The organism is Falseniella ignava, from assembly GCF_002847645.1.
In the GTDB taxonomy this organism is placed as follows: Bacteria; Bacillota; Bacilli; order Lactobacillales; family Aerococcaceae; genus Falseniella; species Falseniella ignava.
Genome location: NZ_PKHE01000015.1, coordinates 1 through 49,307 on the forward strand (window position 1 = coordinate 1; position 49,307 = coordinate 49,307).

Annotated in this window: 43 protein-coding genes, 1 pseudogene and 1 riboswitch; of the genes and pseudogenes, 39 read left to right on the forward strand and 5 right to left on the reverse strand. The window is 36.2% G+C overall.

Features of this window, described 5'->3' with window-relative positions:
• Positions 1 to 203 precede the first annotated feature (203 nt).
• The 3 genes from CYJ57_RS05800 to CYJ57_RS05810 are packed head-to-tail and all read left to right on the forward strand — an operon-like array spanning position 204 to position 3,809.
• Complete coding sequence (locus CYJ57_RS05800) at positions 204 to 1,769, forward strand: ABC transporter ATP-binding protein (protein WP_101954457.1); 1,566 nt, start codon at positions 204 to 206, stop codon at positions 1,767 to 1,769.
• Positions 1,766 to 2,863, forward strand: a complete 1,098-nt coding sequence (locus tag CYJ57_RS05805; protein ID WP_006701352.1) for an ABC transporter permease — start codon at positions 1,766 to 1,768, stop codon at positions 2,861 to 2,863. The genes CYJ57_RS05800 and CYJ57_RS05805 overlap by 4 nt, the downstream gene beginning before the upstream one ends.
• Complete coding sequence (locus tag CYJ57_RS05810) at positions 2,856 to 3,809, forward strand: ABC transporter permease (RefSeq protein ID WP_280522421.1); 954 nt, start codon at positions 2,856 to 2,858, stop codon at positions 3,807 to 3,809. The genes CYJ57_RS05805 and CYJ57_RS05810 overlap by 8 nt, the downstream gene beginning before the upstream one ends.
• 122 nt (positions 3,810 to 3,931) lie before the next feature.
• On the opposite strand, the gene CYJ57_RS07900 is transcribed toward CYJ57_RS05810, so the two are convergent.
• The 4 genes from CYJ57_RS07900 to CYJ57_RS08005 all read right to left on the reverse strand — a co-directional run bounded on the left by CYJ57_RS07900 (position 3,932) and on the right by CYJ57_RS08005 (position 5,388).
• Positions 3,932 to 4,084: a DUF4368 domain-containing protein gene (locus CYJ57_RS07900; protein ID WP_219525579.1), complete on the reverse strand. Its 153-nt coding sequence runs from the start codon at positions 4,082 to 4,084 to the stop codon at positions 3,932 to 3,934.
• A gap of 9 nt (positions 4,085 to 4,093) precedes the next feature.
• Positions 4,094 to 4,417: a hypothetical protein gene (locus tag CYJ57_RS07905; RefSeq protein WP_219525580.1), complete on the reverse strand. Its 324-nt coding sequence runs from the start codon at positions 4,415 to 4,417 to the stop codon at positions 4,094 to 4,096.
• A 131-nt stretch (positions 4,418 to 4,548) separates the two neighbouring features.
• Entirely contained in the window at positions 4,549 to 4,878 is a 330-nt protein-coding gene (locus CYJ57_RS07910) for a recombinase family protein (RefSeq protein ID WP_219525584.1), read from the reverse strand.
• Positions 4,879 to 5,130: 252 nt separating this feature from the next.
• Positions 5,131 to 5,388, reverse strand: coding sequence for a recombinase family protein (locus CYJ57_RS08005; protein WP_244896590.1), 258 nt, complete (start codon positions 5,386 to 5,388; stop codon positions 5,131 to 5,133).
• Positions 5,389 to 5,718: 330 nt separating this feature from the next.
• Between CYJ57_RS08005 and CYJ57_RS05820 the strand changes: the two genes are divergently transcribed.
• From CYJ57_RS05820 to CYJ57_RS05990, 36 genes and pseudogenes are all read left to right on the forward strand, one after another.
• Positions 5,719 to 5,922, forward strand: coding sequence for a helix-turn-helix domain-containing protein (locus CYJ57_RS05820; RefSeq protein ID WP_101954460.1), 204 nt, complete (start codon positions 5,719 to 5,721; stop codon positions 5,920 to 5,922).
• Positions 5,923 to 5,961: 39 nt separating this feature from the next.
• Positions 5,962 to 6,891, forward strand: coding sequence for a restriction endonuclease subunit M (locus tag CYJ57_RS05825; RefSeq protein WP_101954461.1), 930 nt, complete (start codon positions 5,962 to 5,964; stop codon positions 6,889 to 6,891).
• Positions 6,884 to 8,143: a DEAD/DEAH box helicase family protein gene (locus CYJ57_RS07920; RefSeq protein WP_219525582.1), complete on the forward strand. Its 1,260-nt coding sequence runs from the start codon at positions 6,884 to 6,886 to the stop codon at positions 8,141 to 8,143. Before CYJ57_RS05825 ends, CYJ57_RS07920 begins: the two co-directional genes overlap by 8 nt.
• Entirely contained in the window at positions 8,131 to 10,941 is a 2,811-nt protein-coding gene (locus CYJ57_RS05830) for an Eco57I restriction-modification methylase domain-containing protein (RefSeq protein ID WP_219525583.1), read from the forward strand. The genes CYJ57_RS07920 and CYJ57_RS05830 overlap by 13 nt, the downstream gene beginning before the upstream one ends.
• A 275-nt stretch (positions 10,942 to 11,216) precedes the next feature.
• The gene (locus CYJ57_RS05835; protein WP_101954463.1) at positions 11,217 to 12,158 is read left to right on the forward strand and encodes a helix-turn-helix domain-containing protein; all 942 of its coding nucleotides are present in this window, start codon (positions 11,217 to 11,219) and stop codon (positions 12,156 to 12,158) included.
• A gap of 10 nt (positions 12,159 to 12,168) precedes the next feature.
• On the forward strand, positions 12,169 to 12,750 hold the full coding sequence (gene pgsA / locus CYJ57_RS05840) for a CDP-diacylglycerol--glycerol-3-phosphate 3-phosphatidyltransferase (RefSeq protein WP_180764417.1): 582 nt from the start codon (positions 12,169 to 12,171) through the stop codon (positions 12,748 to 12,750).
• Positions 12,751 to 12,846: 96 nt separating this feature from the next.
• Positions 12,847 to 14,106 carry a competence/damage-inducible protein A gene (locus CYJ57_RS05845; RefSeq protein ID WP_180764414.1) on the forward strand — a complete coding sequence of 420 codons (1,260 nt, stop codon included), beginning with the start codon at positions 12,847 to 12,849 and terminating at the stop codon, positions 14,104 to 14,106.
• An 81-nt stretch (positions 14,107 to 14,187) separates the two neighbouring features.
• On the forward strand, positions 14,188 to 15,249 hold the full coding sequence (gene recA, locus CYJ57_RS05850) for a recombinase RecA (RefSeq protein WP_101954467.1): 1,062 nt from the start codon (positions 14,188 to 14,190) through the stop codon (positions 15,247 to 15,249).
• Positions 15,250 to 15,378: 129 nt separating this feature from the next.
• On the forward strand, positions 15,379 to 16,938 hold the full coding sequence (rny, locus tag CYJ57_RS05855) for a ribonuclease Y (RefSeq protein WP_101954469.1): 1,560 nt from the start codon (positions 15,379 to 15,381) through the stop codon (positions 16,936 to 16,938).
• A gap of 114 nt (positions 16,939 to 17,052) precedes the next feature.
• Positions 17,053 to 18,042 carry an LLM class flavin-dependent oxidoreductase gene (locus CYJ57_RS05860; RefSeq protein ID WP_101954470.1) on the forward strand — a complete coding sequence of 330 codons (990 nt, stop codon included), beginning with the start codon at positions 17,053 to 17,055 and terminating at the stop codon, positions 18,040 to 18,042.
• Between the two features lie 23 nt (positions 18,043 to 18,065).
• A complete protein-coding gene (gene mutS, locus CYJ57_RS05865) occupies positions 18,066 to 20,621 on the forward strand; it encodes a DNA mismatch repair protein MutS (protein WP_101954472.1) in 2,556 nt (851 codons plus the stop codon).
• A gap of 9 nt (positions 20,622 to 20,630) precedes the next feature.
• Positions 20,631 to 22,532: a DNA mismatch repair endonuclease MutL gene (gene mutL / locus CYJ57_RS05870; protein WP_101954474.1), complete on the forward strand. Its 1,902-nt coding sequence runs from the start codon at positions 20,631 to 20,633 to the stop codon at positions 22,530 to 22,532.
• Between the two features lie 18 nt (positions 22,533 to 22,550).
• On the forward strand, positions 22,551 to 23,138 hold the full coding sequence (gene ruvA, locus CYJ57_RS05875; protein ID WP_101954475.1) for a Holliday junction branch migration protein RuvA: 588 nt from the start codon (positions 22,551 to 22,553) through the stop codon (positions 23,136 to 23,138).
• Between the two features lie 62 nt (positions 23,139 to 23,200).
• Entirely contained in the window at positions 23,201 to 24,190 is a 990-nt protein-coding gene (gene ruvB, locus CYJ57_RS05880; protein ID WP_180764418.1) for a Holliday junction branch migration DNA helicase RuvB, read from the forward strand.
• Positions 24,168 to 25,202, forward strand: a complete 1,035-nt coding sequence (queA, locus tag CYJ57_RS05885) for a tRNA preQ1(34) S-adenosylmethionine ribosyltransferase-isomerase QueA (protein WP_006701340.1) — start codon at positions 24,168 to 24,170, stop codon at positions 25,200 to 25,202. Before ruvB ends, queA begins: the two co-directional genes overlap by 23 nt.
• A gap of 18 nt (positions 25,203 to 25,220) precedes the next feature.
• The gene (locus tag CYJ57_RS05890) at positions 25,221 to 28,562 is read left to right on the forward strand and encodes a DNA polymerase III subunit alpha (RefSeq protein WP_101954478.1); all 3,342 of its coding nucleotides are present in this window, start codon (positions 25,221 to 25,223) and stop codon (positions 28,560 to 28,562) included.
• Positions 28,563 to 28,665: 103 nt separating this feature from the next.
• Positions 28,666 to 29,640, forward strand: coding sequence for a 6-phosphofructokinase (pfkA, locus tag CYJ57_RS05895; protein WP_040443076.1), 975 nt, complete (start codon positions 28,666 to 28,668; stop codon positions 29,638 to 29,640).
• Positions 29,641 to 29,663: 23 nt separating this feature from the next.
• On the forward strand, positions 29,664 to 31,421 hold the full coding sequence (gene pyk, locus CYJ57_RS05900; RefSeq protein WP_006701337.1) for a pyruvate kinase: 1,758 nt from the start codon (positions 29,664 to 29,666) through the stop codon (positions 31,419 to 31,421).
• 93 nt (positions 31,422 to 31,514) lie between these two features.
• Positions 31,515 to 32,387 carry a S1-like domain-containing RNA-binding protein gene (locus CYJ57_RS05905; RefSeq protein WP_101954479.1) on the forward strand — a complete coding sequence of 291 codons (873 nt, stop codon included), beginning with the start codon at positions 31,515 to 31,517 and terminating at the stop codon, positions 32,385 to 32,387.
• Positions 32,384 to 33,256 (forward strand): annotated as a pseudogene (gene xerD / locus CYJ57_RS05910) (site-specific tyrosine recombinase XerD); the annotation flags it as partial. The gene CYJ57_RS05905 and the pseudogene xerD, both read left to right, overlap by 4 nt.
• Before the next feature lie 42 nt (positions 33,257 to 33,298).
• Entirely contained in the window at positions 33,299 to 34,468 is a 1,170-nt protein-coding gene (deoB, locus tag CYJ57_RS05915; protein ID WP_101954492.1) for a phosphopentomutase, read from the forward strand.
• 10 nt (positions 34,469 to 34,478) lie between these two features.
• Positions 34,479 to 35,282, forward strand: a complete 804-nt coding sequence (locus tag CYJ57_RS05920; RefSeq protein WP_101954480.1) for a purine-nucleoside phosphorylase — start codon at positions 34,479 to 34,481, stop codon at positions 35,280 to 35,282.
• 39 nt (positions 35,283 to 35,321) lie between these two features.
• Positions 35,322 to 35,732: an RNA-binding protein gene (locus CYJ57_RS05925; protein WP_006701332.1), complete on the forward strand. Its 411-nt coding sequence runs from the start codon at positions 35,322 to 35,324 to the stop codon at positions 35,730 to 35,732.
• A gap of 29 nt (positions 35,733 to 35,761) precedes the next feature.
• On the forward strand, positions 35,762 to 36,502 hold the full coding sequence (locus tag CYJ57_RS05930; protein WP_180764415.1) for a segregation and condensation protein A: 741 nt from the start codon (positions 35,762 to 35,764) through the stop codon (positions 36,500 to 36,502).
• Positions 36,492 to 37,112, forward strand: coding sequence for an SMC-Scp complex subunit ScpB (gene scpB / locus CYJ57_RS05935; protein ID WP_101954482.1), 621 nt, complete (start codon positions 36,492 to 36,494; stop codon positions 37,110 to 37,112). The genes CYJ57_RS05930 and scpB overlap by 11 nt, the downstream gene beginning before the upstream one ends.
• 3 nt (positions 37,113 to 37,115) lie before the next feature.
• Positions 37,116 to 37,856 carry a pseudouridine synthase gene (locus CYJ57_RS05940; RefSeq protein ID WP_006701329.1) on the forward strand — a complete coding sequence of 247 codons (741 nt, stop codon included), beginning with the start codon at positions 37,116 to 37,118 and terminating at the stop codon, positions 37,854 to 37,856.
• 7 nt (positions 37,857 to 37,863) lie between these two features.
• A riboswitch (FMN riboswitch) is annotated at positions 37,864 to 37,983 on the forward strand.
• Between the two features lie 87 nt (positions 37,984 to 38,070).
• Complete coding sequence (locus CYJ57_RS05945) at positions 38,071 to 38,655, forward strand: ECF transporter S component (RefSeq protein WP_101954483.1); 585 nt, start codon at positions 38,071 to 38,073, stop codon at positions 38,653 to 38,655.
• A gap of 185 nt (positions 38,656 to 38,840) precedes the next feature.
• On the forward strand, positions 38,841 to 39,449 hold the full coding sequence (locus CYJ57_RS05950; protein ID WP_180764416.1) for a LysM peptidoglycan-binding domain-containing protein: 609 nt from the start codon (positions 38,841 to 38,843) through the stop codon (positions 39,447 to 39,449).
• A 70-nt stretch (positions 39,450 to 39,519) separates the two neighbouring features.
• Positions 39,520 to 40,188: a (d)CMP kinase gene (gene cmk / locus CYJ57_RS05955; protein ID WP_101954485.1), complete on the forward strand. Its 669-nt coding sequence runs from the start codon at positions 39,520 to 39,522 to the stop codon at positions 40,186 to 40,188.
• 116 nt (positions 40,189 to 40,304) lie between these two features.
• On the forward strand, positions 40,305 to 41,621 hold the full coding sequence (rpsA, locus tag CYJ57_RS05960) for a 30S ribosomal protein S1 (RefSeq protein WP_006701325.1): 1,317 nt from the start codon (positions 40,305 to 40,307) through the stop codon (positions 41,619 to 41,621).
• A gap of 76 nt (positions 41,622 to 41,697) precedes the next feature.
• Complete coding sequence (gene der, locus CYJ57_RS05965; protein WP_143826743.1) at positions 41,698 to 43,014, forward strand: ribosome biogenesis GTPase Der; 1,317 nt, start codon at positions 41,698 to 41,700, stop codon at positions 43,012 to 43,014.
• Positions 43,015 to 43,151: 137 nt separating this feature from the next.
• The gene (locus tag CYJ57_RS05970) at positions 43,152 to 43,427 is read left to right on the forward strand and encodes an HU family DNA-binding protein (protein ID WP_006701323.1); all 276 of its coding nucleotides are present in this window, start codon (positions 43,152 to 43,154) and stop codon (positions 43,425 to 43,427) included.
• Positions 43,428 to 43,540: 113 nt separating this feature from the next.
• Positions 43,541 to 43,999 (forward strand): GNAT family N-acetyltransferase, encoded by a 459-nt coding sequence (locus tag CYJ57_RS05975; protein ID WP_101954488.1) that lies wholly within the window; start codon positions 43,541 to 43,543, stop codon positions 43,997 to 43,999.
• A 28-nt stretch (positions 44,000 to 44,027) separates the two neighbouring features.
• The gene (locus CYJ57_RS05980; RefSeq protein ID WP_101954490.1) at positions 44,028 to 46,187 is read left to right on the forward strand and encodes a CocE/NonD family hydrolase; all 2,160 of its coding nucleotides are present in this window, start codon (positions 44,028 to 44,030) and stop codon (positions 46,185 to 46,187) included.
• A gap of 18 nt (positions 46,188 to 46,205) precedes the next feature.
• Complete coding sequence (locus tag CYJ57_RS05985) at positions 46,206 to 47,126, forward strand: AEC family transporter (protein ID WP_101954491.1); 921 nt, start codon at positions 46,206 to 46,208, stop codon at positions 47,124 to 47,126.
• A 26-nt stretch (positions 47,127 to 47,152) separates the two neighbouring features.
• Positions 47,153 to 47,716 (forward strand): histidine phosphatase family protein, encoded by a 564-nt coding sequence (locus CYJ57_RS05990; protein ID WP_006701319.1) that lies wholly within the window; start codon positions 47,153 to 47,155, stop codon positions 47,714 to 47,716.
• Positions 47,717 to 47,801: 85 nt separating this feature from the next.
• Here CYJ57_RS05990 and CYJ57_RS05995 read toward each other — a convergent pair whose 3' ends face one another.
• Positions 47,802 to 49,130 (reverse strand): nucleobase:cation symporter-2 family protein, encoded by a 1,329-nt coding sequence (locus CYJ57_RS05995; RefSeq protein ID WP_006701318.1) that lies wholly within the window; start codon positions 49,128 to 49,130, stop codon positions 47,802 to 47,804.
• Between the last annotated feature and the right edge of the window lie 177 nt (positions 49,131 to 49,307).

The window sequence follows — 49,307 nt, forward strand, 5'->3', positions numbered from 1 at the left end:
ATGTTAAGATAATCCTCCATTGAGATCCCTCCTTAGATTTAATATACACTAAAGTGGGACATTTTCATTTACGGTTACTTGAGACATTATCATTTGTAGATGAGATGAATAGAAAAAATATTTTATGATAGGGTTATCATTTTTAACGATTTCAGTTATAATGAAATTATGTATATATTTTTGAGGTTGAAAGGAGGAATTATATGGACAACTCACAAGTGCCCGTAATAGAAATGCGTAATATTTCTAAGCAATTTGGCGATTTTTATGCAAATAAAAATATTAATTTTTCTGTCAATGCGGGTGAGGTTCATGCTCTATTAGGTGAAAATGGGGCAGGAAAGTCCACATTAATGAATATTCTTTCCGGATTGTTGATGGAAACCTCGGGGGATATCTTTGTTCGAGGCGAGAAAGTGATCATAGATACACCGACAAAAGCGAATCAACTCGGAATTGGAATGGTGCACCAACATTTTATGCTAATTGACGCTTTTACCGTCGTCGAAAATATTATGTTAGGTGAAGAACCCCTGAAAGGAGTGCAACTTGACCGTAAATTAGCTCGTCAAAGAATTATAGAATTATCTAAACAATATGGTTTAAGTATTGACCCAGATGCTAAAGTTTCTTCAATTAGTGTCGGGATGCAACAACGGGTTGAGATTCTAAAAGTCTTGTATCGTGGAGCAGATATTCTTATTTTTGATGAACCGACAGCTTCCCTTACACCCCAAGAAATTCAAGAATTAATGGTTACTTTAAAATCTTTGGCAAAAGAAGGTAAAGCGATAATTATCATTACCCATAAATTGGATGAGATTAAAGCCGTAGCCAATCGTTGTACCGTCATCCGCCGTGGTGAATCAATTGATACGGTTGATGTTGCGACCACAACATCACGAGAATTGGCGACGATGATGGTTGGAAGAAATGTGAAAACGACCCGTATCCAAGGACAGAGTAATCCTGGGGCGAATGTATTAGAAGTTAAAGATGTTTGCATTATGAAAGAGAATGGTCTCCCAGCGGTTGAGAATATTTCTTTTGAAGTACGAGAAGGTGAAGTAGTCGGAATTGCAGGAATCGATGGGAACGGGCAATCTGAATTAATCCAAGCTATCACCGGCTTAATGCCAGTAGAGTCCGGTCAAATTATGATTCAAGGTAAGGATATGGCGAACGCGACACCAAAACAGATAAATGAAATGCATGTTTCGCATGTTCCGGAGGACCGCCATAAATTTGGTTTAGTGTTGGATATGCCTTTGGATCAAAACTTAGTCTTAAAAAATTATTTTAAATCACCATTTTCTAAACAAGGTATTTTAAATTATCGACAAATTAACGATCATGCCGATACATTAATTCGTAATTTTGATGTTCGTACGACTTCTAATCAGGCTCGTGCAGGCTCACTTTCAGGTGGAAACCAGCAAAAAGCAATTATTGCTCGGGAATTAACTAGTGCGCCACGTCTATTGATTACAGCGAATCCAACTCGTGGTTTAGATGTGGGTGCGATTGAATTTATTCATCAAGAAATTATCGCGCAACGTAATGCAAATAACGCGGTTTTACTGATGAGTTTTGAATTAGAAGAAATCTTAAATATTACGGACCGTATTTTAGTAATGTATAATGGTCAGATTGTTGCGAATATTCCAACTCATGAAACGAATGAGGATGAAATTGGATTGATGATGGCAGGTACGACTTATGAAGACGTCTTAGCTTTGCGAAATGAAAGCGAGGTTGAAGCTGAATGAATCAAAAGAAATCATTGAAATTATTAATTCCGATTTTATCAGTAACGATAGGAATGTTATTTGGTGCACTAATCATGCTATTATTCGGTTATGATCCGATTCAAGGTTACCGTGCCTTAGTGGACGGTGCGATTGGAAGTCCATTTAATATTGGGCAAACGATTCGAGCAGCCACACCACTAATTTTTACAGGACTTGGCTTTTCAATTGCTTATACAGCGGGATTCTTCAATATTGGTCTTGCAGGTCAGGCATTATGGGGATGGTTAATTTCTGTCTGGATTGGAATATCATTTCCAGATGCGCCTAAAGTGATTTTGTTACCATGTGCCATTATTTTAGGTAGTCTGGCAGGTGCTTTATGGGCTGCGATTGCTGGCGTTCTAAAAGCTTTCTTTAATACCAGTGAAGTCATTGTCACCATCATGTTGAACTATGTAGCAGTCTATATTACTGACTATACAATTCGAAATATTATTACCGACCGAATGGATGCGACACCTTATATCGGTCCCAATGCAAGTTTAAAAATTCAGTCTCTGACTGATTTAACAAAAGGATCAACCATTCACGGTGGGATTTTCTTAGCTTTAATTTTCGCGTTGCTTGTATATATTTTATTACACTATACAACTTTAGGCTTTGAGCTCAAGACGGTTGGGATGAATCGTTTTGCAGCAACCTATGCAGGTATGGACGCTAAACGTAATATTATTATTGCAATGTTCCTCAGCGGTGCGTTAGCCGGCTTAGGAGGCGTAATGAACGGCCTAGGTGAATTCCGTAATATTTTCCTTACGAATGGTGTAGCACCTGCGATTGGATTTGATGGTATGGCGGTTGCACTATTGGGAGTATTAAATCCGATAGGTATTGTATTTTCTAGTTTATTATTTGGTGGACTAAAAACTGGAGGAACTAGTATGCCTCTGATGGCACAAATCCCAAGTGAAATCGTAGATATTGTGATTGCATCGATTATTTTCTTTGTCGGAGCAAATTATGTAATCACATACTTCTTTGAAAAGAAACAATCGGTTCCAAGAGGTACCGCCTCAAAAACTAGCCAAAATGGAGGTGAAGCTCATGATTAACCGAATTGCATCCATTATATCTTCCACACTTGTGTACTCAGCGCCATTAATATTGACAGCAATTGGAGGGGTATTTTCAGAAAGTAGTGGGGTTGTTAACGTCGGTCTTGAGGGGATTATGGTCATAGGCTCCTTTACTTCGATTGTATTTAACTTAACATTTGGGGGTATGTTTGGAGATTGGACTCCATGGATTGGTTTATTAGTCGGTGGATTAGCGGGTGTTCTATTTGCTTCGATTCATGCGGTAGCAACCGTTAACTTACGAGCAGATCATATTATCTCTGGTACGGTTCTAAACCTTATTGCACCTTCTCTAGGAGTCTTTTTAACACGTGTTATTTTTGATGGAAGAGGTCAAACAGATTTTATTAAAGAATCATTTGGTTATTTTAACTTTCCAGTTTTGAAAGAAATTCCGGTTATCGGTCGAATTTTTTTCCAAAGTACCTCGTTACCAGCTTATTTTGCGATTGTGATGACATTTATCGCATGGTGGCTTCTGAATAAAACACGTTTTGGTTTGAGATTGCGTTCAGTGGGCGAACATCCTCAAGCAGCCGATACATTGGGGATTAATGTATATGGTATGAAATATGCGGGAGTTTTACTTTCAGGATTCTTTGGTGGAATGGGCGGCGCAGTATTAGCCCAATCGATTTCTTTAAACTTCTCTGTTTCAACCATTACAGGTCAAGGATTTATGTCGATGGCAGCGATGATTTTTGGTCAGTGGAATCCAATTGGAGCGATGCTAGCTGCCTTGTTCTTTGGATTTGCTCAATCACTATCAGTGGTAGGGTCACAAATTCCAGTAATCAAATCGGTGCCCCCTGTTTTACTTCAAATTGCACCATATGTCATTACGATTGTGGCGTTAGTCCTATTCGTTGGCCAATCATTTGGTCCTAAAGCGAATGGTAAAACATATATTAAATCTAAATAATGCTCAATTAAAAAGCAGCGTTTAGGGGCTCTTAATTAGGGATTAATTTCCTTAAAATTTAATCGGCATGAAGGCATTAACCTTTGTGCCGATTTTTATATGTCAATTTTCCCTATAAAGTTCTAATAAATCCTAATAGTCTGTTTCTTTAAATTTGTACCTTGGACTTTTTCTGATATTTTTACATAAATCTTATCCACAAATGTTCTAATTATTTCTGGATCAAGTTCCTTTATATCTGTATACTTCCTTACAAGTTTTAGGAATGATTCCACATTAAGTTCTTATTTCTGTGATTTTGCAATGCTTTCTTCAAGTCCAGCTATCCTTTCTTGAATTGAAATTTCTTCTTCATCATAAGATTCAGCCATTTTTTCAAATCTTTGGTCAGATATTTTACCTTCTAAGTTATCTTCATAAAGGTTTTGAACTATGGAGTCAAGTTTTGCAATTCTATTTTTAGAATCTTCTAATTCCTTTTTCTTACTTCTTAATACTTGATTTAACTCGCTGGTTTTCTTCTTCAAAACTAAATCTACAAATTCTTCCTCATGGTCTTTTGCAAAAGCTGTAACTTTCCTAATTTTCCTAATGAGAACTTCTTCCACTTGAATATTCTTAATTTGGTGGGAAGTGCATTTGTTTTTTGCTTTCTATAGGATGCACAAACGAAGTATTCTTTATCATGGGACCAGCCTTTACCCCTTACTTGATACAATTTTGCTCCACAGTCTGCACATTAGAGCATACCGGATAGTGAAGGCATTTCTCCTAAACTGTTACGAACTCGTCTTGTTTTTCTTATCCTTTTTACAACATCAAATGTTTCTTCATCAATGATTGGTTCATGAACACTATCAAAGATAGTCCATTCAGACCTTGGCATGTCTACACTTTTCTTAGTTTTATAGGGTTTACTCTTTGTTCTAAAGTTTATAACTTTTCCTAGATATTCTTCTCTATCAAGAATATTGGAAACAGTATCAGGATTCCAACTATATTTTATTTCGGGTTTTTCAGTTGGGAAATTTATTCCCAAATTACTAAAATGTTTAGCAGGAGTTGGAATCTTTCTCTTTTTAGTTTTCTGGCTATTTGACTTAGCTCAAAACCTTTAATGCAAAGATTAAAAATCAGTTTGACAATTTCAGCAGAAAATTAATCGACTATCCACTTGTTTTTGTCTTCCTTATCTTTTAAATAATCATAAGGTGGATTAGTTGTTGGTGGTTTTCAACTTTAACCCTTAGCCTTAAAACCAGCCTTTATCTTTTTGCTTGTATACTTAGCATAGAACTCGTTGAAGATATTAAAAAAAGGTTTAAGGTTTTTCTACTTGATTTTTTGAATCCACACCATTATTAATTGCAATAAATCGTATATTATTATCTGGGAATAAAACTTCAGTATAAAAGCCTACCTTCAGATAATCTCTACCAAGCTTACTCATATCTTTTACTATAATATTTTCAACTTTTCCATCCTTAATTAAGGAATTTAATTTATTCCAAGCGGGTCTATCAAAGTTCGTACCTGAATAACCATCATCTACGAAGAACTCAAGGTTTTTAAATCTCATATCAAGAGCATGTTTTTCTAATATGTCCTTTTGATTTCTTATTGAGTTGCTTTCGCCTTGAAGTTCATCATCCCTTAAAAGTCAACAGTATAATGCTGTAATCTTTTCACTAGCTTAAAAGTATGAAGACTGTCTATTTAATTGTTTCATATTTTCCTCCTTTTATTAGAAATATTTCTTCATACACTAGCCCTAAGACAAAAACTGTGTTTTTGATTAGAAAAAAACGGAAATATATCCGACTTAAAAAATAGGTAAAAACAAGTTTTAGAAAGTGGTATAATATTATAGAAAAACTGTACGAAGTAGAAGATTGATTTGAGGTGGATTATGGGATTTTCCTTTGACAAATTATGGAAAAAATTAATAGATGAAAAGATGAATAAATTAGACTTACAAAAAGCCATCCATACAACTCCACACACCATAGCTAAAATGGGACGAGACGAGAATGTAAGTATGGAAATACTTGGTAGAATATGTAGGTATTTTAAATGTGATATATCAGAAGTATTAGAGTATAGAATTGATTAGAAAGAACTTATTATTTTATAGTTAAAAAGGTGAAATTATATGGCATTTACTATTGATATAGATGAAAATAAGTGGAGCTTAGTTATTCTAAAAAATCTGCTTATTGATAGAACCACCGAACGAAATATTATTTGGGGAACTGATGATTATGAATATTTAGGAGATAAATACAACTCTCATTTTCCTATAGAAATTGAACTTATAACTGGTAATAATTCTAACATCATCAGACCAAGGATATTAAAAACAAAGGAAAAACAAGGAAATAGAACGAAAGACAAAGCAGAGGTGTTCACCCCTAGTTGGATTTGTAATGCTCAAAATAATTTAGTTGATAATGCATGGTTCTGTAGAGATGAAGTGTTTAATGTTGAAAAAGAAAAGTCATGGGTATCTACAATTAAAAAAATAGAATTTCCTGAAGATAAAAATAAAACATGGAAGAATTATGTAGATGAACGACGTCTCGAAATGACTTGTGGAGAAGCTCCTTATTTAGTTAGTCGTTATGATTCAACTACAGGAACTCCGATAGAATTGAATAATAGAATTGGATTTTTAGACAGAAAGATGAGAGTAATAAATGAAAATACAGAAACTGAAGAAGAGTGGTTAAAATGGGCCGAGAGAGCCTTTCAAAGCATATACGGTTTCGAATTTCAAGGAGATAGTTTGTTGATAGCAAGAGAAAACCTATTAGCATCTTATTTTGATTATGCAAAAGAGAGGTTACAAAAAGAACCCCCTGAAGATGAATTACTTAGAATAGCCAAGATAATTTCTTGGAATTTGTGGCAAATGGATGGACTAACATATACGATTCCTTATAAATCACCACAAGAACAATTTGAACAATTGTCAATATTTGAACAAAAAGATAAGGATGCACTTTGTATCATAAAGGATTGGAGATCTAAAAAGATAATTAATTTTAAAGATTTAATAAACTGGGGTGAAAATTATGGATAGGTCAAGAATAGAGTCTATAGGTATACTTGATAAAATAATTGTAGGTAGAGTAGATCCACACATTTATGCATTCAAAACTAATACAGTTCCGAATTATTTAAAAATTGGAGATACTTATAGACCTGTATCACAGAGACTTAATGAATGGAGAAAGTATTTTCCTGAACTAGAAAAAAAGTATGAAAACAAGGCTATAATCAATGATGAGACATATCTCAGAGATTATTCTGTTCATCAATTTTTAGAGAAGGATTTAAATAAACAGAGGTTACTTCCTATCGATTTAAACGATGAAACATATTATAGTAAAGAATTTTTTAAAAACACAGAAGTAGAAGATATTAACGATGCAATTGAAGATATAAAAATAAACTACAAGAAAAAATCTAACAAATATGATTATTATTCTTCAGCTAGTAATCTGCCTCAAATGTATCACTATGAAAGAGGAGAGGCCTGGGACTTAAGACCTAATCAAAAGAAAGTAGTTGATCAATTTGTGAATGCTGTTAATAGTGGAAGAAAAAACCTATTAATGTATGCTGTAATGAGATTCGGGAAATCATTTACTTCTCTTTATTGCGCTCTAGAGATAAAAGCTAAACTAGTTCTTGTAGTTTCGGCTAAAGCCGATGTAAGAGAAGAATGGAAAAAGACAGTAGAAAGTGCTGGAAATTTTGAACAATATAAATTCTTAGATAGTTTAGATTTAGCTAGAGACCCTGAAGTGATAAAGAGTATTTTATTTAAAAATGAGAAAATAGTTCTATTTTTAACCTTACAGGATTTACAAGGTGACAATATTAAAGCAAAACACAAAGAATTATTTTCTGAACAAATAGACCTTCTTATTGTAGATGAAACACATTTTGGAGCGAGAGCAGAATCATTTGGTAAAGTTCTAAAAAATGCTGGCTACAACAGAATTGATGAAAAGAACATACAAAAACTCAACGATGAATCAATAGATACTCAAACAGCCGATGAGGAAATAAAAAAATTAAACGCAAGTATTAGACTTCATTTATCTGGAACACCTTATAGGATATTAATGGGAAGCGAGTTTGAAAAAGAGGATATTATTTCATTTATACAATTTTCAGATATAGTTGAAGAACAGAAAAAATGGGATAGAGAAAATCTTCAGAAAGATGATGTTGAAGAATGGGACAATCCGTACTACGGATTTCCACAGATGGTTAGATTTGCCTTCAATCCAAATAAATCATCTAGAAAAAAATGGAAGCACTAAAAAGAAGTGGTATCAGCTTTGCATTCTCTAAGTTATTTGAACCAGAGTCAATAACTTTAGACAAAAAGAAATATAGACACAAAAAATTTATTAATGAAAGAGAAATACTGGATCTCTTGCAAGTTATAGATGGAAGTAAAGAAGATGATGGCTTATTAGGTTTTTTAGATTACGACAAAATTAAATCTGGAAAAATGTGCAGACATATAGTTATGGTTCTTCCCTATTGTGCCTCTTGTGATGCTATGGAAGATCTCATAAAAATTAATAAAACTTCTTTTAAAAACCTAAATGAGTATGAAATAATAAATATTTCTGGTTTAGAATCATCAAAAATACTTAAAACCCCAAACGATATTAAAAATAAAATAACTGAATGTGAATCCAATGATATAAAGACTATTACACTTACTGTTAATAGAATGCTTACAGGATCTACAGTAGAACAATGGGATACTATGCTTTATTTAAAAGATACAGCATCTCCTCAAGAATATGATCAATCAATATTTAGATTGCAAAATCAGTATATTAGGACACTTTCGAGTGATAAAGGTACAATAAGAGAAAATCTAAAACCACAAACACTTCTAGTAGATTTTGATCCAAATAGACTATTTAGAATGCAAGAACAAAAATCTCTAATATATAATGTAAATACCGATAAGAATGGAAATAGTAAACTACTAGAAAGAATTCAAGATGAACTTCATATATCCCCAATTATCGTAATGAACCATAACAAGATAAAGGAAGTTACAGCAACAAATATTCTAGAATATATTAGTGAATATAATAACCAAAGAAGTGTTTCTGATGAAGTTTTAGATATCCCTGTGGATTTATCTCTTTTAAATGACGAAGTTATTAGGACAACTATTGAAAGTCAAGGGGAATTTAATTCAAAACAAGGTTTAACCATCCCTCCAAATGAAGGAGAAGGAGATGATATCGAACCTGAAGTTCCAGAATCTAATGATGATAATTTTGAAGTCAAGAGGGGCGAGAATAAAGAATATACTGAAACAAAAACTGACAAAGAGATTCAAAAATTAGAAAGTAAGATTAAAACATACTATCAGAGAATTTTATTTTTCTCTTTTTTAACAAAGGATGAAGTTTCATCTTTAGATGATATATTGTCTGTAATTGAATCAACTGACAATGAAAGACTTTCAAAAAATCTGCTAATAGATAAATATGTATTAGAAAAAGTAAGTCAATATATGGATCCATTTAAAAGAAGTAGATTAGATTATAAGATTCAAAACATCTCTCTGTTAGCAAATGACGAAACAATGAGTCCGATAGACAGAGCAATGACATCAATAAAAAGGTTTAATAGGATGAGTGAGTCTGAGGTTGTTACTCCAGCAAAAGTATGCGATGATATGATTAATTTGTTGCCAGAAAATAATCTAAGAGAAATAGTAAATAAAAACGAAAGTTTCCTTGATATAGGTTGCAAATCCGGAGAATATGTGGTTTCTATTTATAATAGATTAAGAATAGAACTTGGACTTTCACATGATGTAGTTAAAGATCTTGTTTATTCAATCCCAACTTCATCTATTGCATATGAATTTACAAGAAAGTTTTATGAAATACTTGATTTAAATATAGAAAATATAGCTACTAATTTTAATGCTTATGATTTACTTGAAATAAAAAATAAAGAGAATAGTATAGATTACGAAAAAATCAAAAATATATTAGAACAAGACAAGAAATTTTGTAATATTAAACTAGATGAAAAAATAAAGGTAGGTGATAATAAAGTGAAGTTTGGTGCTGTGGTAGGTAATCCTCCATATCAACTCAGTGATGGTGGTGCTCAAGCAAGTGCGAAGCCCATATATCAGCATTTTGTACTATTAGGTAAAGAACTTACAAACAAATATACTTGTTTTATTACACCTACAAGATGGTTTGCTGGGGGTAAAGGTTTAAATGAATTTAGGGATTTAATGCTTAAAGATCGTACGATGAGAGAGCTGCATGATTTTACAACGCCTGAAGATGTTTTTCCAAATACCAACAATAGAGGAGGAGTTTGCTTTTTTATTAATGATAAGGAAAAGAGTGGAGATATAGTAAGAGTTGTTACTTATAAGAATGATGAAGTGACATCGGATGTAAATAGAACTCTTCTGGTAGATGGCATTGACATATTTATTAGAGATGGAAAGGGACCTAAAATAATTGAAAAAGTAAATGCGAAAACAAAAAATAAAATGTCTGAATATATTTCTTCACTACGTCCATTTGGTTTTAGAGGATATTTTACTAAAGACGAGTCTTATCATGTGACAGATAAAGATTTAATCGAACCAGTTCTATGCTACGGAAAAAGAAGACAAATAGGATATGTAGAAAAAGAATTAATTAATAAAAATACCGAATATATTGATGTTTGGAAAGTTTTTATAGCAAGAGCAAATAATATTGGTACAGAACTTTCAGATGATAATTTGAATGCTTTTATAGGAAAACCTAAAGAAATTTGCACAGAGACATACTTGGTGGTTGGAGCTGAGTTAAATTTAAATCATAAATCTTGTGAAAATTTGACTAAATATTTTAAAACAAAATTTGCTAGGTATATGCATTCTTTATCTAAACCAAGTCAAGATTCAACAGCTAAAACATTTAGATTTGTTCCTATTCAAGATTTTACTGATGAATCTGATATAGATTGGACTAAAGTTATTGATGAAATAGATGAACAACTATTTGATAAGTATCAATTAACAGAAGAAGAAAGAAATCACATTAAAAATTCAATTAAAGATATGTAATCAAAAAAGGCTATGAGAGCATTTAAACTCATAGCCTTTTCTCCTGCCACCTAAAGACTCTCTGAATCATTTTTTAAATCCCTAATTCAATGAGCCTTTGAACTGTTAGATTTTTCCTGTTTTCTCGGGAAGAAAATGAACTTCAGTCAGACGCTTCTTTTTATTGAATCAAATTCTCTACAAAGTTTTTCAATCGAAACACGAATTCATGTATGTTTCACGATAAAATATGGTATAATCACTAGAGTGAATGAAAGATAAGGGAGCCATGTTTCATGAGTGAATTAGGAAATAAATTAAGAGATGCAAGAATTGAAAAAGGTTATACCTTAAACACCTTACAACAAATGACTAAAATCCAAAAAAAATATTTACAAGCCATTGAAGAAGGGCAATTTGATCAAATGCCTGGCGCATTTTACACTCGCGCGTTTATTAAACAATATGCGGATATGGTAGGATTAGATAGTGAAGAATTATTAATTGAATTGGAAGAAGAAATCGATTTAAATAGTGAATTACCAGAAGCGATGGTTCAAAGTACAACCGATACTTTGCCTTCAAGGACTGAACGCTACTTACGAAAAGAACGAAATAACTTAGATATCTTACTTTCCTATGTTCCGTTAGTATTACTTATAGCGATTATCTTTGCCATTATCATCTCACTAATTATAGCGATTAATAATATTAATCGGATGAATCAACCTGCACCTCAAGTTGAAGAGACGAATGAAATTGTAAGTGTCATTGAACCTGACGAAGCAACGGAATCACTCACAACTCAACGTGTTGAGGAGACAACCATCGCAACAAGTGAGAATGATATTCGTGTAGGAGCACAAACAATTACGTTAATTTCTAATTCTGATGAAGAAACGACGTATCGACTCAATGCACCATTTGATCAATATAAATTTGAGTTTAAAGGACATAATTTCGTGTGGATTGGTGCCTTTGAGGATGGAGAAATTACGTTAGATTCAACTGTCACAGAAGGTGAAACTTTTGAGTATAAAGTTTCAGAAGGAACCCGACGATTACGTCTACAATTAGGTTATCCAGAGGGAGCAGATATTTTAGTTAACGGTACTAAAGTAGAATCGAAAAATGAATATATGAAAGAAACGATTGTTTTTGAACTAGGTGTTCCAGAAACTGAAAGTACTCCTGAAACAGAAGAGTTAACGATTCCGTCTGAGGAAGAAGGTCAATGATATGGCTAAAATGAACATAGCGAATAAATTGACAATTTTAAGGATGTGTTTAATTCCTGTATTTATCATTTTGATGTACTTACCGGCATCTCATGGCGATGTGACGGTGCTTGGATCGGTTATTCCAGTGAATCAACTTCTTGCAGCTATAGTATTTATTATTGCAAGTTTGACTGATTTTCTTGATGGCTATCTCGCTCGTAAACTTAATCTTGTGACTGCTTTTGGAGAGTTTTTTGATCCGATGGCCGATAAGTTGTTAGTCATTGCCGCATTTATTGTTCTAGTAGAACAACAACGCGTTCCAGCTTGGATTGTTTTAATCATTATTTCTCGTGAATTATTAGTCACAGGACTACGCGTATTATTAGCTCGTTCCAATGGAAAAGTTATGGCGGCTGCTTTACCAGGAAAGATTAAAACCTTTACTCAGATGTTTTCAGTTGTTTTTTACTTATTGAATAATATAGGATTTGCCTTAATCTCAGTCGACATTGCCTATATCTTATTAATTCTTTGTTTGATTTTCACAGTTTATTCCGGGATTGAATACTTTTACCAAGGACGATTTGTCTTTTCAGATTCTTTATAAGTTTTACTTAACTTCTAAAATGAAATATTTTTAGAAGTTTTTTTAAATTAATCAAAAATTTTAAATTATTTTATGTATCTATTATTAGGAGGAAAAATGAAAGTAGAATTAATCACAATTGGAACGGAAATCCTGATGGGTGATATTCTAAATACAAATGCACAATTCTTAAGTCGACAATGTTTGCAATTAGGCTTGGGCGTTTTTTATCAAACTACTGTCGGAGATAACTTTGAGCGAATTTACAATGCATTTCAATTGGCTTCGCAACGAAGTGATTTAATTATTATAACGGGAGGTTTAGGACCGACTGAGGATGATTTAACCAAAGAGGTCTTTGCTGATTTTTTAGGCGAGACGTTAGAAGTTTGCGATATACAACATGAGAAAAATATTCAGTATTTTGAGAATAAAGGTCGCGAAATGGCTCCGAATAATATTCGTCAAGCTTACACAATATCTAACGGTACGACTTTGATTAACCAGGTAGGATTAGCTTGTGGTTTAATTTACACCTCTGAAAGAACTCAAGGAAGAACTGATTATGTCGTTTTACCGGGGCCGCCTGCTGAACTTGAAGCGATGTTTTTGAATCAAGTGGTTCCTTTTATTAAAAATGAAATACTTAAAAGTGAATCAATGGTTATCCTGTCCCGCTATTATCATTTGTACGATATTGGGGAATCAGCCATTGCAAAACAAATCGAAACGTTAATTACTGCCCAAACGAATCCGACCATCGCTCTTTATGCAAAAAATAATATGGTTACGATACGGGTGACGGCGAATGCTTGTAATGATAAAGAATGCGATATAATTTTATCAAGGATGGAACAGCAACTGCGGGAGACCCTATATTCTCCTTGGATTGGCGAAGGGGAAGACTTTACGATTGAGCAATACATTATTCATCGGTGCCAAAGGTTAGGTTATACGCTTTCAGCTGCTGAAAGCCTGACTGGAGGGTTAGTTCAAGCTAAATTAACGTCCGTTCCTGGAGCTTCACAAGTAGTCCGAGGAGGGTATGTTACTTACCAGACCCCAATGAAAACACAGCTATTAGGAGTACCTGAACAGACTATCCAACAATATAGTGTCGTAAGTCATGAAGTGGCACGATCAATGGCAGAAAGGTTAAGAGAACGAACCCATAGTACGATTGCTATTTCTTTAACGGGTGTAGCTGGACCAGATGGTCTTGCAGACCAATTGCCTGGAACAGTCTATATTGGAATTGCCTTTAAAGATCAGCCGGTTATTTCAGAGGTTTATCATTTTCCAGCCCCTAATCGTAATGCTGTGCGTAATCGCTCCGTTAATGAAGTTATGCGATTATTGTATCATTTAATCAAATAATAAGAACAAATGTTCTTATTTTCTTGATTATCATGTATAAACAAAGTAAAATAGTATCAGATAAGAAAATGGAGGAACATCATGACAACAAATGATCGTAAAAAAGCCTTAGAGATGGCCTTAAAAAATATTGAAAAAGATTTTGGAAAAGGGGCAGTAATGCGTCTTGGAGAACAGACGAGTATGAAAATATCAACGGTCTCATCGGGATCAATCCTACTCGATATGGCATTAGGAGTGGGTGGTTATCCTCGTGGAAGAATTATTGAATGTTACGGTCCCGAGTCTTCAGGTAAAACAACCGTCGCATTACATGCTATTGCGGAAGTCCAACGTCAAGGCGGCATCGCAGCTTTTATTGATGCGGAACATGCCTTAGATCCAGTATACGCTCAAAACTTAGGTGTCAATATTGAAGAGTTATTATTATCACAACCAGATACCGGAGAACAAGCTTTAGAAATTGCAGATGCACTTGTCTCTTCTGGAGCTATTGATATTATTGTAGTGGACTCCGTAGCGGCTTTAGTACCTCGGGCAGAAATCGAAGGGGAGATGGGTGATTCTCACATTGGACTTCAGGCTCGTTTGATGTCTCAAGCTCTACGTAAATTATCGGGTTCAATTAATAAAACCAAAACAATCTGTTTCTTTATTAACCAAATTCGTGAAAAAGTTGGTGTTATGTTTGGTAACCCGGAAACAACACCCGGAGGCCGTGCTTTAAAATTCTATTCAACGATTCGCTTAGAAGTACGTCGTACTGAAACAATTAAAGATAAATCAGATTTTATTGGAAATCGTACGCGAATTAAAATTGTTAAAAATAAAGTGGCCCCACCATTTAAAGAAGCTGTTGTCGATATTATTTATGGTAAAGGCATTTCAAAAACAGGAGAGATTGTCGACCTCGCATCAGAAGCAGATATTATGCATAAAGCAGGGTCATGGTATTCATATGAAGATGAACGCATTGGCCAAGGCCGGGAAAATGCTAAAGATTTCTTAGAACAAAATCCTGAAATTTTAGCCGAAATTGAAGAAAGAGTCCGCCAACATTATTTTAAAACGGACGTACCTGCTGAAGAATCTGCAGAACAAGATAATGAAGAAATATCTACCGACTTACTTTTCGATGAATAATGATTATCTCATTTAAAGAGCAAAAGATATTTGACTATTCTTGCAATTAAGCATAAGATTAAGAAGTGGAAACACAATTAATTATTAAATATAATTGAATAAAAATAAACAATCAAGGAGGTGACTCTTATGGACTTAAAGTTAATCGCCTTTGTGATTGTTGCCTTAATTGTAGGAATAGTAATTGGCTTTTTATTTAAAAAAGCTTCTGATGAACGAAATATTGAAAAAGCAAGACTCAATGCGGATGTTATTGTAGATGACGCTATCAAACAAGCACAAATACTTAAGCGTGAAGCGCTTTTCGAGGCGAAGGAAGAAAATCTTAAGTACCGTAATGAGGTCGAAGAGGAATTAAAAGAACGTCGGAATGAAGTAAGTCGGTCTGAAGCACGAATGATTCATCGTGAAGAAAACCTAGATAATCGCAGTAATTTATTAGATCAACGCGATAGTCAGCTTGAAGCAAAACTAGCTGAGTTTGAAGTAAAACAACAACAGCTAGTCGATAAAGAGCAAGAAATTGGTCAATTGATTCAACAACAGGAAGAAGAACTTTACCGTGTGGCTGCGATGTCACCCGATGAAGCTAAAGCAATTGTTTTGAAAGATACCGAAGAATCACTGACAAATGAAATTGCTACGATGATTCGTGATGCTGAGCAAGAAGCTCGTAATACAGCAGATCGAACAGCAAAAAATATTATTTTACAGGCAATTCAACGAACATCTACAGATATCGTCACGGACAATACCTTAACCGTCGTCCATTTACCAAATGATGATATGAAAGGTCGAATTATCGGTAGAGAAGGACGGAATATTCGAACGTTTGAAAGTCTGACAGGAATTGATTTAATTATCGATGATACGCCCGATACGGTCGTCTTAAGTGGTTTTGATCCAATTCGTCGTAAAATTGCTAGCACAGCACTTGATAAATTAATTCAAGATGGACGAATTCATCCTGCACGAATCGAAGAAATGGTTGAAAGATCACGCAAAGAAATCGATGAGAAAATTCGTGAAGCTGGGGAAGAAGCAATCTTTGAATTGGGGCTTCACTCAATGCATCCCGATTTGATTAAGATTATTGGACGTTTAGCTTATCGTACGAGTTATGGACAGAATGTCTTAAAGCACTCGATGGAAGTGGCAAAACTGGCTGGTTTTATAGCGGTTGAGATTGGTCAAGATGAAATGTTAGCACGTCGTGCTGGACTACTACACGATATTGGGAAAGCGTTAGACCATGAGGTTGAGGGGACTCACGTTGAAATTGGTGCTGAAATTGCACGTCGTTACCAAGAACCGAAAGTGGTTATCAATGCGATTGCTTCTCATCATGGTGATACACAACCAACTTCATTAATATCAGTTATTGTGGCTGTAGCAGATGCTTTCTCCGCTTCTAGACCAGGTGCTCGTAATGAATCATTAGAAAATTATATTCGACGACTTGAACAACTTGAAGAAATATCTAACAGCTACCAAGGGGTTTCAAACGCTTTTGCGATTCAAGCAGGACGCGAAATCCGTGTGATGGTTGAACCAGATCAAATTAATGATGCGCAAGCTGTTAAATTAGCTCGTGATATTAAACTTCAAATTGAACGAGAAATGACTTATCCAGGCAATATTAAGGTAACAGTTATTCGCGAAACGCGAGCTATTGACTATGCAAAATAATTTTTGATATTGAGATTAGGCGATAATGCCTAATCTTTTTTCATTCGCTTAACTTTAGTCTAATGAAGGATTTTGGTATAATTATTATAAAGAACTTTGTTGGGAGGAATTATTATGGTTAAACTATCAGCACTCAATTTGTTTCCAGTTTTTTTACAGGATCAGCCAATTGATGCAATCCGCCGCGGAAGAGAACTTGCTCAAATTGTAGAAAAATTAGGTTATGATCGTTATTGGATTGCAGAACACCATAATTCACCCGGGGTCATTTCAACAGCAACGTCTGTTCTAATCCAATATGTTTTGGATGCAACAGAAAACATTCGTGTTGGTGCTGGTGGAGTGATGTTACCAAATCATACGCCCCTTCAAGTCGCAGAAACTTATGGCATGTTAGACGTTTTGCATCCTGGCAGAGTCGATTTATCATTAGGTAGAGCACCTGGGACGGATACAGAAACAGCTCAATTGATTTATCATGGAGAAACTTCAGAAGAAGGCTTCAAAGACGGCATCCGTGCACTACAAAGATATTTTGGTCCAGCAGAATCACAAGAAAGCGTCATTGCAGTTCCAGCAATTGATCGCCAAGTTCCATTATATATACTCGGGAGTACCACCACGTCAGCCCAGATTGCAGCAGATTTAGGACTGCCATACGCTTTTGCGGGACATTTCTCACCCAATTTTTTAGATAAAGCAATTGAAATATATCGCGAACAATTTGTCCCTTCTGAATATTTGCAAGAACCTTATTTAATTTTAGCGATGATCGGTACGGCGCAAGAGACAACTGAAAAATCAGAAGAAATGAAGAGCATTTGGGATTTTCATTCGATTCAAATTGCTCGAGGTGAATCTGGCCAAATTCAAACTCCAGATATAAGTTTTTATAATCATTTAACAACGGTCGAGAAATTCTTCTTGAAAACAAGAGGTGGGATTAACCTATACGGTAATCCAGAGGAAGTAGCCAATGTTTGGAAAGATATTAATACAAAATATCATCCCGATGAAGTCATGATTGTTTCCTATTCACCTGAAATTGAACAGCTCGAAGAAAGTTATCGTATCATTAAAGAAGTGATTACGACCCATTCATAGTAATAACAGAGAAGGATGATATCATGAGTAAACCAGCGAAGTTAACGCCAATGATGGAACAATATTTTGAAATAAAAAGAACCTGTCCAGATGCTATTCTTTTCTATCGATTGGGTGATTTTTATGAAATGTTTTATGAGGATGCGCTTACAGCAGCTAAAGTATTAGAAATCACTTTAACTTCGCGAAATAAAAATGATGATAATCCGATTCCAATGTGTGGCGTCCCATATCACGCGGCCAATGACTATATTAAAAAATTAATTGATGCTGGTTATAAAATTGCCATCTGCGAGCAGTTAGAAGATCCGAAGAGCGTAAAGGGTATGGTTAAACGTGGAATTGTTCGAACGATTACGCCGGGCACTTACGTTGATGACCAAGTAGGAGATCACAAAGAAAATAATTTCTTAGCAGCAATCTACCCGTTAACAGGTCACGATTTTGGTCTTTGTTATATCGATATAGCCACAGGTGAAAGTTATTTAACGTGCTGCAGCGATACAGAAATGCTATGGAATGAAATTCAAAGTGTTCATCCCAGTGAAATAATTATCCCAACATTTTTAAAAGAAATGATTTATCAATTTAAAACAGTTGAATCAATTACGTTTACTGAACATGCGTTACCTGAATCAAAAATAGTTTATCCAACCTCACTCATTGAAGAACTTACAAGTAATGAAGCTCCGATTTATGAATATTTATTAAGTTATTTGAATCGTTTGCAAATGGAATCATTTGCACATCTTAAACCTGTCCAGCGTTATGCCATAGATCAAGCGATGCAACTAAATCATTACACTAAGATTCAGCTTGAGCTCACTCGCTCGTTACGTACACATAAACGCAAAGGATCTCTTTTATCCTATATCGACCAAACACAAACAGCAATGGGAGGTAGATTGTTAGCGCGTTGGTTAGATAAACCCTTAATTAATCAGCAAAAGATTGAAGCGCGACATAAGAAAGTAGCCGCCTTCTTATCTGCTTACTTTGAGCGAATGGATTTAGTCAATTCGCTCAAAAATATTTATGATTTAGAAAGATTAATATCTAAAATTAGTCTAGGTTATGCTAATCCCAAAGATATTGACCATCTCTATCAATCGCTTTGCGAAGTTCGAACCATAAATCAAATTTTAGATTCGATGAATCAATTTGATTCTTCAGTATCATTTCAATTGTTGAATGATTTTAGTGAATTAATTAACCTTATTTCATCCGTATTGATTGATAATCCTCCTTTATCCTCAAGTGAAGGAAATTTGATTCGATCAGGAGTCCATGAAACATTGGACCAATACCGGGATGCTTTAGAACACGGAGAAGATTGGCTAGCTCAATTGCAAGTTGATGAACGTGAACGAACTGGGCTTAAAACATTAAAGGTTGGCTTTAATAAAGTGTTCGGATACTATATTGAGATTAGTCGAGTTCAAGCAGCAGAATTAGAAGATCCCCGTTATATCCGAAAACAAACGTTAGCGAATTCTGAACGTTTCTTTACAGATGAATTAAAAGAGATTGAACAAACGATTTTAAATGCCAAAGAAAAATCAACCGCTTTAGAATATCAATTGTTCGTTGAGCTTCGTGAACAAATTTTGAACTATATCGAACCACTCCAGCAATTGGCGATGCAAGTTGCTGAATTAGATGTCTTATCTGCTTTTGCCTCGTTGGCAGATCAAGAGGATTATGCCCAGCCTCAAATTGTTTCTCAGCCGAAAGATGTTGAAATTATTCAGTCACGCCATCCGGTTGTTGAGAAATTAATTAAAAAAACAAATTTTGTGCCGAATGATTTTTCAAGCACCTCAGAGAATTATTTACATATTTTAACGGGGCCCAATATGTCAGGTAAAAGTACTTATATGCGTCAAATTGCTTATTGCTTTATTCTATGTCAAATAGGAAGTTTTGTTCCTGCGACAAGTGCTAAATTGCCAATAATAGATAAAATATTCACCCGAATTGGTAGCGCAGATGATACGACTTTAGGTCAAAGTACCTTTATGGTCGAAATGATGGAAACTCAAGTAGCGTTGAAAGAAGCTACGACAAATAGTTTGCTATTGTTTGATGAATTAGGGCGTGGGACTGCAACATATGATGGAATTGCGTTAGCCGAAGGGATTATTCGCTATATTGCCCAAAAAATTCAATGTCTAACAATTTTTTCTACGCATTACCATGAATTAACGCGACTCGATTCGGATCTTCCAGTTGTTCGTAATATTCATGTTGGTAGTGAAGAAATAAATGGGGAGCTAGTCTTCTTGCATAAAGTGTTAGAAGGACCTTCTGACCGTAGCTATGGTATTCATGTAGCACAAATTGCTGGTCTACCAAAGCAAGTAATTCGGCAGAGTGCAGAAATTTTAGAAGCGTTAGAGTCTCAAGCCAAGTATTTGCCGAATGTTAGAGAAACAATACAAGAAAAGAAAGAGATACAAACAACAGCATTAAGTTCTGAGATAATAAATAAAATTAAAGCGTTGGATGTTAATCAATTAACGCCGGTTGATGCGCTAAATCTTTTGGTAGAGCTTCAAAGAGATGTTAACGAAAGTTAGAGGTAAGAGATGGATATTGTTAAACAGATGTCAGATACTTTAGCGAATCAAATTGCGGCAGGTGAAGTGATCGAACGGCCTTCATCCGTCGTTAAAGAATTGGTGGAAAATTCGATTGATGCGCAAGCAACAGAAATTATTGTTGAACTAACAGAAGCTGGCATCGAAGGCATAAAAGTTAGTGATAATGGGATAGGTCTGAGTCAAAATGATCTACGTCACGCTTTTTTGCCTCATGCAACCAGTAAATTGTACGATACGAATGACTTATTTGCGATTCGTACTCTGGGATTTCGGGGTGAGGCACTCGCTAGTATTGCCTCAGTCAGCCACGTTTTAATGGAATCAACTCAACCAGAACAAGATAAAGGATATCAAATCGAGTTAAAAGGTGGAGAAATCATCAGTGAATCCGTTACGAATGCACGATTAGGAACGAGAATTACGGTTGAACGGTTATTTTATAATACACCCGCTCGTTTGAAGCATCTAAAACGACTTCAAACGGAGTTATCACATACAACACGCTTTATTCAAAATATCTCAATGGCGCATCCTAATATTCGTTTTGAATTGTTTCATAATGATAAGTTAATCTACCGGACAAGTGGCCGGTCAGATTTACTACAGGCTATTGCAAACGTCTATCATCCATCGATTGCCCGTCAGTTAATTTCAATTCAAGCAAGTAATTCAACTTTTAAAGTGGATGGCTATATTTCTCCTACAAATCTAACGCGAACAAATCGCTACTATATGCACTGGATGATCAATGGTCGTCCTGTTCATAGTCATGTACTCGATCGTGGGGTGATTGCAGCGTATGGGCGCCAATTGATGATTGGACGCTATCCAATAACTGTAATGAATGTTCAAGTAGATCCTCGACTCGTTGATGTGAATGTCCATCCAACCAAGTATACAGTTCGCCTAAGTCAAGAAGAGGAATTAGTCGATTTATTTACAGAAGCGATTCATGAACAATTAGAAAAACATCAAAATATACCCCAAATAGAAGTAGAATCAGTTAAAGAAAGGGCAGAAGTTAATGAAAAATATTCACCCTATCAATCAAATCTTGCCCGTGATTTATCTGAACCTTCCGAAAACACACTACAATCTAACAAAATCGCAAATTATTTTCAAAGAACGGATTCACCAGCTAGTCTACTTGATTCAGAGTTATCCAATGAACAAGCTGAATCGGTAGAATTTGTCAAAGAGGAAACAAGTGAAGCCGGGCAAGTTTCAAATCAGTTATCATTGGAATCAACAGAAACCAATCATTTCATTGATTTTAATGCTTTAAGGTATGTCGGACAGATTCATGGTACTTATTTAATTGCGGAAAATGAACGTGGGTTTTATTTGATTGATCAACATGCGGCTCAAGAAAAAATTAATTATGAGCACTTTATGGCTGAAGATTATCCGATTCAAGAACAACAGACGTTGTTAATGCCAGAATTAATTCATTTATCGAGTGCACAGATTTCTCAGTTATTAGAAATTCAATCCGATTTAGAACGACTAGGCATTTCAATTGAACCGTTTGGTGAACAAACTTATAAACTTGATAGTTACCCTGTTTGGCTGAAAGATACACAGTTGGATCAATTTATCCCAAACTTAATTGATTTATTAATAAATGAACCAAACTTAACTGTGAATGAATTAAAAGAGCGAAGTATTATTATGCAAAGTTGTAAAGGGGCAATTAAGGCGAATCATTACTTGGATTCAAAACAAGCACAATTTCTTATTGAACAATTGGGAACGTTAAAAGATCCATTCCATTGTCCTCATGGGCGTCCTGTTTTAATTGAATTTGTCAATGCAACCATAGAAAAGTTGTTCAAACGAATTCAAGATAGTCATACAACCGATCCGTTTGATCAACGAATAATATAATTAAAGAGAGGAAATATTATGCTCGAGTATCTTAAAGGAACCTTAATCTCTATCCATCCAACCCACTTAGTTATTGAAACAAATAAAATTGGCTATATCGTTATTGCTTCAACACCGTATCATTGGTCTGATCAAATTGGTCAAGAAATTGAAGTGTATTGCGAATTGGTAGTTAGAGAAGATGCGATGACTTTATACGGATTTAAGTCCGAAAGTGAGAAAAAATTATTTCAAACTTTAAATAAAGTCTCCGGTATCGGTCCTAAAAGTGCTTTATCGATTTTAGCAGCAGACGATAATGAGGGACTGGTTCAAGCGATTGAATCAGCTGATAGTACTTATTTAACGAAATTTCCTGGTGTCGGGAAAAAAACAGCGAATCAAATTATTTTGGATCTAAAAGGAGAGCTACAACCGATTACTGATGAAACAGCTGTACCTGATTCACAACAACTGCAAATTCACGAAGAAATCTTGGAAGCATTAAGCGGTTTAGGCTATTCGAAACGTGAAGTGACACGGGTTGAAAAGCAACTTAAATCAGAATCATTTGATTCTGTCCAAACTGGTTTAAGCTATGCCTTTAAATTATTGTTAAAAAAATAAAAGGAGGGATATAATTGGATAACGAGCATATCTTATCAGCGGATGAAATTACCGGAGATTTGATGGAGCCGATGCATATCCGTCCCCAACGTTTAGCTGAGTATATCGGTCAAACTAAAATGAAGCAAGAACTATCGATTTATATTCAAGCAGCGAAGTTAAGAGAAGAAGCGTTAGATCATTGTCTTATTTACGGCCCTCCAGGTCTTGGGAAAACAACTATGGCAATGGTGATTGCGAACGAGTTAGACGTCAATATTATTACCTCAAATGGTCCTGCGATTGAGCGTTCGGGAGATTTATTAGCGCTATTAAATGAATTAAATCCGGGAGATATTTTGTTTATTGATGAAATTCATCGCTTGCCTAAAGTGGTTGAAGAAGTGCTGTATTCAGCAATGGAAGATTATTATGTTGATATTGTGATTGGTCAAGGGGCTTCTAGTCAACCTATCCATTTTGAATTGCCACCATTTACTTTAATTGGGGCTACCACTCGTGCAGGAATGCTAAGCCAACCTCTCAGGGATCGTTTTGGAATTATTTCTCATATGCAATATTACAATAACGATGAATTGCAAGAAATTGTCGAGCGAAGTGCTAATGTATTTCAAGCAACGATTGACCAAACAGCCTCTAAGGAAATAGCACGAAGGAGCCGGGGGACGCCTCGAATTGCGAATCGACTATTAAGACGGGTGCGCGATTATGCACAAGTCTATGCCGAAGGGAAAATTAATCAGTCAATAACCCAACAAGCGTTGGATATGCTGAAAATTGATCCGATCGGACTTGACCCTCTGGATCGAAAGCTTCTTAAAACAATGATTGAAGAATATGCTGGAGGACCGGTTGGGTTAGGCACGATTGCTGTTTATATTAGTGAAGATATTGAGACGGTTGAAGATATGTACGAACCATACTTAATTCAACAAGGTTTAATACGCCGAACCCCAAGAGGGCGTATTGCAACACGATTAGCTTATCAACATTTAGGCTATGAATTACCCGAAATGAAAGAGGAAACGAATGATTACGACGAAAGACTTTGATTACCATTTGCCAGAAGAACTCATTGCTCAGACACCCCTAATTGATCGCAGTGCATCACGTTTGATGGTTTTAAATCGAACACAACACACCATTGAAGATACAGATTTTAAACATGTTATCGATTATTTGAATCCTGGAGATGCGTTAGTTATTAATGAGACCCGTGTTTTGCCAGCGCGACTAATGGGCGTGAAGCCTGATACAGGTGGGCACCTTGAAGTTTTATTGCTTACAAATATTGAAGGAAACAGATGGGAAACATTGGTTAAACCTGCCCGCCGCGCAAAAATAGGAACACGCATCGAATTTGGAGATCAACAACAAATAACAGGGATTGTCATTGAGGAATTGGAACATGGGGGACGTATCGTCGAGTTTGAGTATGAAGGTATCTTTATTGAAAGACTGGAAGAATTAGGCCAAATGCCTTTGCCCCCGTATATTAAAGAGCGATTAGATAATCCAGAACGCTATCAAACAGTTTATGCGAAAGAAAATGGTTCTGCTGCAGCCCCAACTGCAGGGTTACATTTTACGAAAGACTTAATGGACCAAATTAAAGCCAAAGGAATTCAAATTATTCCATTGACTTTGCACGTTGGACTTGGAACATTTCGACCTGTGTCGGTTGATAATATCGAAGACCATCAGATGCATGCAGAATTTTACTCATTATCTGAAATGAGTGCCCAGCAAATTAACAAAGTCCAAGCGGACGGCGGAAATATTATTGCCGTCGGAACGACAAGTGTACGAACATTGGAGACGATTGCGCATCGTAACCAAGGTAAAATTGTTTCAGAATCTGGTTGGACGGATATTTTTATTACACCAGGTTTTGAATTTAAAGCGGTAGATCATTTAATTACAAATTTCCATTTGCCACAGTCAACTTTAATGATGTTAGTCAGTGCTTTTTATTCACGAGATGCTATTATGGAAGCCTATCAACACGCTGTTGACCAAGAATATCGTTTCTTTAGTTTTGGAGATGCCATGTTGATTTTATAATTAAGAGGAGGGGGATCGATGCTTTTTAATATTCAAAGTGAGTATTCATTTCTCGAAAGTACACTCCGACTGAACAAATATGCGATCAAAGCTAAAGAATACGGTTATCAATCCATCGGAATTGCGGATACGCATGTACTCTATGGGTCCCTTGAGCTGTATCAATTAGCCAAAAAACATCACCTGCGTCCACTCATCGGACTGCGGGTTATTTTGCCTGGAATAGTGGATTCAGAAGTACCTTATGAATTTCTTTTATATGCTACTTCCAAAATAGGTTATTACCATTTAGGACAACTATCTCGTCAATTGTTAACTGACTCAGTGGATACATCAGTAATCTGGCAATATCTCCAATACCAAGCGCAAGATTTAGTTTATATAAGTTCATCCAATCAAAACGAACTGCTTTATGCAATGGTTCGTGATCAAACGGATCAAATTCAACAATTACATAACTTTTTAGTGCAAATTTTTGGTCAAGACAAAATCTATATCGGAGTTAATTTATTCCCAAGCAATGAATATGAATTGAAACAAGTGGATAAGTGGTCGAAAAAATTGGACATTCCGGTTATTATTAGTCAGTATATTCATGCCTTAAACTCAGAAGATGGTTCGAGTATTCAAATGCTCCAGTCTATTAAAGCAAATCAACCTATGACGAAAGATTTATTAGACCATCAGACCGAATATTATATGCGCCCGTATCATATCGTTAAGGAACAGTGTGCGTGCTTAGGGTACACAGAATGGTTAACGAACACTAGCAAACTCGAAGCAAATATCGCCATTCAAATTGAGCCCAATAAAGAGGTTTTACCGCAATTTCATATTCCAGAAACCTTTGACCATTCAGCAAGCTATTTAAAGCATTTGGTCATGCAACGACTTTCTGCTCTCGGCTTAAGCCAAAAAAATTCTTACATTCAACGAATTGAACATGAATTGCAAATTATTCATCAAATGGGATTTGATGATTATTTTTTAATTGTCTGGGAAATTATTCAGTATTGTCATCAACAAAAAATACCGGTTGGACCGGGACGGGGGTCGGCAGCAGGCTCTTTGATTGCGTATCTACTTGAAATTACTCAAGTTGATCCACTTGAATATAATTTAATTTTTGAACGTTTCTTAAATCCAGAAAGACTCAGTTTGCCAGATATTGATATCGATATATCGGATGAATCACGAAGTCGAGTGATTCACTTTTTAGCGCAAGTATATGGTGAAAATCAAGTGGCCCAAATTATCACATTTAGTCGCTTTGGAGCTAAATCCGTGCTACGAGATATACTGAAGGCTTTAGAAGTCGATGAAAAAACAACCAAACAATGGTTACAATTATTACCTAGTTCAACTAACACGACTCTTTCACTTAAATCAGCTTATGACCAATCTGAAGCTTTTCGAGATTATGTGCATGCTTCAAAGATAAATGAACAAATTTATCGGATGGGTTCGACTTTAGATGGATTACCACGTCAATCTTCAACGCATGCTGGGGCAGTCGTTATTAGCCAACAACCAATCGATCAACTTATTCCAGTTCGAAATCGTCCAGGAGAAGTTTTACTCACTCAATTACCTATGGATCAAGTTGAACAGATGGGATTATTAAAGATTGATATTCTTGGTTTAAAAAATTTAACGCTATTAGATCAAATGAAGCAGCAAATTCAAAAGAATACACAAAGTACTGTTGATTGGGGAGGCATTCCCTTAGATGATCCAGCAACATTAAAACTCTTTCAACAAGGTGATACAAATGGGATATTTCAGTTTGAATCAGCTGGCATAAAAAAAGTTTTAAAAACAATCTACCCGACCTCTTTTGAAGATATTGTGGCTGTGAATGCTTTGTACCGTCCAGGGCCTATGAAGCAAATTGAAACGTTTAATCGACGTAAACGTGGACAAGAACCGATTCCTACCATCGATCCTTCGACGGATCAAATATTAAAAGCAACTTATGGTGTCATTGTATACCAAGAGCAAGTCATGCAAATTGCGGTGCAAATGGCGGGGTTCACTTATGGTCAAGCTGACTCATTCCGTCGAGCTATTGCTTCAAAGAATTTAAACTTGCTCGATTCATTTCATCAGTCTTTTGTAGAAGGCGCTATCCAACGTCATCATTCACCAGAAATTTCTGAACAAGTTTTTCAATATATTTTAGCGTTCGCAAATTATGGATTTAACCGATCTCATTCGGTAGTTTACTCATATTTGGCATTCCAAATGGCGTATTGCAAAGCCCACTATCCCGCAGAATTTTATGCGGCTTTAATAAATAGTGGCTCATCAAGTCGCCAAAGCCAAGTGAATTATATTCAAGAAGCGCAACGTGTTTTAGGTAAAACTTTACCTTTAGATATTAATTTAAGCGAAGCAAACTTTACAGCTCGACCTCAGTTACGTGTTGGTTTTAATGCAATCCGTGGTGTTCGAAAGAGCATGATCGATGCAATGCTTGAGGCGCGTTCTCAAGCTGGAAAATTTACTAGTTTTATTAACTTTCTACAGCGTCTTCCTGAACGTGAACTACATAAAGAATCTTTACAAGCTTTGATTTTAACAGGGTGTTTCGATACTTTAGAATCGAATCGACGAACTTTAGTCACTAACTTAGATAGTTTATTACAAAGTATCCAATATACTCGTTATAATATGTCACTCTTTGAAGCGTTAAATCCAAAAATCAACTATGTTTCTGAATTTTCTCGGTTAGAGCGCATCCGATATGAAAATGATTATTTAGGATTTACACTAAGTGGGCATCCTCTCGAAGCTTATCAAAGTTATTTTCAGAATGGAACGGTGCGATCATTACAATCCATTTTAGCAGATTCTTCGAGTGGTTATGCCGAAACACTTGCTATCATCAAGCAGGTTAAAATTCATCGGACAAAAAAAGGGGATGAGATGGCCTTTGTTACCCTTACTGATATGCAAAGTGAACTATCAGCAGTCTTATTTCCAAGTGATTATTTAAAGTATCGACGTTTATTATCGGAGAATGCTGTTTTGCGAGTGCGTGGAAAGATTGAGTGGCGTAACCAACGTAAACAATTAATTATTCAATCAATCTTAGATGCAACTCCCGATTCGCAGCATACTCATAATGAAAATACACATACACAATGTTTTATACAAATTCATTCTTTCGAAGCATTAGATCAAGCAGCAAATTACATAGGTCAATTTAGCGACCCGACTTATCCAATCGATGTTATTATCGTCAATAGTGAACGAAAGGCTTTCCAACTTGATTCGAGTTATCGATTAAACTATTCAATCCAATTAGAGCAGAAGCTTAAAGGTTTTTTTGGAAATGAATGTGTCGTTTTCAAATAATAATGAAAACAAATGAAATACTTTTAAAAACTTTATGACAATAGTTTATTTTAATGTTAAAATAAAGATTAACTATGTGGATCATTAGAGGTGACTTATGGATATTAAACGTATAGCAGTCGTAACTAGTGGAGGCGATGCACCTGGCATGAATGCAGCCATCCGTGCTACAGTTGAACAAGGAATTCATCATGGCATCGATGTGTATGGAGTTTATAACGGATTTAAAGGATTAGTTGAAGGCGATTTTCGCCTACTAACAACTTCTGATGTGCATCATAATATTCGTCGTGGCGGAACTTTTCTTTATTCTGCTCGCTTTCCAGAGTTTTCAAAGGAAGAATATCAACGAAGAGCAGTAGAACAGTTAAATAATCATAATATTGATGCATTAATCGTTATTGGGGGAGACGGATCTTTTCAAGGGGCATTAGCTTTGACTAAGTTAGGTTTTCCTGCCATTGGAATTCCAGCTACAATTGACAATGATATTCCTGGTACTGAATATACCATTGGATTTGACTCTGCAGTGAGTGTGGCGTTAGATGCAATTGATAAAATTTCTGATACCGCAGCAAGTCATAACCGAACCTTTGTGGTTGAAGTTATGGGACGTCATGCAGGAGATATTGCGATTTGGGCAGGGGTTGCAGCTGGGGCAGATGCGATCCTAATTCCTGAAGAATCATTTAGAATGCAAAGTATTGTACGTCGTATTGCAGCAGGTAGGAATCGAGGGAAAGACTATTCTTTAATCGTTCTAGCTGAAGGTGTCTCAGATGTAAATAGTTTTGTAGAAGAATATAAACAATACTCACCTGATGAAAGTATTCGCGGGGTGACGTTATCACATATTCAACGTGGAGGAACGCCATCTGCTCGTGACCGTGTTTTCGCAACGCTTATGGGGGCCCGCGCCGTTGATTTGATTATTCAAGGTCAATCCGCTATCTACTTAGGGATTAAACAAGAACGTCTTGCTGTCTTTGATATTGTTAAAACTTTGAAGAAAACAGAGCACGCTGTAAGACAAGACTTATTCCAATTGAATATTAATTTAACCGATCGCGGTATATAGGAAGTTATTAAAAGGAGACAATCATGAAAAAAACCAAAATTGTATGTACTTTAGGCCCTGCTGTAGATAGTTTAGACAAGCTCGTCGCTTTAATTAATGCGGGGATGAACGTAGCTCGCTTTAACTTTTCACATGGGAATCATGAAGAGCAATTAGAGCGTATGAATTTATTAAAAGAAGCACGTGAATTAACGGGTCAAAATATCGGGATTTTGCTCGATACTAAAGGTCCAGAGATCCGTACGCATTTAATGGCAACACCGATTGTGGAATTGCATAAAGGGAATTCAATTAAAATATCAATGCAGGAAGTTGAAGGTACGGACGATATGTTCTCAGTGACTTATGAGAATCTAATTCACGACGTGAGTGTCGGAGGTCATATCCTATTAGATGACGGTTTGATTGATCTTTTAATTACTGATTTAGACTACGAAGCGGGTATTATCACGGCAGAAATTTTAAACGATGGTATTTTAAAATCACGTAAAGGTGTCAATGTACCTAATGTATCGCTTAAATTACCAGGAATTACCGAAAAAGATGAAAGTGATATTAAATTTGGGCTAGAACAGGGCATTGATTTTATTGCTGCTAGTTTTGTTCGTCGCTCATCGGATGTGATGGAAATCCGTCAAGTCTTAGAAGACGCAGGACAACCTCATGTTAAAATCATCTCAAAAATTGAAAACCAAGAAGGATTAGATAATTTAGATGAGATTTTAAGTGTTTCTGACGGAATTATGGTAGCTCGTGGTGACTTAGGTGTTGAAATCCCACCTGAAGTAGTACCAATTGAACAAAAGCAAATTATTAAAAAATGTAATCAAGCTGGTAAATATGTTATTACCGCAACGCAAATGTTAGATTCCATGCAAAAAAACCCTCGCCCAACACGAGCAGAAGCGAGTGACGTGGCTAACGCCATTATTGACGGAACAGATGCTGTGATGTTATCTGGAGAAACTGCTTCAGGTGAATATCCTGTTGAAGCTGTGAATACAATGGCAAATATTTGCTTGAATACTGAAGCAAATACATTAGGCTTAGATTCATTAAGTTTAAAAGCTTATGATAAACGTGATTTATCAGAAGCTATCGGTCAAGCGGTAGGACATACTGCTAAGAATCTTAATATTAATACAATTGTAGCGGCTACAAGTTCTGGTCATACTGCAATGATGATTGCTAAATATCGCCCGAATGCAAATATTTTAGCCGCAACATTTAGTGAGGAAACAAAGCGTTCACTTAGTTTGGCTTGGGGGGTTGAAGCTCGTAAAGTAAGACCACCACAATCAACAGACGATATGTTAGATTCTGCGAGTGAACTTGCTCAACAAGTAGGATTTGCTCGCGAAGGAGATTTAATCTTAATTACAGCGGGTGTTCCGGTCTATGAATCTGGAACAACGAACTTAATGAAGATTCAATTAATTGGTACTTTACTTGCAGAAGGGGAAGGTGTCGGTATCGGCAATCATATTGGCAAAGCTGTCATTGCTAAAACTGCTGAAGAAGCCATTAAACAAATGAGTTCAGGCTCTATTTTAGTTACTCAACATACAGACTCTTCATACAATGAAGCGATTATGCAAGCAGGTGCTTTAGTTGTTGAAGAAGGTGGTATCACATCTCATGCTGCCATTATGGGACTGGAATGCGGCATTCCAGTAGTCGTAGCCGCTAAAGGAGCCCTAGAAGCTATAAAATCAAATGAAATGATTACTGTTGATGCACGTCGAGGACGGATTTATCGCGGAGCAACAGTAAGCATTTAACGACTTCAAGCATATTATCTAGCGGTTTACCACTATTTAATATGCTTTTTATCATTATTAATCAAAAATACTTAAAGAGTGAGGTGGGATTGAATGAATACATTTCAAATCATGGGTAAAGTGAGCGACGAAAATAAATATGCATATTATATCCAAGATGAAGCAAATACAACTTATGAATTAGCAAAAGATTTAGTAGTGTCTCCTATAGAAGTTGGAGATTCTATTTTAGGATTTGGGTATATCGATCGTGATAATCGAGCAAAATTTATCATCGATTTACCTCCAATTATAACGGAAGGCTTTGGTTGGGGTCGGGTCGTCGGACGACGTCCAAATCTCGGATTATTTATTGATGTGGGCTTACCGAATAAAGATATCGTGATTTCTTTAGATGAGTTATCGGATGATATTGCTAAATGGCCGGAACTTGACGCAAAATTATTAGTCCAGATGAGTATCGATGAGCGTCAACGTTATTGGGCACACTTGCTTAAAGCGAATGATATTGAACAATACCGAAAATCTGCTCCTAACAGACTGATGAATCAATCCCTTCAAGTAACCTTATTTGAAGATAAAGGGGTCGGGATGGTGGGGTTATCTCAAGAAAACTTTGAGGTATTTATCCATGAATCAGAACAATTAGATCCACTGAAACTTGGTCAAGTGGTCGAGGCTAGAGTTATAAAAGTTCATCCAAATGGTAAGTTGAATGCGTCCACACGTCCTAGAGCTTTTGAAGCACTTGAAGACGATGCTCAGATGATTCAAGCTGTGCTTGAGAAGCAACCCAATCAATTCTTGCCGTTACATGATAAATCACCAAGTGATGAAATACAAAGGCAATTAGGTCTAAGTAAATCTCAATTCAAAAGAGCGGTTGGACGTTTAATGAAAGCGGATATAGTTACCCAAGTTCGCCAGGAAGGTATTTATTTAAAAACATCGGGTGATAATCAATGAAAGATTATCAGCTAGATTTTAAACGTTTTTTGTTGATTGATGAAGGTAAATCTACGAATACAATTGAAAATTATATGCGAGACTTATCAAAATTTTATTGCTATCTTGAAGAGAACCAAGTGAAAGATATAAAACAAGTCGATTATCGAATTATGTCGAACTTTATGACTTACTTGAATGCCAATCATTATGCAACTTCGACAGTTAATCGTGTGATGTCTACACTCCGTTTATTTTTCAAATATTTGCAATTACAAGGTGAAGTTGAGTATAATCCTACCGAATTAATTCAAGGTGCTAAATCATATAAACGGTTACCTAAAGTGATTAGTTCAAAACAAGTAGATCAGCTCATGAATGCGCCAAATACATCGACCAATAAAGGGATACGAGATCGTGCCATTTTGGAATTAATGTATGCAACAGGACTGCGTGTCAGTGAATTAATTCATTTAACTCGCGATGATTTGCATCTTGATCTCGGTTTTATTCAAACACTCGGAAAAGGGAATAAAGAACGAATTATTCCTTTAGGTGAAGAAGCCATTTACTGGCTGGACAGGTATTTAAACGAGGTGTATCCTCTATATAATAATAAAAAACCAACAAAAATAATTTTTTTAACCCAACGAGGAAGTGGATTTACACGACAAGGTATTTGGAAAGCATTAAAAGAATATTGTCTAGAAATAGGTCTTGATCGAAATGTATCTCCTCACATGTTGCGCCATTCATTTGCAACACATTTATTGGAGAATGGTGCTGATTTAAGGATGGTACAAGAACTTTTAGGTCATGCAGATATATCTACGACAGAAATTTACACACATATTTCTAAACAACGCTTACAAAAAGTCTATCGGCAAACATTCCCTCGAGCATATTGGGGGTTAGATAATAAGGAGGATATGATGAAATTTAAACGAATTCATGTTATTGTAATGGACTCTGTTGGTATTGGTGAAGCCCCAGATGCTTCTGATTTTGGTGATGTTGGAGCGAATACTTTAGGTAATATTGCTCGAACAGTAGGATTAAAAATGCCGAATTTACGTGCGATGGGATTAGCTAATATTGCACCAATTGAAGGGATGGAACCTGTTACTAACCCAACAAGTTATTATACAAAATTAGAAGAAATTTCAGCAGGCAAAGATACCATGACAGGACATTGGGAAATTATGGGGTTAAATATCCAGACACCTTTTCGCGTATTCCCAGATGGATTTCCCGATGAATTGATTGAAAAAATTGAAACGTTCTCTGGTCGCAAGGTGGTAGCAAATAAACCGGCTTCGGGTACGGCAATACTTGATGAATATGGTGCTCATCAACTTGAAACAGGTGATTTAATTATTTACACTTCTGCTGATTCCGTTTTGCAGATTGCTGCTCACGAAGAAGTGATTCCGCTTGAAGAATTGTATCGAATTTGTGAATACGCTCGTGAAATAACTTTAGAAGATCCATATATGATTGGACGCATTATTGCTAGACCGTATATCGGAACACCGGGTCATTTTGAACGTACCTCAAATCGACATGATTATGCATTGAGCCCGTTTGAAGATACAACATTAAACTATGTTCAAAATGGTGGCTATGATGTTATATCAGTCGGGAAAATCGAAGATATTTTCAATGGAAGTGGCATTACAAAGGGTAATCGTACGGCAAATAATATGGATGGTGTCGACAAATTATTACGTGTTTTAAACGAAGACTTTAATGGATTGAGTTTTACGAACTTAGTCGATTTTGACTCAGTCTATGGTCACCGCCGAAATGTAGCGGGTTATGGACAAGCTCTAGAAGAATTTGATGCACGTATTCCTGAAATTTTAGAAAATTTACGTGAAGATGATTTATTAATAATTACAGCAGATCATGGGAATGACCCAACCTTTACAGGTACGGACCATACAAGAGAATATGTTCCAATTTTAGTATATAGTCCTTCAATAAAGCAGCCTAAAGGACTAGAAGCTAAGCATTTTAGTGATATTGGAGCAACAATCAGTGATAATTTTAAAGTTGAATCAACTTCAAACGGTCAATCATTTTTAAATCAATTAATCTAGGAGGGACACGATGTCATTTACTCAAACTGTTGAATATTTAAAACAAAAAGGAATTACCCAACCAGAATTCGGATTAATCTTAGGTTCTGGGCTCGGTGATTTAGCAGATGAAATCGAACAACCAATTTGTCTTGATTATTCAGAGATACCTAATTTTCCAGTATCAACCGTCGAAGGACATGCAGGTGAATTAGTATATGGTCAACTTTCTGGGCGTTGGGTAATTGCCCTAAAAGGTCGATTCCATTATTATGAAGGCTATGATTTAGAAACCGTCACTTATCCTGTAAGAATCTTCCATGAATTAGGTGTCAGCAAATTGATTGTCACTAATGCGGCGGGAGGAGTTAATACGGATTTTGTGCCTGGTGATTTAATGATTATTACGGATCATATTAATTTAACCGGAGCGAATCCACTCATCGGCAAGAATATTCAAGAACATGGGCCGAGATTTGTAGATATGTCACATGCTTATAGTGCAAAAGCCATGGAATTCCTTGCTCAAATTGGTGAAAAATATCAACCTATGAAACGCGGAGTCTATACTTGGTTAACAGGACCTACATACGAGACGCCTGCTGAAATTCGTATGGTCCGAACAATAGGTGGAGATGCTGTAGGAATGTCTACTGTTCCAGAAGTTATCATTGCACAACATTGTGGGATGGAAGTAATTGGCATTTCATGTATCACGAATTTAGCAGCCGGAATGCAAGCAACTTTAAACCATGAGGAAGTGATTGAAGTTTCTCAAAAAGCAAAACCGAACTTCAAAAAAACATTGCTTGAATTTATTGGTGAATATGCCTAAAATAAGTAGCAATGAATATACTATAAAAGGTGATTATACATGTTAGTCAACTCAAAAACGAACAATGACAAAGTAGTATTAGGTCTCCTTAGTTTAACATTTCCTGAGGATGAGCGAGATTTATCGAATGTAAAAGAATTACTAGAGAGTATCTACCAAGATGATTCACAAGAAATATTTCTCTATCGTGATCCAGAGACTGATAATTTTATTGGTATCTTTGTGGTGGAGTTTAATACGCTTGAATCAAACGATCAACGCCACTCAACATCAATAGTAATTCAACGTTACGGTATTGTCCCATCATTTATTGATGACGGCATTGATTATCGAATGTATGGTGAGTTGCGAAAAAAATATCCTAATTATGCAATTATAGGAACGATGGATTTATCGGAAAAAGTTGCTCAATGGGGTGAGAAATTTCAGCAAGAAGCTTTGGGTGAATAGGAAGTGATCTTATTAGTAACGAACTCAATGTGACCCTTGATTCATTTCAAGGGCCTTTTGACTTATTACTGCATTTAATTCGAACGCTAGAAGTTGATATTTTTGATATTCCAATCGCTCAAATTACAGACCAGTATTTAACTTATATCCATGCGATGGAAGAAGTCAAACTAGACCGAGTAGGCGACTATTTGGTGATGGCTGCTACTTTATTGGAAATAAAAAGTCGCATGTTATTGCCGATTGAACCAACTCTCGATGAAGAGGAAGAAGAGTATTTTGATCCACGAGATGAACTCGTTCAACAGCTTCTCTTATATCAACATTTCCAAGATATTGCGTTTGAACTTCAGTCCTATCGAGATCAACGTTCGATGTCTTTTGGTCGTCCACCAGCGGATCTCACTGCCTATCAAGAATTTATTCCGCTTAAAGTAGATGCCTATACTTTGAATGATATTGCGAGTGCAATGCAACAAGCGATGGAAAGATTCGAAGAGCGTCAGCCTTTAGAACGGCAAATTTATCATGAAAACTTAACCGTTAACGATCAAATTAGTCGAATTCAACAACATTTTGAATCACTTCAGCCTAATGAATCAATTCAATTTGATGAGGTATTAACAAGTCGAAACTCGCATGAAATTATTATGACTTTTTTAGCAATGTTAGAACTCGTCAAAAAGAGTTATATTTCATTTATTCAAACAAATAATCATTCACCCATCGAAATGGTTAAATTAAAGGAGCTAATGCCGCATGAAGCTTGAAAAAAGGATATTAGGAATTATTTTTGTTGCAGGGGATGAAGGTGTCACTTATCAAGAGTTGGCTCAAACATTAGCTGAAGATTTAAACATCATTCAAGATAAAGTGACCTTACTGATGGAATGGTTTGATTGTAATGATTATTCTCCTATTAAACTTACTTATTACAATCAGGCTTTACGTTTTGTGACGAAGAGTGAATTGAGTGAAGATGTTGAGAATTTTGCGAAAGCTCCATTTAATCAAGCGTTATCGAAAGCAGCGATTGAAACACTCGCTATCATTGCTTACCGCCAACCTGTAACTCGGATGACTGTTGATGAGATTCGAGGGGTAAATTCGAGCAGTTTAATTCAGCGGTTAATCAATCGGGATTTGGTTCAAGAAGTTGGACGCATTGAAGCACCTGGGCGACCTGTGCTTTATAGTGTAACAGATTATTTTATGGATTATTTTGGGTTGGAAAGTTTGGATGACCTACCAGAAATTGAACCTTTAGCGTTAAATGCTCAACTAGTATCAGATGAATTATTTGAGCTTTATCCATGGCAATTAAACTCGGAAGAAATTGAAGAGGTCGAGAAATTCGATGAAATCGAAGGGAATGAGTAATAAATGGAAAGATTACAAAAAGTCATGGCCCATAGTGGTGTCGCAAGCCGGCGTAAATGTGAAAACCTTATTGAACAAGGGCGAGTTAAAGTAAATGGACAAGTTGTCACCGAATTAGGAACGAAAGTTTCACCAAGTGATTTTATTGAAGTTGATGGGAAAGTGATTTTTAAAGAAGATTACCGATATATTCTATTACATAAACCAGCGGGTGTTATTACATCAACAGCCGATGAAAAAGACCGTCAAGTTATTACTGATCTGTTACCTGAAATTGAGGAGCGAATCTATCCAATAGGTCGCCTCGATTATGATACAACCGGATTAATTTTATTAACAAATGACGGTGAGTTTGCTAATTTGATGATGCATCCAAAATATGAGATAAGTAAAGAATATGAAGCCCTAGTGGAGGGGATTATTGAAAATGATCAATTAAATCTTCTTCGACGGGGAGTCGATTTAGACGGCGTGAAGACATCTCCAGCAAAAGCACGCCTTTTAAATAAAAAACCTCGACAACAAACATCTCGGGTCCGTCTAGAGATTCACGAAGGTTGGAATCATCAAGTTAAACGAATGTTTGAAGTGGTAGGGCATCCTGTACAACGTTTAAAACGAGTCAAGATTTCTTTTCTAGAGCTTGGTAAACTTGAGCCAGGGATGTGGCGAGAACTCTCAGCTTTTGAAGTTGATAAATTAAAGAAGATTGCATTTAGTGCCCAAGATGATATAATGAATTAAAAATAATATATGTCTTCAGGGCAGGGTGTAATTCCCGACCGGTGGTAAAGTCCACGAGCTTACAAATGTAAGTTGACTTGGTGCAATTCCAAGACCGACAGTATAGTCTGGATGGAAGAAGCGATAATTCATAAGATATGAATTTTATTTCCCATGCCCTATTTGGTATGGGAATTTTTGCTCCCTGTGACGAAAAAAGAAGGAGCTAGAGGATATGGAACATAGAACAAGAAGATTAGTTTTGTTGTCAATTTTAGGTGGGATGGGAGTCGTCTTAAGGATGTTTGATTTCCCTATTTTACCGGTTGCTCCCTTTTTAAAAGTGGACTTAAGTGAAATACCTGTATTTATAGGTATGCTAACGAATGGACCGTTTGGGTTGATTTGTGTGGCATTTGTTCGAGACCTACTTAACTTTTTAATTAAAGGAGGGGAAGCTGGTATCCCGATTGGAGCAACAATGAGTTTTATTGCATCATTCTCATTATTTATTCCAACACATTTTGTTTTAAGACGTCATACTACGGCGCTAGGGTGGATTGATTATTTAAAAATAGCTATTTATTCTGCTATTTTACTGGTTGTTACGATGTCATTATTTAATTATTTCATCGCATTACCGATCTATATCCGAGTTCTTAATTTCCAAATTGAATCGAAGATGACCTTTATTAAAGCAGCAGTCATTCCTTTTAATTTGATTAAGAGTTTACTTATGACAGTGATGCAATGGGGAGTAATTCAATTAGCAATTCGTTCGTTCAAACCCTATTTAAATCCCAAATATACAAGGATGTAATTGCCAACTACCAATCTGTAACGCTCTATATTACATATTGATTACATTATGATGTCAATATCGTATTTTTGATAGTACTTTAGGGCATTATTGGCTACAATAAAGAAAAGATATGTTAATATTTATAAGTATTATCTATTAAAATTTACATACTTAGAATGATACTTACAATCAGGAGGTTTCTTATGCCAAAAGATAATGAAAATGATTATAGGGGAGCGGAAGGGATGAACCACGATTCACCTTCACAATCTGCTCAAGAACCATGGGATAATAAATTCGAAGAAGATAATTTAAAAGAGCGCCAATTTTCGCGATCAGTTCGTAATCAACCTGCAAAAGAAGCGCGTAATTTATCGAAAGTGTTATTATTAATTATTATAGTAGGATTTATTACACCTTTCTTATTATATATTATAGTGAATGGTGGCAAGAAAAATGATCAAATTGCTACTCGTCCAGCCACAGAAGTTCGTATTGATCGTAACTCGACAACCAAAGAAGAGACGAAAGAGACAACAGCGAACGAGATCACTTTAGCAACAAGAGAAGTCACCAATGAAACCATTGAATCGACAACAGCCCAACCGCAAACAACTCAAGCTCCACCGGCAGAGCCTACACCTGCACCTCAAACACCAAGTCAAGGAAGTGGAACTTATACGGTACAAGCGGGAGACTCATGGTTTGCGATTGCACGAAATTATGGCATTGATGTTTATCAACTTGCTCAGTTTAATGGAGCTTCAATCGACTCACCATTATTCCCTGGCGATACCATTCAAATCCCATAATATCAAAAGATAAGATCCCACGAATCGATTGGGATCTTTTTTATATGAATTCGAAAGTGAGGAATTAATTATGACTATTCAAATTGCCATTGATGGCCCCGCATCATCTGGGAAAAGTACGATTGCCAAACAAATTGCTCGTCAATTAAATATTGCCTACGTTGACAGCGGTGCTATTTATCGTACAATTACCTATGCATTATTAGAAAATAATATTCAACCAAACGATAGTGAAGCTATCAAGGAACAGCTTCAGCAATTTGATATTGAGCTAATGGCAGATCAAGATTATTTTGAGGTGCGATTGAATCAGCAACCGATTGGTTTAGAAATTCGCTCTGAGCAGGTAACAGCAGCTGTCTCGGAAGTATCTGCTTATCCATTTGTTAGGGAATATGTAAATCATAAATTACAACAATTAAGTCGAAATCATTCGGTAATTATGGATGGACGTGATATTGGAACGGTTGTCTTACCAGAAGCAGAAGTTAAGATTTTTTTAACTGCTAGCGCTGAAGTTCGAGCACAACGGCGATACGAAGAAAATAAACAACGAAATCAATTAACTCAGTCCTATGAAGATATATTGCAAGCAATTATTGAACGAGATAGGTATGATTCTAATCGAAAAATTGCCCCTTTACGAAAAGCTGAGGATGCGATTGAAGTCGACACGAGTAACCTGACGGTTGAAGAAGTCGTGAATAAGGTCATTTCGATGATCCAACCCCAGCTATAGATTGGATAACTTATGATATTGTACTAGACTTAACGATTAAAATTTGGTAAAATTTATATGATTAGTCAACTCTGGCTGATTTTTATATTGGGAACGCTTAGGAGGAAATGGTTTATATGACAGAGTTTTTAGAAAATGAAGAAGTAGTAGAAGAGCCAACGATGGTGACAATGGAAGATGCTTTAGATAGCGTCCGAGAAATCCATAGTGGTGACATTGTTAAAGGGGATGTGCTTGCTTTCGATGAGAATGATCAAGTGCGTGTTTCAATCCAAGAAAGTGGCGGACTCGAAGGAGTAGTTCCACGCAACGAGCTTTCAGCAACACCTTTCGAGAACGTAACTGATATTGTAAATATTGGGGATGAAATCGAATTGGTTGTAATTAAGCCTATTAAAGATAAAGAGAATGGAAACTTCTTATTATCTAAGAAAAAAATCGAATCTAAAAAGATTTGGGAAGAATTACAAGCTAAATTTGATAATGGTGAGATTATTGAAGCTCCCGTTAAGAGTGTTGTCAAAGGTGGTCTAGTTGTTGATACAGGTGTTCGAGGATTTGTTCCTGCATCAATGGTAGAAGAACATTTTGTTGATGATTTCACACCTTACGTTGGAAAGACACTTAAATATAAAATTGTTGAGATTGAACCAAGCGAAAATCGCTTAATCTTATCTCACAAAGAAATCGCGCAAGAAGAAGCAGCAGCAAAACGTGCAGAACGCTTAGCAGAGTTAAAAGAAGGCGACATTATTGAAGGTACAGTAGCTCGTCTGGTTAACTTTGGCGCATTTATTGATCTTGACGGGGTTGATGGATTAGTTCATATCAGCCGTATTGCTCACGAACATGTTAATAAACCAAGTGATCACCTAACTCCAGGCGAAGTTGTCAATGTAAAAATTCTTTCTATTAATGAAGAAGAAGGCCGCGTATCGTTGTCGATTAAAGACACGTTAGAAGGTCCATGGGATAATATTGAAGAAAAAGCACCAGAAGGATCAGTTTTAGATGGTATTGTAAAACGACTAACAAGCTTTGGCGCTTTTGTGGAAGTTTTCCCAGGTGTAGAAGGTCTTGTTCATATTTCACAAATTGCACACGAACATATTGCAACACCTGCAGAAAAATTAACTGAAGGTGAAGAAATTAAAGTTAAAGTACTTTCTGTTAACCCAGAAGAGCATCGTTTATCTCTATCAATTAAAGCTTTAGAAGAAAAACCAGCTGAGCTGGAAGCAGAAGAACAGACAAAACATGAATCGACTGCAAAAGAAAGTCGTCAACGTCCACGTCGTGAAAAATCACAACGTCCGCGTCGTCAATCCAATCAAGCTACCTCAAATGAGGAAATTGAATCAGGATTCACTCTAGGTGATATGATAAGCGGTGGAGCTCTTGAAGGTCTATCTTTTGGTGAAGACGAAGAGTAATAAGATCTAATTTGACACAGACTGGCTTAGATTATTAAGTCAGTCTTTTATTATTTTATTGAAGAAGGTGATAATGATGGACGAGATACCTGTAGTAGCACTGGTTGGAAGACCGAATGTCGGAAAATCTACAATTTTTAATCGATTAGTTGGGGATCGTATTTCAATTGTTAATGATTTGCCCGGCGTGACTCGTGATCGAATTTATGCGACGGCAGAATGGTTAGGCAAGCCTTTCCGGTTGATTGATACGGGTGGAATTGATTTAGGTAATACACCGTTAAATGATCAAGTGAAGTACCAAGCGGAATTGGCGATTGAAGAAGCGGATATAATTATTATGGTGACGAGTGTTCGGGAAGGTATTACACACGAAGATGAACGCGTTGCACAAATGTTATTACGTTCGGGCAAACCTGTTCTACTAGCCATTAATAAAGCAGATAACCCTGAGCAACGTCAAATGATATATGAATTCTATAGTTTAGGGCTAGGCGAACCATATCCGGTTTCGGGTTCTCATGGTACTGGGTTTGGAGATTTATTAGATGCGCTTTTTCAAGCTTTACCAGAGCATGATGCAAGTTTTGATCTAGACGAATATGTAAAATTTTGTTTTATCGGACGCCCAAATGTGGGGAAATCAAGTCTTGTCAACCGTATTTTAAATGAAGAACGTGTTATTGTTTCAAATATCGAAGGAACTACCCGCGAAGCGGTAGATACTCATTTTACTGAAGATGGCACAGATTATTTAATGATTGACACAGCTGGCATCCGTAAGCGTGGCAAGGTTTGGGAATCTACCGAAAAATACTCGGTAATGCGAGCTCAAGCGGCGATTGATCGAAGCGATATTGCATGTATTGTTATTGACGCAGAAACAGGAATTATTGAGCAAGATAAGCGCGTTGCAGGATTAGCGTATGAAGCGGGTAAAGGGATTGTCATTATAGTGAATAAATGGGATTTAGTTGATAAAGATAATAAATCTTTTGATGAATTCACCGATAAAATCCGCCAGGAATTTCAATATTTAAGTTTTGCACCAATTTTATTTGTGAGTGCCAAGACAGGACAACGTCTCCATCGTTTACCACAACTACTAAAAGAAATTCATGATGTACGCCATCAAAGGATTCAATCATCGACGCTTAATACGGTAGTATCTGATGCAGTGGCGATGAATCCAACTCCAACCGATAAAGGACGTCGACTTAAAATTTTCTATATGACACAAGTGGCAACAAATCCACCTACTTTTGTTGTTTTTGTCAATGATGTTGATCTGATGCACTTCAGTTATCAACGTTATTTAGAAAATAAATTGCGAGAATCTTTTGGTTTTATCGGAACACCAATTCGTATTTTAGTTCGTGAAAATAAAAATTAAATAACATGGAAGATTAACTAAAAATGTTGTAATAGCAAGGTTAATATGCTATTCTAATAATTGAGATGCGATTCAATATGTCACTAAGCATATTTTATTGTATTTTCATATGATGAGATATTTGAGGAGGAAATTCAATGGCAAATAAAGCAGATTTAGTAGAACGCGTAGCAGCTAAAACAAACTTAACTAAAAAAGACGTTACAGCTACCGTTGAAGCATTATTTGAAACAGTTATGGAAGCTTTAGCAGATGGTGAGAAAGTTCAAGTAATTGGTTTTGGTACTTTCGAAGTTCGTGACCGTGCAGCTCGTAAAGGACGTAACCCACAAACTGGTGAAGAAATCCAAATCCCAGCTAGCAAAGTTCCTGCATTCAAAGCTGGTAAAGCTTTAAAAGATATTGTTAAATAATTATACCTTTTAGACTAGGCATTTAGGTGCCTAGTTTTTTTATTTGCCTTAGATTGGTTTTATTTGCGTTTATCGTTATAATAGGTTTATTCATAGTTGACGGAGGATAATATATGATTTTTAAATATCAACTTGGTACAGATGGAGAAATCTACCAAGATGCACTATCAATTCGGCGTGCCGTTTTTATTGACGAGCAAGACGTTAGCGAGTCTTTAGAAATTGATGGAAACGATGAACAGTGTTGGCATGTCGTCGGTTATCTCGATGCGCTACCAATTGTAACTGCACGTTTTTATATATTTAATCAATCCGATAAATTATGTCTAAAATTACAACGTATTGCGACCTCTGCTTCATATCGTCGTCAAGGGTATGGTCGAGCATTAATGGAGCAGGTGATTGAATGGGCTCATCAACAAAAAATATCACAAATTCATTTGTCATCTCAGATTCAAGCGATAGGGTTCTATCAAACAGTCGGTTTTAATACTTGTAATGATGCCATCTACTTGGATGCTGGGATAGAACATCAAGATATGATTTATCAAGTAAATAAAAAAGATTTGTAGTATTAATGTTATTTAAGGAGAATTTCTAATGATACATATTCAAAACCCTCATTTAGAAGAAATAATGCAAGAGTTGTTTGGAACGGCAATTAAATCTCATGATGATTTGACTAAACGAATGATATTATTACTTCAACGTTTGGAAGTCTATTCGACAACAATAGCTCAAGCGATTGAACGTCTTTCGCTTGAAGTCCATTCAAGTTTAACGACTTATTTCGATGATCTTTTACAACTTCAATTGTCCGATCAACGCAGTGTTCTTGAAGTATTGATTGCAGCGGGTTATCTGCCGAAGTTCGTTCAACAATATACTCCGAATGGGCCGATTGTGTATCATGATGTGACAATCATGGCCTATGATGAGACACAGACGATTAAAGAGCGGGTCTTTATCGAGACTGCTTATACAACAACGGACAGCCCTTATAGTGATTTAGTGGAAATCTACATCGAACGTCCAAGAGAGTATCAAAAAGAGGGGACTGTTCCAATCCTCTATATTGCGAATCCGTATGTAATGGGAACGAACAATGATGCCTTTGCACCCGAGGCATTACATTCGATTACTGAAACGCACGAAGACCCGATTCAATCCTATCAATTAACAGATTATAGTAAGCCAGGGCAAACAAGATTACTCCCTGAACTGACTGCATCATTAGAAGAAATTGTTGAACCACCACTTTATGGACGGAATCCTGCAATGAAACGCTATCTGGCTAAAGGCTACGCCGTAATTTATTATGCGGGTCGGGGTGCTTATTATTCGCAAGGTTATAATCTAACCGGATCGATTGAAGAGTTGGATGCAGTTGATGCTACTTTGCGTTGGATTGATGGCGATACTGCGGGATATTATGATCTTGAAGCGACACAGCGCGTCGTCCCAACTTGGTCAAATGGTACGGTGGCCATGACGGGTAAGTCTTATTTAGGAACCTTAGCTATTGGTACCGCAACATATTCAAAGAGTCGCTCTTTAAAAACAATATTACCTGAAGCAGGTATCTCAAATTGGTACGATTACTATCGCTATAATAACTTAGTAGTGGCTCCTCAAGGATACCCTGGAGAAGACATCGATATTCTATCTTGGTTTTGTGAATCGTTTTTAATGAACCCGACGAATGCGACGCAAGCCAAACGCCAACGATTCCGTGAATTATTTGAAGCAATGCGCCATGATATGGACCGTGAATCAGGATATTATAATGAATTTTGGGACCAACGTAATTATTTAAATCAAGCAGATCACATTGATATACCAATGCTAATTATACACGGTACGAATGACTGGAATGTAAAAATATCTCATTTATTCAAATTAATGGAAGCGACACAGAATAATGCAATTAGCCGAAACTTCGTGATTCATCGAGGTAAACATATCTCAATTCATTCGATTGATAATTATGATTTAATTGATCTGATGGATCGATGGTTAGATTATTATCTACTTAATCTTGGTTCGCAACCATTGACGAATGGTCAAGGTATCGTTCAATCAAATCTTAACCCAAATCAGTGGGACCAAGTTAATTATGACCAACGGCAACAGATCCGTTTTAAAATTGAAGGCGATCGTCTCATTCAATCAGATATATCAACGAATGATTCAGTTGAAGCAACGATAAATACCTTCGAGACTCAGCTCGATTTTCTTTCCGCAAAGGATTGGCAAGAGCAATTGCTAGATCCTCAAGGTACACTTGCGATACGTTATGAGTCAGATTCGCTAGAAAATCAGCTACATTTACATGGTACAATGCGAATACAATTAAAAGTGAAATCCAATCGAAATGAAGGTGCTTTGTCGTGCTTACTAGTCGATTATGGTTCGCATCGAATTGTTAATGAGCGTACACAATCAGCATCAACTAAACGGAGTATCGGTCTTTCAACGAAACTACCACAAACTACTTTTACATATGAACCCGATGCATCTGATTCACATATTATCACTCGAGGATGGGTGAACTTGAAAACACCTGTCAATTCTTCGGATGATCAAGGATTTCAAACTTACGAAATAGATATGATTCCAATGGATTATACGTTACCTGAAGGACACCGATTAGGTCTAATTATTTATGGTAATGATTACCTGTACACATTACACCCAACAGAATGTCAAAAGTATCAAGTTCTAACAGAAAGCATACAATTAGTTATAGATTTTTTATAAACAATAAAGGAGGCGGAGATGCAACAGTTTCTTCAATTACTTGATTTACAGTTAACTTTACTACTATATATTGCACTTGGATTTTTTGCAGGACGCAAACAAATACTGACCCATGTGGGGAGAGATGGTATGATGTCAATATTAATTAATGTTTTCTTACCCATTATGGTTTTTAATTCATTTAAGGCCGTGACCATTGATTTATTACTCTTAAGTTTGCAAGCGATGATTGCAGCAGTAATTATTTATTCAATCAACAGTTTGATAGCACCAATATTATATCGACGTTATCCCGAAGAGAAAGCTCGTGTGATGGCATATGGAACTTTAGTTAATAACGCTGGATTTTCAGGCTTACCTATCGCAGAATCCATCTATGGATCAACGGGGGCGATGATGGCTTCAGTCTATTTAGCTCCGCACCGCTTATTTATGTGGACGGTAGGTTTGACAATGTTAGGAGCCAGCCGAAAAGAAGGGCAAAGTACGCTAAATGCACTGCTTAAATTACTGAAAAATCCTTCGATTATTGCTGTTTTTATCGGGTTAGCGCGTGGACTACTACAAATTAACTTACCGCCATTTATCGAACGTGCTTCGATGGGAATTGCTTCTCTTGTTGCACCTTTAGCAATGGTTTTAATTGGGGCAATTATTTCACAAGTTTGTTTAAAAAGTCTTCTAGAACCGGGGGTATTATATTACTGTTTTATCCGTCTATTAGCTATCCCACTCATTGTGTTAATGGTTATGAAGGGATTCTCCCTGGATTCAACCCTAACTGGTGTAGTAGTGATTTTAGCAGGAATGCCGATAGGGACGCCGACAACGGTTTTAGCGGCCCAATATAATTTGGATGTTGACTTTGCTGCCAAATTAACTTGTGTATCGATTATTTTATCGATAATTACTGTACCGCTATTATTAAGTTTTATTTAGAATTTGTTTGTAGAGAGGAATATATTGTGACAACAGTTTATTTTATTCGCCATTGCCACCCCAACTATCTTAATCTCGATGATCGCCAACGTGAGTTAACTGATAAAGGGTTATTAGATCGAGAGCGTGTAACTGATTTTCTTAAAGATAAACACGTTAACTATGCTTATTCAAGCCCCTACCGTAGATCCTATGATACAATCAAGCCATTTGCTGCCAAAGTAGGGATTCAGATTCAAATTGTTGAAGACTTCCGTGAAAGAGCGATTGGCCACGTTTGGCAAAAACCTGAAGTGGATTATATAACAAAACAGTGGGCTGATTTTGATTATCATTTGTCCGGAGGCGAATCGATTAATCAAGTTCAACAGCGCAATATTCGAGCTTTAGAACATATTATACGACAACATCCCATGCAGACCATCGTTATAGGGAGTCATGGGACTGCGATGAGTGCGATTGCCAATTATTATGATACTTCTTTTGGTGTCGAAGACACTTTACGAATTAAAGATCAAATGCCATGGGTAGTTGAATTGAATTTCGATGATTCCGGTCATTGCATCGCCGTTCGAGAGTGGGATATTTAATGGATTATTAATTAAAAAATAGTAAATAAAAATCCTATGGGAAACGAGATTCCCATAGGATAATTTTATGCGTATTAACGATTGATTAAGCTTGTACTTTTTTGTCTTTCATGACGATATTTAAGATAAGCGCAGCAATTGTACCTGCTGAGATACCTGAAGATAACATCATTTGTAACCAGTCTGGTAAGTTTGCTAGGATTCCTGGATTAACGGTAACCCCAATCCCCATTGCAAATGCCACTGAAATAATAAGTAATTCACGGTCACCTAGGTGAATGCTTGTTAGTGATTTAATACCTTGAGCTGCTACAAGTCCGAACATAATAACACCGACACCACCTAATACTGGAGTTGGAATAACTGAGATAATCGCACTAATTTTAGGGAAGATACCTAAAATAATAAGTATGATTCCCGCTAAAATCATCACAGAACGACTTGCAACTTTTGTTAAAGTGATTAGTCCAACGTTTTGTGAGAAAGCAGTGTTAGGCCCTGCACCAAAAATTCCAGAAATAATTGATCCAACACCGTCTGTTAAAACCCCTCCCGCAATTTCATCTGCGGTTGGAATTTTATTTGAAGCTTCCCCAACAGCCATTAAAACACCCGTCGTTCCGATGGCTGAAACTAAGAAAGCAGGTAAAAATGATAAGGTAGAAGCGAAATCAAATTTGACTCCGTAACGGAAAATATGTGGGATTTCAATCCATTTAGCAGCTGCAACAGCTTCTAAATCAACCATATTAAGTGGAATACAGATTAAATAACCAAAAATCATACCCCAAAAAACAGCTCCTGTACTCCAAATTCCTTTACCATAATGATTTAGGAATAAGGTAAAGATCATAACAATAAAAGCTATCCCGATATTTCTTAATGAACCATAATCAGCGGCTCCAACGCCTCCAGCAGCCCAATCAATACTTACAGGTAAGATCGTAATTCCGATTAATGAGACTACAATTCCGGTAATTAACGGCGGGAAGAAACGCATCAATGGTTTAATAAAGCGACTTAAAATTACTTCAAGTAAGGCACCTGAGATGGCTGCACCGACAATTCCTGGAATACCAAATCGTGCTCCAACACTAATTTGAGGATTAACGAAAGTAAAGTCGGTTCCCATCATTGTAGGATATCCTGATCCGATGATACCAAGCTTTCTAGCTTGGATAATGGTAGTAATACCTGACGCAAAGATGGTCCCGCTGACCATAATGGCCATTTCTTCAACGGAGAAATTCAGCGCTGTACCTACTACAAGTGGCACAGCCACAATCCCTGCAAACGAGGCTAAAATGTGTTGTAGTGCTAGTATTAATGATAACCCAAATGGAGGATTCGAATCAATATCATACACCAACTCATTTTTTTGACCCATTGACGACACTTCAATTTGCTTTTCCATAATGACCTCCAAATATCTATAATTACAATTTTCATGGTAACCTATTTTTTTCAATTAATATAGCCAGTTCTATTTTTATATTTAAAAATTGGTGTGTTGTAAAATGAATTGCAACACTCAGTAATTTCTGAAATACAAAAAGACATGAAGATTCGTTATACTTAAATCACCACAAAA

What these genes read in the sequence shown, in the direction of transcription:
- CYJ57_RS05800 (WP_101954457.1), top strand. Translation starts at nt 204, where the DNA reads ATGGACAACTCACAAGTGCCCGTAATAGAAATGCGTAATATTTCTAAG.
- CYJ57_RS05805 (WP_006701352.1), top strand. Translation starts at nt 1,766, where the DNA reads ATGAATCAAAAGAAATCATTGAAATTATTAATTCCGATTTTATCAGTA.
- CYJ57_RS05810 (WP_280522421.1), top strand. Translation starts at nt 2,856, where the DNA reads ATGATTAACCGAATTGCATCCATTATATCTTCCACACTTGTGTACTCA.
- CYJ57_RS08005 (WP_244896590.1), bottom strand. Translation starts at nt 5,388, where the DNA reads ATGAGATTTAAAAACCTTGAGTTCTTCGTAGATGATGGTTATTCAGGT.
- CYJ57_RS05820 (WP_101954460.1), top strand. Translation starts at nt 5,719, where the DNA reads ATGGGATTTTCCTTTGACAAATTATGGAAAAAATTAATAGATGAAAAG.
- CYJ57_RS05825 (WP_101954461.1), top strand. Translation starts at nt 5,962, where the DNA reads ATGGCATTTACTATTGATATAGATGAAAATAAGTGGAGCTTAGTTATT.
- CYJ57_RS07920 (WP_219525582.1), top strand. Translation starts at nt 6,884, where the DNA reads ATGGATAGGTCAAGAATAGAGTCTATAGGTATACTTGATAAAATAATT.
- CYJ57_RS05830 (WP_219525583.1), top strand. Translation starts at nt 8,131, where the DNA reads ATGGAAGCACTAAAAAGAAGTGGTATCAGCTTTGCATTCTCTAAGTTA.
- CYJ57_RS05835 (WP_101954463.1), top strand. Translation starts at nt 11,217, where the DNA reads ATGAGTGAATTAGGAAATAAATTAAGAGATGCAAGAATTGAAAAAGGT.
- pgsA (WP_180764417.1), top strand. Translation starts at nt 12,169, where the DNA reads ATGAACATAGCGAATAAATTGACAATTTTAAGGATGTGTTTAATTCCT.
- CYJ57_RS05845 (WP_180764414.1), top strand. Translation starts at nt 12,847, where the DNA reads ATGAAAGTAGAATTAATCACAATTGGAACGGAAATCCTGATGGGTGAT.
- recA (WP_101954467.1), top strand. Translation starts at nt 14,188, where the DNA reads ATGACAACAAATGATCGTAAAAAAGCCTTAGAGATGGCCTTAAAAAAT.
- rny (WP_101954469.1), top strand. Translation starts at nt 15,379, where the DNA reads ATGGACTTAAAGTTAATCGCCTTTGTGATTGTTGCCTTAATTGTAGGA.
- CYJ57_RS05860 (WP_101954470.1), top strand. Translation starts at nt 17,053, where the DNA reads ATGGTTAAACTATCAGCACTCAATTTGTTTCCAGTTTTTTTACAGGAT.
- mutS (WP_101954472.1), top strand. Translation starts at nt 18,066, where the DNA reads ATGAGTAAACCAGCGAAGTTAACGCCAATGATGGAACAATATTTTGAA.
- mutL (WP_101954474.1), top strand. Translation starts at nt 20,631, where the DNA reads ATGGATATTGTTAAACAGATGTCAGATACTTTAGCGAATCAAATTGCG.
- ruvA (WP_101954475.1), top strand. Translation starts at nt 22,551, where the DNA reads ATGCTCGAGTATCTTAAAGGAACCTTAATCTCTATCCATCCAACCCAC.
- ruvB (WP_180764418.1), top strand. Translation starts at nt 23,201, where the DNA reads ATGGAGCCGATGCATATCCGTCCCCAACGTTTAGCTGAGTATATCGGT.
- queA (WP_006701340.1), top strand. Translation starts at nt 24,168, where the DNA reads ATGATTACGACGAAAGACTTTGATTACCATTTGCCAGAAGAACTCATT.
- CYJ57_RS05890 (WP_101954478.1), top strand. Translation starts at nt 25,221, where the DNA reads ATGCTTTTTAATATTCAAAGTGAGTATTCATTTCTCGAAAGTACACTC.
- pyk (WP_006701337.1), top strand. Translation starts at nt 29,664, where the DNA reads ATGAAAAAAACCAAAATTGTATGTACTTTAGGCCCTGCTGTAGATAGT.
- CYJ57_RS05905 (WP_101954479.1), top strand. Translation starts at nt 31,515, where the DNA reads ATGAATACATTTCAAATCATGGGTAAAGTGAGCGACGAAAATAAATAT.
- deoB (WP_101954492.1), top strand. Translation starts at nt 33,299, where the DNA reads ATGAAATTTAAACGAATTCATGTTATTGTAATGGACTCTGTTGGTATT.
- CYJ57_RS05920 (WP_101954480.1), top strand. Translation starts at nt 34,479, where the DNA reads ATGTCATTTACTCAAACTGTTGAATATTTAAAACAAAAAGGAATTACC.
- CYJ57_RS05925 (WP_006701332.1), top strand. Translation starts at nt 35,322, where the DNA reads ATGTTAGTCAACTCAAAAACGAACAATGACAAAGTAGTATTAGGTCTC.
- scpB (WP_101954482.1), top strand. Translation starts at nt 36,492, where the DNA reads ATGAAGCTTGAAAAAAGGATATTAGGAATTATTTTTGTTGCAGGGGAT.
- CYJ57_RS05940 (WP_006701329.1), top strand. Translation starts at nt 37,116, where the DNA reads ATGGAAAGATTACAAAAAGTCATGGCCCATAGTGGTGTCGCAAGCCGG.
- CYJ57_RS05945 (WP_101954483.1), top strand. Translation starts at nt 38,071, where the DNA reads ATGGAACATAGAACAAGAAGATTAGTTTTGTTGTCAATTTTAGGTGGG.
- CYJ57_RS05950 (WP_180764416.1), top strand. Translation starts at nt 38,841, where the DNA reads ATGCCAAAAGATAATGAAAATGATTATAGGGGAGCGGAAGGGATGAAC.
- cmk (WP_101954485.1), top strand. Translation starts at nt 39,520, where the DNA reads ATGACTATTCAAATTGCCATTGATGGCCCCGCATCATCTGGGAAAAGT.
- rpsA (WP_006701325.1), top strand. Translation starts at nt 40,305, where the DNA reads ATGACAGAGTTTTTAGAAAATGAAGAAGTAGTAGAAGAGCCAACGATG.
- der (WP_143826743.1), top strand. Translation starts at nt 41,698, where the DNA reads ATGGACGAGATACCTGTAGTAGCACTGGTTGGAAGACCGAATGTCGGA.
- CYJ57_RS05970 (WP_006701323.1), top strand. Translation starts at nt 43,152, where the DNA reads ATGGCAAATAAAGCAGATTTAGTAGAACGCGTAGCAGCTAAAACAAAC.
- CYJ57_RS05975 (WP_101954488.1), top strand. Translation starts at nt 43,541, where the DNA reads ATGATTTTTAAATATCAACTTGGTACAGATGGAGAAATCTACCAAGAT.
- CYJ57_RS05980 (WP_101954490.1), top strand. Translation starts at nt 44,028, where the DNA reads ATGATACATATTCAAAACCCTCATTTAGAAGAAATAATGCAAGAGTTG.
- CYJ57_RS05985 (WP_101954491.1), top strand. Translation starts at nt 46,206, where the DNA reads ATGCAACAGTTTCTTCAATTACTTGATTTACAGTTAACTTTACTACTA.
- CYJ57_RS05995 (WP_006701318.1), bottom strand. Translation starts at nt 49,130, where the DNA reads ATGGAAAAGCAAATTGAAGTGTCGTCAATGGGTCAAAAAAATGAGTTG.